This is a genomic window from Pseudomonas benzenivorans (assembly GCF_024397895.1).
In the GTDB taxonomy this organism is placed as follows: Bacteria; Pseudomonadota; Gammaproteobacteria; order Pseudomonadales; family Pseudomonadaceae; genus Aquipseudomonas; species Aquipseudomonas benzenivorans_A.
Genome location: NZ_CP073346.1, coordinates 4,694,452 through 4,749,707 on the forward strand (window position 1 = coordinate 4,694,452; position 55,256 = coordinate 4,749,707).

Here is a 55,256-nt window from a genome sequence, read left to right on the forward strand (position 1 = left end):
CGTTCTTGTAGAGCAGATCTGCGGGGCTAACGAGCAGGGTATCGTTCCAGGTCAGCTTGCCGACGTTGTAGAGCGCTGCGGCCATGGTCAGATCGCGGCTGAGTGCCTCCCCCAGGGAATACTGCTCGGCGTAGGCGCGAACCAGCGCGATGACCTGGGCGTTGGACTGCTTGTTACGGGGAATGCGCTGGGTGACCAGACTGGAGAAGACTTCGGTGGCCGTCACGTAGCTGCGCTTGAGCTCTTCGTAGGCCATGTCCAGCATGTCGGCGGTCTGTTGCAGTTCGGCGGTGCGGCTCTTTACCCGCTGCTCCAGGGTGGCATTGAGGTCCTGCAGATGCTGGTTCTGCTCGCGGGTCAGCCGCTCCAGGCGTTCACGCTCGCGCTCGGAGTGCTGGAAGGCCAGTGCCTGCTGGATGATCAGGCGCAGTTCGTCGTCATCCCAGGGCTTGCTGATATAGCGGTAGATCCGCCCCTGGTTGATCGCCTTGATCGTGGTGGCGATGTCGGCGTGGCCGGTGAGCAGGATGCGTTGGCAGCCTGGCCAGCGTCGCTGCACTTCGGCCAGCAGGGTGGCGCCATCCATGCCGGGCATGCGCGCATCCGAGATCACCAGGTCGACGGGGTGCTGGCTGAGCAGTTGCAGAGCCTGCTCGCCGCCATTGGCCAAGAGGATTTCATAGGGCTCCTGGCGCAGCAGACGGCGCAGACTCTTGAGAATGTTCTCTTCGTCATCGACCAGTAGAAGGGTGGCGCTGCGCGGCAGTTGCAGGTCGGTCATGGCTCTGTAGTACCCAGGCTGCCTTCGGCGGGTTGGCGAATCGGCAGCCAGATGCGAAACCGGCTGCCCTGGCCGGGTTGGCTGCTGACTTCGATGCGGCCGTTGTGTTTCTGCAGGATGTTATAGGACAGCGATAAGCCCAGGCCAGTGCCTTTGCCCACGGGTTTGGTGGTGAAAAACGGCTCATAGATGCGGTTCAGCAGGTGGGGCTCGATGCCTTTACCCGTGTCTTCCACCTCCAGCCACACCCAGTCGCCTTCCTGCTTGCTGCGCAGGGTGATGCGGCCGAACTGCTCGATGGCGTGGGCGGCGTTGACCAGCAGGTTCATCAGCACCTGGTTGATCTGCGAGGGAATGCACTCCACCTCCGGCAGCTCGCCGTAGTCCTTGATGACCTCGGCCTTGTATTTCAGCTCGTTGTTCACCACGTTCAGCGTGGTGTCGAGGCCGCGGTGCAGGTCCGCCAGCTGGAACTCGTCCTCCTCGATGTGGGAGAAATCCTTGAGCGCGGTGATGATCTTCTTGACCCGGTCGATGCCGTCTTCCGATTCGCCAATCAGCGCTTCGATATCGCTGCGTATGTAGTCGTACTCCAGGCTGCGCTTGAGCTGGCGGATCTCCTCGAGGCTGGCGGCGCCGTCCACAGCGTCGCTGATGCGCAGCAGGTCCTGGACGTAGCCGGCGAGGGTCTTGAGGTTGGAGAACACGTAGCCGATGGGGTTGTTGATCTCGTGGGCGACGCCGGCGGCCAGCTGGCCGATCGCTGCCAGCTTTTCCGACTGCAGCAGTTGTGCGTTGGCCTTTTCCAGCTTCTTGATCAAGCGTTCTTGTTCGATCTGCTTGCTGCTCAGGGCATCCAGTGCTGCGTCGAGTTGCGCGTTCGCCCGGGCGAACTCAGTGGTGTCATACAGCAGCAGGCCGAAGCACAGCTGCTCTTCCATGTCGCGAAACGGGAAGAGCAGGGTGCTCTGCAGCATCAGCGCCCCCGGTTCCCGGGATGGCTTGAATGGCAGCTTGATCAGATAGGGGTTGTCTCGCCACTGGGTGTAGACGTGTTGGCCATGGTCGCGCGCTTGCGCCACCATACCGTCCAGATGCGGTGTGCTAGCCTCGGGGAATACGCTGGTCAGCAGTTGATTTCGCGCCTGCTCGAGCGCTTTGCCGCTACAGTGGCTGATGAACGCGTTCCAGTACTGAATGCGCAATTGCGAGTCGAGAATGATGACCCCGACGCCAACGTGTTCGACGAGAACGCTGGCTAGATAGCTTTGCCTGCTGTCCATAGCGGACTCCCGATGGTGATTGCGTTAGAAAGAATGCGCACTGGTGGCTAGCTGATTCTCGGTAAGGATGTGTCAAATATGACATATTGTTGGCGTCCGAATTATGGCGATCTTGGCGGACGGCCACCATATTTTTTTAGCTTTCCCCGACGATCAGGTTAGACCATGGATTTAGAGGCCGCGGATGACGCTGTCATCCACTACCACTTCCGTTTTGCCGACGGCCGCAGCTGGTCTCAGCAAGTCGCATTGCGGCCCGCTGAGCGTGAGGTTTCGGTCGAGCAGCCGCCTGCCTGGACAAAGCTGGAGTTTCATCAGTGCAAGCACTGCCCGTTGCGCCCTGAGCAGTCGCCCCACTGTCCCTTTGCCCTGGCCCTGATTGGTCCCGTCGAGCTGCTGGCGCAATCGCCGTCCTATGAGCAGGTGGAGGTCGAGGTGCAGTGGCGCGGGCGGGAAATTCGCAAGCGCACCAGTCTGCAACGTGCCTTGGGTTCCCTGCTCGGCGCGCTGGGCGCGACATCCGGGTGTCCGCACACGCGCATGCTGAAGGCGATGGCCTGGTTCCATCAGCCGTTCAGTGGCTCGGATGAGACCCTTTACCGCGTATTTGGCACTTACCTGCTCGGCCAGTACCTGCGCCAGCAGCGCGGCATGACTGCGGATTGGTCGATGAGCGAGTTGCGCGAGGTGTACCGCAAGCTGCGCCAGGTCAATCTGGGCATGACCGAGCGGCTGCGCGCCGCAGCGGTCGAGGATTCCGGGCCCAATGGGATGATCCTGCTGGACCTGCTGGCGGCCGATACGCTGTACTTCCTGGATCAGTATGACGGCGAGCTGGACCGCTTCTTCGCCGCCTATTTCGAGTAGCCACGCAGGCCGGTGTCACCGTTCGTTCAGGGCGAATGCGGTCAGGGTGAAGGTCGGAATGCCCATATCCTGCAATTTCTGCGAGCCGCCGAGTTCGGGCAGATCGATGATGGCCGCGGCTTCATGGATCTTCGCCCCCATCCTGCGCACCAGTTGGGCGGCGGCGAGCAGGGTGCCGCCGGTGGCAATCAGATCATCGAAAATCAGGACGCTGTCACCTTCGCACAGGCTGTCGGCCTGCACTTCGAGAAAGGATTCGCCGTACTCGGTCTTGTAGGCCTCGCGCAGCAACTCGCCGGGCAGCTTGCCGTGTTTGCGAAACAGGATCAGCGGCTTGTTGAGTTCGTAGGCGATGATCGAGCCGATCAGGAAGCCGCGGGCGTCCATGGCGGCGATATGGCTGAACTCGCCTTCGACATAGCGCTGGATGAAGCTGTCGGCGACCATGCGCAAGGCCCGCGGCGACTGGAACAGCGGGGTGATGTCGCGAAAGATGACCCCCGGCTTGGGGAAATCAGCGACCGGGCGAATCAGGGTTTTGATGCTGAATTCGTCGAAAATCATCGTTGGACTCCTGCGGCTTTGAAAGGCGGTTGGCGGCTCCGGCAGCCTGCCGAAAGGCCGATGGATCCACTCAGCTGTCGAGGTGCCCCCCGGCCAGGGCGCACAGTTCGACGGAGTCGAGAATATGCACTTCCTTGCCTTCGGCTTCGAGCAGTTTGTTGCGCTGGAAGCGGGTGAATACCCGGGACACGGTTTCCACCGCCAGCCCCAGGTAGTTGCCGATCTCGTTGCGCGACATGGCCAGGCGAAACTGTTGTGCGGAGAAACCGCGTGCGCTGAAGCGCGCCGAGAGATTGACCAGGAATGAGGCGATGCGCTCATCCGCTGTCTTTTTCGACAACAGCAGCATCATGTGCTGATCTTCGCGAATTTCCCGACTCATGATGCGCATCAGCTGGCGCCTAAGCTGTGGCAGTTGCGCGGCCAGTTCGTCGAGGCGTTCGAAGGGAATCTCGCAGATCGAGGTGGTTTCCAAGGCTTGTGCGGAGACCGGATAGCGTTCGGTGTCCATGCCGGAGAGGCCAACCAGTTCACTGGGCAGGTGAAAGCCGGTTATCTGCTCCGTACCGCCATCGCTCAGGCTGAAGGTCTTGAGGGCGCCGGAGCGCACGGCGAACAGCGAACCGAAGGTGTCGCCCTGTCGGAACAGGTATTCACCCTTCTTCAATGGGCGGCCCCGTTTGACGATCTCATCCAGTGCGTCCAGGTCTTCCAGATTCAGCGACAGCGGCAGGCAAAGCGGCGCCAGACTGCAGTCCTTGCAGTGGGCCTGATGAGGTGCGCGGGGTTTGGCACATTGCGACATCGAGGTTGTCCCTGATTAAACACACACTAACCGCAAGGGTACCGCAGCGGGGCGTGATTCAGCCAGCCAGCGGCGGCGCGGTCAAGTGTCTGGCCTGCAAGCTTTGGCCAACGCATAGGCGTTGCTTCTCAAGGAGCATAGCCACGGGAACGGGGTCGTAGGAGCTGGAGTCCAGGAGAAAGGGGGAGTGTCGAGCCGTCGCGGCGAAGGTCGGCTGGAGCCGCCTCAGTGACCCATCAGCCAGTGCTGATGCGGTCCAGGCAGGGTCCAGACGCCGAACATGATCACCAGCACGCCGCCGGCGGTGCGCACACCCCGTTTGCGCAACAGGGCCGTCACGCGTTCGGCGGCCATCCCGGTGGCCAGCAGCACCGGCAGGGTACCGAGGCCGAAGGCCAGCATCAGCGCGGCGCTGCCCAGCGCGTTGCCCTGGCTGGAAGCCCACAGCAGGGTGCTGTAGACCAGCCCGCAGGGCAACCAGCCCCACAGCGAGCCCAGCACCAGCGCCTTGGCCGTGCTGTCGACCGGCATGAAGCGTCGGGTCAACGGCTGGATATGCCGCCATAGGCCGCGACCCAGGCTTTCGATCCGGGTCAGCCCGCTCCACCAGCCGGCCAGATACAGGCCCATGGCGATCAGCAGTAGCGCCGCCAGGACGCGCAGGCCGATCGCCGCCGGGCTGCTGGCCAGGGCCCAGCCGGCCAGGCCGAGCAGCAGGCCGGCGACTGCATAGCTGAGAATCCGTCCGAGGTTGTAGCTCAGCAGCAGATGAAACCGCCGTGCCCGCTGCTCGGCGGGAATGGCCAGGGTCAGTGCGCCCATCAGGCCGCCACACATGCCCAGGCAATGCCCGCCGCCGAGCAGGCCGAGAATCAGCGCCGAAAGCAGCAGTGGCGCCAGTTCAAGCATTGCGGTTATCCCACGGCGAATCCTTGGCCGGGTCCGTTTCCTGGTCGTTGGCCTGTTCTATACCGGCCTTGTGTTGCGGATCCTCGTCGTCGAACAGGATGCTGTGGGCCGGGCCGTCGAGGTCGTCGTACTGGCCGCTGTCGACTGCCCAGAAGAACAGCCAGATGGCGAAGGCCACCAGCACCAGGGCGACGGGGATGAGGATGTAAAGCGCGGACATGAAGACTCCAGCCTACGGGGTGGGCGTGCGCGTCAGGCGCAGGGCGTTGAGCACCACCAGCAGCGAGCTCAACGACATGCCGAGGGCGGCCCAGATCGGGGTGATCCAGCCCAGGGCGGCGAACGGCAGCACCAGGCCATTGTACAGGCTGGCCCAGGCCAGGTTCTCGATGATGATCCGGCGGGTGCGCTTGGCCAGGGCGAAGGCCTGGACCAGGCTGGTCAGGCGGTTGGACAGCAGGACCGCGTCGGCGCTGGTCTTGGCCAGGTCGGTGGCGCTGCCCATGGCGATGCTGATGTCGGCGCCGGCCAGCACCGGCACGTCGTTGACCCCGTCGCCCAGCATCAGTACACGGCGACCCTGCTCATGCAGCCTTTTCAGCTCGGCCAGCTTGGCGTCCGGCGTCAGGCCGCCTCTGGCCTGTTCGATACCCAGCTGGCGCGCCACTTCGCCGACCATCGGCGAGCTGTCGCCGGACAGCAGCAAGACCTGCCAGCCTTGTGCCCGGCAGGCGTCCAGCAGGGCCGGGGCATCGTCACGCAGGCGATCGTCGAGCACCAGCCAGGCCAGCGGGCCCTGCTGGTCGCCGAGCAGCAGCCATTGGCCGTGTTCACCGGGGATAGTCGGCGCGTTCTGGCCGCTCAGCTCGCTGACGAAGGCGGGTTGGCCGATGCGCAGCTGGCGCCCGGCCACCCAGCCCTGCAAGCCCTGGCCGGGGATGCTGTCGACCCGTTCGGCGGCCTGCGGCGCGCGACCGAAGGCACGGGCGATGGGGTGCTCGGAGCGGTTCTCCAGGGCGGCGGCCAGGGCCAGGCAGGCGTCGCTGTCCAGGGCGCCGAGGGGATGAATGGCGCTGAGGGTCAGGCGGCCCTCGGTGAGGGTGCCGGTCTTGTCGAAAATCACCGTGTCGATCTGCTTCAGGCCTTCCAGCACATGGCCGCGGGTCAGCAGCAGGCCGAGTTTGTGCAAGCTGCCGGTGGCGGTGGTCAAAGCGGTCGGGGTGGCCAGGGCGAGAGCGCAGGGGCAGGTGGCGACCAGCAATGCCAGCACCACCCAGAAGGCCCGTGACGGGTCGATTTGCCACCAGGCCAGTCCCACCGCGGCGGCGGCGATCAGCACGATCAGCAGGAACCATTGCGCCACGCGGTCGGCTATCTCGGCCAGGCGCGGCTTGTCGTGCTGCGCGCGCTCGAGCAGGCGAACGATGGCTGACAGGCGGGTGGCGTCGCCAAGCGCCTCGACCTCGACGGTCAGCGGCCCTTCGACGTTGAGGGTACCGGCGGTGACGCTGTCGCCTTCGCCCCGGGGTAGCGGCAGGTATTCGCCGGTCAGCAGCGACTCGTCGACGCTGGACTGGCCGCTGACAATGCTGCCGTCGGCCGGCAGCAGGGCGCCGGGCGGCACCAGCACCCGGTCGCCGGTACGCAGTTCGCTGAGCAGGATGCGCTGGCTGTGACCCTCGGCGTCCAGGCGCAGGCAGGAGGCCGGTAGCAGGTTGACCAGCTGCGCGGTGGCCGAGGCGGTGCGCTCGCGGGCGCGGCGCTCCAGATAGCGGCCGGCCAGCAGGAACAGGGCGAACATGCCCACCGCATCGAAATACAGTTCACCCTGGCCGGTGACGGTCGACCAGATGCCGGCGACATAGGCGCCGCCAATGGCCAGGGATACCGAGACATCCATGGTCAGGTGGCGGGTGCGCAGGTCGCGCAGGGCGCCACGGAAGAACTGGCCGCAGCAGTAGAAGACGATTGGCGTGGCGAGGAACAGGCTGACCCAGCGCAGGATCATGTCCAGCTCCGGGCTGAGGTCGATATTGAACTCCGGCCAGGTGGCCATGGACGCCATCATCACCTGCATCCACAGCAGGCCGGCGACGCCCAGCTGGCGCATGGCGCGGCGATTGTCGCGGGTCAGCTGGGCGGTGGCCGCGTCGGCTTGCCAGGGGTGGCCGGCATAGCCGATCTTGCGCAGCGCCTTGAGCAGTTCGCTCAACGGCAGCTGGCTGTCGGCCCAGCGCACCTGCAGGCGCTGATTGGACAGGTTGAGGTGGGCCTCGGCAACCGCCGGTAGAGCCCGCAGGTGCTTCTCGATCAGCCAGCCGCAGGCGGCGCAGTTGATGCCCTCGATCAGCAGGCAGGTCTCGCTGAGTTCGCCCTGGTGCTCGACGAACGGCGCCTGGACCTCGGCGCGATCGTACAGCGCCAGCTCATCGGGCAGCGCCTGGGGCAGTGCCTGGGGGTTGGCGGCGGTCTCGCTGCGGTGCTTGTAGTAGTGCTCCAGGCCGCCAGCGACTATGGCTTCGGCCACGGCCTGGCAGCCGGGACAGCAGAGCTCGCGGGCTTCGCCCAGCACCTGGGCCTGGAAGCGACTGCCGGCGGGCACCGGCAGGCCGCAGTGGAAGCAGGGGATCGGATTGGCCATCGAGGAGGTGTCTGGGCCTGTCGCTAGCGGGCTTTGCCGAGGCGGATGGTCTTGCCGCTTTCCAGGGTCGCTTCCTCGAACAGGCGCCATTGCTGGCCGCCTTCCTGGCCGATCAGCTCGACAAAGCGCCGGCCTTGCACCACGTCCTGCATCTGGCCGCGGTACAGGCCCTGGCCCTCCGGTTGCAGCACGATACGGCGATCACGTTCGGGCTGGGTCGGGGAGATCAGGTTGAGCACCAGCTGCGCCGGGCCGCTGTTGCCCTGCAACTGCAGTGTGGCGGTGCCGGCGTCCTCGTCGAGGTCGAGGCGGGCGCTGAGCTGCAGGCGCTCGGCGAACTGTTCGCGCTCCAGGGACTGATTGATGCCCTTGCCGACATCATAGTAATCGTCGGAAATCAGGCCGGGCGGATTCTGCGTGGCGATGGTCAGCAGGGCCACGCCCTGGACCACCGAGTAGCCCAGCAGGGCCAGGATGAACCAGGGCCAGAATTGCTTGTACCAGGGTTTTACCGGGGGTTGCTCAGACATGGATTGCTTGCTCATGGGTCAGCGGACGCTTGGGCCGATGAAGCGGCTGTCGGCGTCATTGTGAATGCTCGGAGTGTCGGCGGACTGGATGCGGAAACGGATTTCGTTGGCGCTGGAGGGAAGCTGTTCCGGCGCGATCGACAGCTCGATCGGCAGCGACAGCACCTCGCCGGCCAGGGCCTTGATCTCGCGCTTGCCTTCGTAGACCAGGCCATCGAGACCGTCGGCCTCGATCAGGTAGGTCATGTCGCGCTGCGACTTGTTCATGATCTTCAGGGTGTAGACGTTCTCGATGCGGCCGGCCTCGTTCTCGCGGTACAGGACGCGATCCTTGATCACGTCCAGCTCCACCAGCGGGCGGCTGGCGATGGCCCAGACGAACAGGCCGATCATCGCCAGCAGGGCCACGGCGTAGCCGATCAGTCGTGGGCGGGCCAGGTGGGTCTGCTGCCCGGACAGGTTGTGTTCGGTGGTGTAACTGATCAGCCCTTTCGGGTAGTTCATCTTGTCCATGATGCTGTCGCAGGCGTCGATGCAGGCGGCGCAGCCGATGCATTCGATCTGCAGGCCGTCGCGGATGTCGATACCGGTGGGGCAGACCTGCACGCACATCTTGCAGTCGATGCAGTCGCCGAGGCCCTCGGCCTTGTAGTCGGCGTCCTTCTTGCGCGGCCCGCGGTGTTCGCCGCGGCGCGGGTCGTAGGAGACGATCAGGGTGTCCTGGTCGAACATCACGCTCTGGAAGCGCGCATAGGGGCACATGTAGATGCACACCTGTTCGCGCAGCCAGCCGGCGTTGCCATAGGTGGCCAGGGTGAAGAAGCCGACCCAGAACACCGCCCAGCCGCCGGCCTGCAGGGTCAGGAGCTCGGGGATCAGCTCGCGGATCGGCGAGAAGTAGCCGACGAAGGTCAGTGCGGTGGTCAGGGACACCCCGACCCAGATGCCGTGCTTGGCGGCCTTGCGCAGAACCTTCTGCCCGGACATGGGGGCCTTGTCGAGCTTCATGCGCTGGTTGCGATCGCCTTCGGTGACCTTCTCCGCCCACATGAACACCCAGGTGAACACGCTCTGCGGGCAGGTGTAGCCGCACCAGACGCGACCGGCGAACACGGTGATGAAGAACAGGCCGAAGGCGGCGATGATCAGCAGCGCCGAGAGCAGGACGAAGTCCTGCGGCCAGTAGGTGGCGCCGAAGATGTGGAATTTGCGCGCAGGCAGGTCCCACCAGACGGCCTGGCGGCCATCCCAGCTGAGCCAGACAGTACCGAAATAGAGGATGAACAGCAGTGCGCCACCGAGCATGCGCAGGTTGCGGAACAGGCCGGTGAAGGCGCGGGTGTAGATTTTCTCGCGACTGGCGTACAGGTCGACGGACTCGACCTTGGCCGGGGCAGGGGTGACGTCTTTTACCGGAATCTGCGAACTCATCAGGTGCTACCACAGCGGTGGATTGTCTGCCCCGGCCGGCGCGAGCCGGCCGGGGTCATTTCACTCATACGCCATGGTACGCCTGACCAGGCCCTGTTTGGGTGCGACGGGGAGTCGCGCTCGATACAGGGCTTTCAACGGGCGGCCTTACTGCTCCGCAGGCTTCTGCGACAGGCTGTACACATAGGCGGCCAGCAGGTGGACCTTGTCGTTGCCGAGGAAGTCCGCCTGGGCCGGCATGCGGCCATTGCGGCCGTAACGCAGGGTCTGCTGGACCTGGGCGAAGCTGGAGCCGTAGAGCCAGGTCTTGTCGGTCAGGTTCGGAGCACCCATGGCCTGCTGGCCCTTGCCTTCGGCGCCATGGCAGACGGCGCAGTTGGTGGCATAGATTTCCTGGCCGGCAACCGGATCGGCTTCGATGTCCTCAGGAGTCTTCAGGCCGGACAGACCACGCACGTAGGCGGAAACATTCTTGATGCCTTCTTCGCCGAGGTTGTCCTTCCAGGCCGGCATGGCGGCCTGGCGGCCTTCCATGATGGTGGTCTTGATGGTTTCCGGCTCGCCGCCGTACAGCCAGTCACTGTCGGTCAGGTTGGGGAAACCGTAGGCACCCTTGGCGTCGGAGCCGTGGCACACCGAGCAGTTGGAGGCGAACAGGCGGCCACCCATTTTCAGGGCCTGCTCGTCTTGGGCGACCTGCTCAATCGGCATGGCGGCGTACTTGGCGAAGATCGGCCCGTACTGGGCGTCGGCCTTGGCCATTTCCTTTTCCCACTGGTGCACGCCGGTCCAGCCTGCGTTGCGCTCGCCGTCGGCGATCTGCACGCTGGCGGCGAACGGGGTCTTGGCCTCGTTGTCGAGGTAGTCGTAACCCGGCAGCAAGCCTTTCCAGTTACCCAGGCCCGGGTAAAGCACCAGGTAGCCGACGGCGAAGATGATGGTGGCCACGAACAGCATGAACCACCACTTGGGCATAGGGTTGTCGAATTCCTCGACACCATCGAACACATGGCCGACGGTTTCGTCGGTGGACTCCTGACGCTGGCCTTTGCGGGTGCCGAAGATCAGCAAGGCCATGGCCAAGATGGTCCCGAGTACGAGAATTGTTACGTACCAATTCCAGAACGTGGTCATTGGTTATTGCTCCTGGAAGATTGTTCATCACGCGCGTCGGGTTTTTTCTGCTCGTCGGCGAACGGCAGGTTGGCGGCTTCGTCGAAACTCGACTTGCGCTTGCTGCTATAGGCCCAGAGCACCACGCCGATAAAGGCGATGAACACCACTGCCGTGCCTATGCCACGAATGGTCCCGATGTCCGTGAGAAAAGAGGGCATCGTGAATTACCGCTTGCTGCTGATCGAGGTGCCGAGAACCTGCAGGTACGCGACCAGCGCGTCCATCTCGGTCTTGCCCTTCACCGCGTCCTTGGCACCGGCGATGTCTTCGTCGGTGTAGGGGATGCCAAAGCCACGCATGACTTCCAGCTTCTTGGCGGTGTCCTTGCCGTCGAGCTTGTTCTCGACCAGCCAGGGGTAGGACGGCATCTTCGACTCGGGCACGACGTTACGCGGGTTGTACAGGTGCGCACGGTGCCACTCGTCCGAGTAGCGGCCGCCGACACGGGCCAGGTCCGGGCCGGTACGCTTGGAACCCCACAGGAAGGGGTGGTCCCAGACGCTTTCACCGGCCACCGAGTAGTGGCCGTAGCGCTCGGTCTCGGCGCGGAACGGGCGGATCATCTGCGAGTGGCAGCCGACGCAACCGTTGGAAATGTAGACGTCGCGACCTTCCAGCTGCAGCGCGGTGTAGGGCTTGAGGCCCTCGACCGGCTCGTTGGTGACGTCCTGGAAAAACAGCGGGACGATCTGGGTCAGGCCACCGATGCTGACGGCGATGACCATCAGCAGCGCCATCAGGCCGATATTCTTCTCGATGATTTCGTGTTTCATCAGTGAGCTACTCCGGCGGGAATCTGCGCAGCCGCTTCGTATTCAGCCGGCTTGGCGGCACGCACGGTGCGGTAGGTGTTGTAAGCCATCAACAGCATGCCGGTGACGAAGAAGGCGCCGCCGATCATGCGAACCACGTAGCCCGGATGGCTGGCTTCCAGGGCTTCGACGAAGGAGTAGGTGAGGGTGCCGTCTTCGTTGACTGCACGCCACATCAGGCCCTGGGTGATACCGTTGACCCACATCGAGGCGATGTACAGCACGGTGCCGATGGTGGCCAGCCAGAAGTGCGCGTTGATCAGGCCGATGCTGTGCATCTGCTCGCGACCGAAGACCTTCGGGATCAGGTGATACAGCGAGCCGATGGAGATCATCGCCACCCAGCCGAGAGCGCCGGCGTGCACGTGGCCGATGGTCCAGTCGGTGTAGTGGGACAGCGCGTTGACGGTCTTGATCGCCATCATCGGGCCTTCGAAGGTCGACATGCCGTAGAAGGCCAGGGACACCACCAGGAAGCGCAGGATCGGGTCGGTGCGCAGCTTATGCCAGGCGCCGGACAGGCTCATCATGCCGTTGATCATGCCGCCCCAGCTCGGTGCCAGCAGGATGATCGACATGGCCATGCCGAGGGACTGGGCCCAGTCCGGCAGAGCGGTGTAGTGCAGGTGGTGCGGGCCGGCCCAGATGTACAGGGTGATCAGCGCCCAGAAGTGCACGATGGACAGGCGATACGAGTAGATCGGGCGCTCGGCCTGCTTCGGTACGAAGTAGTACATCATGCCGAGGAAGCCGGTGGTCAGGAAGAAGCCCACGGCGTTGTGGCCGTACCACCACTGGATCATCGCGTCGGTCGCGCCCGAGTACATCGAGTAGGACTTGAACAGGCTGACCGGCATTTCCATGCTGTTGACGATGTGCAGCATGGCCGTCACCAGGATGAAGGCGCCGAAGAACCAGTTGCCGACGTAGATGTGCTTGGTCTTGCGCTTGAGGATGGTGCCGAAGAACACCGCCACGTAGCACAGCCAGACCACCCCCAGGAGGATGTCGATCGGCCACTCCAGCTCGGCGTACTCCTTGGAGCTGGTGTAGCCCATGGGCAGGGTGATGATCGCCAGCACGATCACCGCTTGCCAGCCCCAGAAGGTGAATGCGGCCAGACTGTTGGAGACCAGGGGTACCTGGCAGGTACGCTGCACCACGTAGTAGGACGTGGCGAACAGGGCGCAGCCGCCGAAGGCGAAGATCACCGCGTTGGTGTGCAGGGGGCGCAGACGGCCGAAGCTCGTCCATTCCATGCCCAGGTTGAGTTCCGGCCACACGAGTTGTGCGGCAATGAACACGCCTAGACCCATGCCGATGACCCCCCAGATCACCGTCATTACGGCGAACTGGCGGACCACCTTGTAGTTATAAGCAGTCTGACTGATTGCTGTGCTCATGCTGGGGTTCCACGGTTAATGGAGTTTTTAGGGGACAAAAATCGGCGGCAAGTATGGAGAAAGCAGGTGGTCATTGCAACGACGCAAGCCGTTGAAATGCAGGCTTTTCGGGCCTCAGCCGGCGATCGAATAAGATTCCGCCGTGTCTTGTTTGGCGCTGGTACACCTACTCAGGGTAGGTGCTGAGAGGTTATCTGCCGTGCGCTGTGGCCCCTGACGACGGTCGCAGGCTCGGCTTAGTCGCAACCCTACACCTGTCCCGCGTTCGCCAAGTGCGACACAGGGTCGCATTGGCGCTTTTTGCCAGCGGGTGGGCACGGCCTCTAGCTAGGGCGGGGGGATTAGTCGGTACCCGGAAGATATGCGGCGATGGCCCCCGTATGAGGCGCGCAGCCCAGGCATAATTGTTCGCAGGCGTGCGCCGATATGGTGAGTGCAGCAATTGATCTTGGCGCTCATGCTGGGCGTCGATCCATTTTGGGGAAATCAGCTTCGCCACCTCCAGGCCGAGATGCAGCGGCTTAGCGGATGGCGGACAACGAGGCGAGGCAAGCATGAGCGACGGGCAGCGCGCGGGTATTGACGCGGATCAAGTGAAACACGGGCAAAACCCAGGTGCGTGGCTATGGAACAAACCGGCAGGCGCGAGCAAGGCGACCCTCATTCTCGCCCATGGCGCGGGAGCGCCGATGGACAGCGACTTCATGACGGCCATCGCCGAGTTGCTCGCCCAGCGGGGCGTGGCGGTGGTGCGTTTCGAGTTCGCCTACATGGCGGCGCGCCGGCTGGATGGCAAGAGGCGGCCGCCCAGTCCCCAGGCGAGGCTTCTTGAGCAGTGGCGCGAGGTCTATGCCCGGGTGCGTCAGCAGGTCGACGGGCCCTTGGCGATCGGCGGCAAGTCCATGGGCGGGCGCATGGCCAGTTTGCTTGCCGACGAGCTCGCGGCGGACGCGCTGGTGTGTCTGGGTTACCCCTTCCATGCCATTGGCAAGGCCGACAAGCCGCGGGTCGCCCATCTGGCTGAGCTGCGGACACCCACCCTGATCGTTCAGGGTGAGCGCGACCCCATGGGCGATGCGCAGACGGTAGCCGCTTACCGATTGGCCGAGGCGGTCCGTATCCACTGGCTGGCGGCCGCCGATCATGATCTCAAGCCGCTCAAGCGTTCGGGCTTCACCCATGGGCAGCATCTGCAGGCGGCGGCGGATGCCGTGGCGAGCCAGTTGATGCACCGGGGCACGGGCCGGGGCTGATAGCAACGGCCATCGGGCGGCGAACTGCGTTCTTCCGACGCCTAAGAAACGGCGGGCCGTTCTGGGCGGATACAACGCTCCAGGGGCAGCAAGTGGTCCTCGTCGCCCGCCACTACAATGCCAAGCCGTTCGTACAGAGATTGTGCCGGATTGTCTTTGAAGACCTTCAGGCGTATCGCGTGCAAGCCTCGTTTTTGCGCGAGTGAAGTCACCTGCGTCATGGCCCAGGTGCCGATGCCTCGACCGGTGAACTGGGCCGAAAGCTGGAGATCCCGGAGGTACAGACAGCTTCGATGGGTGTCGAGGCTCAGAAAGCCGACGCGCTGTTCAGCCAGCAGAATCATGTAGCTCTCAAGTCCCGGCCAGGTTTGCAGAAAGTCGTGCGGCCGCCATTCGAGGGCGTGGCGCCGGTAGTAAGGCTGCATATTGTCCGTCGTCAGCCTGCAGGCGAAGGTGGCGTCATGGCAGCTGGCCGGCGCCATGCGAAGGTTCATTATTCAGGGGGGGGCACGGGATAGATAGGCGAAATGACCAGGAGCGGTTCGTCAGGCTTTCAGCTGGTCCGGAATCAGCGCCAAGAGGTCGGTAACCCCCACGTCGAGCCCGGCCTGGGACAGCAGGGTCGTGACCTGGCCGCGGTGGTGGGGCTGATGGTTGAAGAAATGCAGCAGCAAACTCGAGAACTGTCGCCGGGCCGGCTGGTCTTGCATGTTCCGGTAGCTCAGCACCTGGTCCAGGTCGCTCTCCTTCAAGGAGGCGATCCAGGTGCAAATGAGCGCGTCCAACTGGCGGCGCTGTTCGGAAAGCTGGCCAATATCACGGCAGACCAGCTGGTCGAGGGCGGAAGGGGTGGGCAGGTCGCGGGCGGGCTCAAGGCTGTTTGCGCATGCCGGGAGTTGGGCGAAGCGCTGCAACCAGATCGTATCGCCCACCATGAGATGGTTCAGGGTGCCCAGAATGGACTTGAAGTAAGCCCCCCGGTCTTTCGACAGTTCCTCGGGTGAGAGTTTGCTGGCCGCCTCATAGACCTTGTTGTTCATCCACTGGTTGTACTGCGCCAGCAATTCGAAGTGTCGTTGCATGCTCACCGGATTCCATTCCTTTCAGTCGCTTGTTAACGCGTGATGCGATCAGCACGTGCGCTCGGCCTGAAGCGTCTTGCGCCAGAGCTTGGCTGCGCCGATCTCGGGATCGAGCGTACTGGCTTATCGGGGCGGGCAGGGCGTTCTGTCCCTGTTTGAAGCCTGCCGTTTATTGAGGGGCAGGGAGCAAGTTATACACGACGAGTGGCGCAGGAAAATAGCCGGAGCGCCTAGCTGCGGTCCGGGGATTCAACGCATCACAGGTCCGACCCAGGCCCGGGCATCGGGCCCTCTGGCCAGCGAAGGGCGCGCGTCGTGGCCGGCGGGCGCCCTTTGCTTCTAGCGGTTGAAGCGTTCCACCAGGGAATATTGGCCCTGGGCGGTGGCGGTCAGCTCGCCGCTAAGCTGAGCCGTGCTCTGGGCTTCTCCGGCGGTCTGGTCGGCCAGGTGGGCGATGGTGGTGATGTTCTGGTTGATCTCGTCGGCCACCGCGCTCTGCTCCTCGGCTGCGGCGGCGATCTGATTGGCCATGTCGGCGATATTGGCCACCGCATCGCTGATGCCGGCCAGGGCCTGGTCGGCCTGCTGCACGCGCTCGACGCCGTCGTCAGCCTGCTTGCGGCCGATTTCCATGGTCATTACCGCCTCTTCGGCGGTGCGCTGCAGCTTGGCGATCAATTGATGGATCTGTCCGGTGGATTCGGCGGTGCGCTGGGCCAGCGAGCGCACTTCGTCGGCCACCACGGCGAAGCCGCGACCCATCTCGCCGGCTCGCGCCGCTTCGATGGCGGCGTTGAGGGCGAGCAGGTTGGTCTGGTCGGCAATGCCCTTGATCACGTCGACTACGCCGCCGATTTCGTTGCTGTCCTGGGCCAGGCGGGTAACGGTCTCGCCGGTCTCGCCGACCGACACCGATAGGCGCTGAATGGCCTCACGGGTCTCTGCAGCGACCTTGCGTCCCTCGCCGGTCAGGCGGTTGGCTTCCTGGGTGGCGATCGCCGTGCGCGCCACGTTGCTCGCCACTTCCAGGGTGGTGGCGGCCATTTCGTTGACCGCGGTGGCGACCTGTTCGGTTTCCTGGCGCTGGCGGTCGAGACCGGCCGAGCTGTTACGCGCCAGACCGTCGGCTCGCTTCGCCTGTTGTGTCAGGTACTCGGCGCTGTCCTGCAGGCGGGTCAGGCAAGTCTTCAGCCGTGCCTGCTGACTGAACAGGGCCATCTCCAGGCGGCCCTGGATACCGCGGCTGTCGGTGTACATCAGGGCGATCAGAGGATCGGATGTGGACTGCTCAGCCTGCTGGAGGAGACTTTTGAGACCGCGGCGCTGCCAGCCAAGGCCGACCAGGCCCAGCGGCAGGGCAAGCAGGGCAGCAAGCAACAAGCCCCAGCCGGAGTCCAGCCAGGCGCCCAGCAGGAAGCCGAGCTGGCTGATCAGGATGAAGGGCAGCCAGTCCTGCAGTGTCGGCAGCCAGCTGTCGCTGCTGGGCAGCGCCGACTTGCCAGCATTGAGCCGCTGGTAAAGCGCCTCGGCGCGGCGGACCTGCTCGCTGCTGGGCTTGACCCGCACCGACTCGTAGCCACACACCTGACCGTTCTCCAGTATCGGTGTGACATAGGCGTCGACCCAGTAGTAGTCGCCATTCTTGCAGCGGTTCTTGACGATGCCCATCCAGGGGCGGCCCTGCTTGAGGGTATTCCACATGTGCTCAAACACGGCCGGCGGCACGTCGGGGTGGCGAACCAGGTTATGGGGCGCGCGCAACAGTTCGTCGCGAGTGAAGCCGCTGACCTCGACGAAGGCGTCGTTGCAGTAGCTGATCTGGCCCTTGAGGTCGGTGGTGGAAATCAGGCGTTGCTTGGCCGGAAAGCTGCGTTCACGCTGGGTGATGGGCTGATTGTTGCGCATGGGGGCGGAGTCCCTGGGGGCGATACTGAATTGTCGGCCGTTGCGGCCGGAAGTTGAGCGCAATATACAGACGTTGTGTGACGGGACGGGTTGATCTGGATCAGCAGACGGGTCTCGCCCCTGTGGCAGGGCCGGAACCCTGCCTCAGCGGGGCGTGTCAGTCGCCGGCTATCAACTGACGCAGCACGTAGTGCAGGATGCCGCCGGCCTTGAAGTACTCGACCTCGTTGACCGTGTCGATGCGGCACAGCACTTCGAAGCGTTCGGCGGAACCATCCTCTCGCTTTATCTCCACCGTCAGGTTCATGCGCGGGTGCAAGTCGACGCCGTCCAGGCCGCAGATGCTCAGGCTTTCCCGGCCGCTCAGCTTCAGCGCCTTACGGTCCTGTCCCGCCTTGAACTGCAGGGGCAGCACGCCCATGCCGACCAGGTTGGAGCGGTGAATGCGCTCGAAGCTCTCGGCGATCACGGCCTTTACCCCGAGCAGGTTGGTGCCCTTGGCCGCCCAGTCGCGGGAGGAGCCGGTGCCGTACTCCTTGCCGGCAATTACCACCAGCGGCGTGCCAGCCTCCTGATAGCGCATGGCCGCGTCGAAAATGGCCAGTTTCTCGCCGCTCGGCACGTGCAGGGTGTTGCCGCCTTCCTCGCCATCGAGCATCTCGTTGCGGATGCGAATATTGGCGAAGGTGCCGCGCATCATCACCTCGTGGTTGCCGCGGCGCGAGCCGTAGGAATTGAAGTCTTTCGGCTCGACGCCCTGCTCGCGCAGGTAGCGTCCGGCCGGGCTGTCAGCCTTGATGTTGCCGGCCGGGGAGATGTGGTCGGTGGTCACCGAGTCGCCCAGCAGGGCGAGAATCCGCGCCTGATGGATGTCGCCGATATGCGGTGGCGCGTCGGCGATGCTCTCGAAGAACGGCGGGTGTTTGATGTAGGTGGAGTCGTCCTTCCAGGCGTAGGTGTCGGCGTCCGGCACCTCGATGGACTGCCACTGCTCGTCGCCGGCGAACACCTCGGCGTATTCCTTGTGGAACATCGCCGTGTCGACCTTCTGGATCGCCTCGGCGATCTCCTTCTGGCTCGGCCAGATGTCCTTCAGGTAGACGGGCTTGCCGTCCTTGCCGTGGCCCAGGGGTTCCTCGCCGATGTGCATGCGCACGCTGCCAGCCAGGGCATAGGCGACGACCAGCGGCGGCGAAGCCAGCCAGTTGGTTTTCACCAGCGGATGAACGCGACCCTCGAAGTTGCGGTTGCCCGACAGCACCGACGCCACTGTCAGATCATTTTCCTGGACGGCTTTCTCGATGGGCTCGAGCAGCGGCCCGGAGTTGCCGATGCAGGTGGTGCAGCCGTAACCGACCAGGTCGAAGCCCAGTTCGTCCAGGTATTGGGTCAGGCCGGCGGCCTTGAAGTAGTCGGTCACCACCTTGGAGCCGGGCGCCAGCGAACTCTTCACCCAGGGTTTGCGTTTCAGGCCTTTTTCCACGGCCTTCTTGGCCAGCAGGCCGGCCGCCATCATCACGCTGGGGTTGGAGGTGTTGGTGCAGGAGGTGATCGCGGCGATCACCACGGCACCGTCCTTGAGCTTGTGGGTCTGGCCGTCATGTTCGTAGTCGGCCTCGGCGCCCTGCGCGGTACCGCCGACCGCGGCGCCGCCGCCGCCCTCGTTGAGCAGGCGGCTCTCCTCCTTGGGGCTGGGCTTCATCTGCAACCCCATGAACTCATCGAAGGCCTTGCTGACCTGTGACAGGGCAACCCTGTCCTGCGGTCGCTTGGGCCCGGCCAGGCTGGCCTCGACGCTACCCAGGTCGAGTGCCATGGTGTCCGTGAACAGCGGCTCTGCGCCTGGTTCGCGCCACAATCCCTGAGCCTTGCAGTAGGCCTCGACCAGCTTGACGCTCTGCTCCGGACGGCCGGACAGACGCAGGTAGCCCAGGGTGATGTCATCGACCGGGAAGAAACCACAGGTCGCACCGTATTCCGGGGCCATGTTGGCGATGGTGGCGCGATCGGCCAGCGGCAGGTCGGCGAGGCCGTCGCCGTAGAATTCGACGAACTTGCCAACCACACCCTTGCCGCGCAGCATCTGGGTGACGGTCAGCACCAGGTCGGTGGCGGTGATGCCTTCCTTGAGTTTGCCGGTGAGCTTGAAGCCGATCACCTCGGGAATCAGCATCGAGACCGGCTGGCCGAGCATGGCGGCTTCCGCCTCGATGCCGCCGACGCCCCAGCCGAGCACGCCGAGGCCGTTGATCATGGTGGTGTGCGAGTCGGTGCCGACCAGGGTGTCGGGATAGGCCAAGGTCTGGCCGTCTTCCTCCTTGGTCCACACGGTGCGGCCGAGGTATTCCAGGTTGACCTGGTGGCAGATGCCGGTGCCCGGCGGCACCACGCTGAAGTTGGCGAAGGCGTGCTGGCCCCAGCGCAGGAAGGCATAGCGCTCGCCATTGCGCTGCATCTCGATGGCCACGTTCTGCGAGAAGGCGGCCTCGCTGGCGAACTTATCGACCATCACCGAATGGTCGATGACCAGGTCGACCGGCGACAGCGGGTTGATCTTCTGCGGGTCGCCACCGGCCTTGGCCATGGCGTCGCGCATGGCGGCCAGGTCGACTACCGCCGGCACGCCGGTGAAATCCTGCATCAGCACCCGGGCCGGGCGGTACTGGATCTCGCGTTCCGAACTGCGCTTGTGCAGCCAGTCGCTCATGGCCTGCAGGTCATCGCCACTGACGGTATTGCCGTCCTCCCAGCGCAACAGGTTCTCCAGCAGCACCTTCAGCGACATCGGCAGTTTGTCGATGTTGCCGAGGGTCTTGGCGGCCTCCGGCAGGCTGAAGTACTGGTAGGTCTCGCTGCCGACTGCAAGGCTGCGGCGACTGTTCAGGCTATCTAGGGAAGGCATTGTGCATCTCCTTGGGGCCCGCACGCGGCGGGCCGGATTTAACGCAACAGAGTCTTCAAACTAGCTCTGCTTGGCGGGTCTTGCCATCTAACAGGACAGGCCATCGCCACCTGGGGCTCCCGACTCCGCTAGAATGCGCGCCTCGAGGAGAGCCCCCAATGAATACTTTGTTACTGCACTGTCGCCCCGGTTTCGAAAACGAGGTCTGCGCGGAGATCAGCGAGCATGCCGCCCATCAGCAGGTGGCCGGCTACGCCAAGGCCAAGCCGAGTTCGGCCTATGCCGAGTTCATCTGCACTGAAGCGGACGGCGCCGAGCGGCTGATGGGCGCGGTGCGCTTCAATCGGCTGATCTTTCCTCGGCAGTGGGCGCGCGGGTCCTTCGTCGAACTGCCGGAAAGCGACCGCATCAGTGTGCTGCTGGCGCATCTGGCGGACGTTCCTACTTGCGGCAGCCTGTGGCTGGAAGTGCTGGATACCAACGACGGCAAGGAGCTGTCGAATTTCTGCAAGAAGTTCGAGGCGCCGCTGCGCAAGGCCCTGGCCAAGGCCGGCAAGTTGGTCGAAGACCCGCACAAGCCGCGCCTGCTGCTGACCTTCCTGAGCGGCCGTCAGGTGTTCCTCGGCCTGGCCGAGGCAAATAATAGCGCCCAGTGGCCGATGGGCATCCCGCGCCTGAAGTTTCCCCGCGAAGCGCCGAGTCGCTCGACCCTCAAGCTGGAGGAGGCCTGGCACACCTTCATTCCGCGCGAGCAGTGGGACGAGCGACTGTCGGGCGACATGACCGGCGTAGACCTCGGGGCCGCCCCCGGCGGCTGGACCTACCAGCTGGTCAGGCGCGGCATGCTGGTGACCGCCATCGACAACGGGCCGATGGCCGAGAGTCTGATGGATACCGGACTGGTGCAGCACCTGATGGTCGATGGCTTCACCTACAAACCGCGACAGACGGTGGACTGGATGGTCTGCGACATCGTCGAGAAACCCGCGCGCAGCGCCGCCTTGCTGGAAACCTGGATCGGCGAGGGGCTGTGCCGCGAGGCGGTGGTCAACCTCAAGCTGCCGATGAAGCAGCGCTACGCGGAGGTGCGCCGCCTGCTGCAGCGGCTCGAGGACGCCTTCGCGGCGCGCAAGATCAGGGTGTCGATCGCCTGCAAGCAGCTGTACCACGACCGCGAGGAAGTCACCTGCCACCTGCGTCGCCTGGGCAAATAGCGGGACTATCCCGGGAAGGCGTCATGGCGGATCGGCTTTATCAGGCTGCGGCCTGACCCAGTAGCTCTGCTTGTGCCCCCGGGCCTCGAACTCGCGGGCCAGGGCCTCGGCGGCCGCTCGGCTGAGACCGCTGCGCACGACGAACTCGTTGCCGTTGTCGTCCAGGCGCACCAGACACCAGTGCTGCGCGGGGGCGAATGGGGGCATGGACGGGTCCTCTGTACTGTGTCAGGAGCAGCGGCGACTGGTGGCCTGACCGATTGGCACGCTTAAGGTGACCTGGAGGTCAGCTTTGCGCGAGAATAGCCGCCTGTCCATGGAGCCTGCCGATGTCCCTGCGAACCGATGCCACCCACGACGACCTTCTCGATGCCACCGGGCTGAACTGCCCGGAACCGGTGATGATGCTGCACAACAAGGTCCGCGACCTTCCAGCCGGCGGCCTGCTCAAGGTGATCGCCACCGATCCCTCGACCCGCCGCGACATCCCCAAGTTCTGCGTGTTCCTTGGCCACGAGCTGCTGGAGCAGGCCGAAGAGGCCGGCACCTACCTGTACTGGATACGCAAGAAGGTCGACTGATGGGCTGGTACTTCGCTTACGGCTCGAACATGAACCCGGTGCGCATGCAGGCCCGCGGGCTGAGTGTGCGTGAGGCCATGCCAGGACGCTTGCCGGGCTATGCGCTGTGCTTCAACAAGCGCGCGGTGGACCGTCCGGGATGTGCCTATGCCAACATCCGCCATCAGCGCGACGCTGTGGTGGAGGGCGTGCTCTATCGCCTGGCTGAACTGGAGGAGATCGCCAAGCTCGATCCGTTCGAAGGCACGCCTATCTATTACAGTCGTGAGCGCCTGGCGATCGTGACCGCCCATGGGGTGCAGCCGGCCTGGGTGTATATCGCCAATCCGGCCTTTCGCCAGGAGGGCCTGCTGCCGGCCCGCGACTATCTGGATCACTTGCTGGCGGGGCGTGAATACCTCTCGGCCTCCTATTGGTCGCTGCTGGCGGCCTGGCCCTCCCAACCGGCCTGACCCGGCGCCAGGCCGCAGCGCTTCAGGGTCTGCTGCCAGGCCCGCACATGGCGCCTGTTGGCCTGCTGGAACATTTCCCAGAGCGACGCCTCGGCCCCGCCCAGGCTCAGCAGGTAGGTCCGCGTGGCTGCTGGCGCCTGCGGCGCCTCGCTCAGCTGGCGCAGATGCAGACTCCAGCGCTCGCCGCGCTGATGCACCTGGGCCAGATAGGGCTGCAGCCCGCCGGCATAGAACTTGACGAAGATGTTCTGCAGGATTCGTCCGCGCGGCGTCGGTTTGCCCTGGGGGCAGGCCGGCCGGCGCTGCTGGCGGCCTTCCAGCAGCTGGCTGGCCTGAATCAGCGTGTGCGTGAGGCTGGAAAGGCTGGTGATGAGTTGGCCGCCCTGAACACTGCTGTGCAGGGCGAAGAGCAGCGGATCGAGTTGCGCCACGGGCGGCGGCAGGCGCTGCGGTAGCCCGTTGCCAATGGCGGCCAGCTGCGCCAGGGCGTCCAGCGCAGCGTCGTCCTCCTGGGCGGATGTGGGCAAGGCCTGGTCGGCGAAGCGCAGGTAGCGTTCGACCTCGCCGCTGGCATTGAGCGCATTCCAGAACACCGCGGGCAGCTGCCGGCGCTTTTCTTCGGCCAGCTCCGCGAGGGTGGCGCTCAGCGCCGGGTCAGGGCTGCGCACAAGAGCGTTGCGGCAGTCTTCCAGGGCGCGCAGCAGGTCGCCCTCGTAGGCCAGCCGATTGCTCGGCTGCAGCTGCTTGCCGAGACTGCTGTTGCGCAGGCTGATCTGTTGCTGCAGGGCCGGGCAGCGGCGTACGCCGATCAGCAGGTCGAGCAGGCCGATGCGAATCTCGGGGATGTCGATCAGTCGTTCGCGGCGTGGCGGCATGCGGTAGGCCAGCAGTTGCTCGCGCCGGAAGGCCGCGGCGCCGTCGCCTTCGACCGCGTTGTTCAGGCGCTGCAGGTAGTCGGCCTGCAAGGCCAGGCCTTCGTCGGTCGGGCCGCAGGCCGTGAGCAGCAGGGTCGTCAGCAGAATCAGGTATCTGGGGCTCATTGCCCCAGCTTAGCCGCGCGGATATGCCGCCGCGCGCTGCTGGACAGGCGTAGCGCCAGCATGATCGCCGCGCAGGTCAGGCCCACCACCAGGCCCTGCCACAGACCGCGCGGACCACTGGGCTCGCCGAACCAGTCGGTCAGGCCCAGGCTGTAGCCGACCGGCAGGCCGATGCCCCAGTAGGCGAACAGGGTCAGTAGCATGGTCACCCGGGTGTCCTGGTAGCCGCGCAAGGCGCCGGCGGCGGTGACCTGCACGGCGTCGGACAGCTGGAACAGCGCGGCATAGACGATCAGCCCGGCGGCCAGGGCGATCACGGCCGGGTCCGGGCTGTAGATCTGCACGATCTGCTCGCGCAGCAACAGGATCAGGCTGGCGGACAGGCAGGCATAGGTCAGCGCGCTGGCCATGCCGACGCCGGCGGCGAAGCGTGCGCCGCGCGGGTCGCGGCGCCCCAGGGCCTGGCCGACTCGCACGGTGACCGCCATCCCCAGCGAATAGGGGATCATGAACACCATCGAGCTGAAGTTCAGGGCGATCTGGTGGCCGGCGACCACGGTGGCGCCCAGTCCGCCGATCAGCAGGGCGATCACCGCGAAGATGCTTGACTCGGCGAATACCGCGATGCCCATCGGCAGGCCGAGCGCCAGCAGGGGCCGGATCACCGGCCACTGCGGCCGTTCGAAACGCTCGAACAGCTGGCTGGTCTGGTAATAGGGTGCCCACTTCACCCACCAGAGCATGCCCAACAGCATGAAGGCCATGACCAGGGCGGTCGCCCAGCCGCAGCCGACGCCCCCCATGGCCGGCAGGCCCAGCTTGCCGTAGATGAAGATGTAGTTCAGCGGGATATTCAACACCAGGCCGATAAGGCCCAGCACCATGGTCGGCCGGGTATGACCGAGGCCGTCGCTGTAGCAACGCAGCACGTGGAACAGCGCCACCGCTGGAAACCCGCAGGCCACCGCGCGCAGGTAACCCATGGTGGGGGGGATCAGCTTCGGCTCGATACCCATCAGGTGCAGGATGGCTTCGGCGTTCCACAGCAGCGCGGCGGCAGCGCCGCCCACGGCCAGCGCCAGCCACAGCGCCTGGCGCACCAGTGGGCCGATGGCGGCCTGCTCGCCGGCGCCGAAGCGTTGCGCCACCTTCGGCGTGGTGGCCAGCAGGATGCCGGTCATGAGCAGGAACACCGGCACCCAGATCGAGTTGCCCAGGGCCACTGCCGCCAGGTCCCGTGGGCCGACGCGGCCGGCCATCACCGTGTCGACAAAGCCCATGGCGGTGTGCGCCAGCTGGGCGATGATGATCGGTGTGGCCAATAGCAGCAGGCCGCGCAATTCGGTGCGCACGCGCTGCAGGCGCGGTTCGACGGGCATAGAGGTCATCCATTAACGCTCTGGAAAACCGCGCAGTCTACCCGTTGACGCTTGGGTCAGGAAACGCAGTGGCCAACTGTTTCTGCGGTACAGTCGCGGGCGACGCTGGCGGCGCCGCTGCCTTAGAATGAGCGCCTGAACTGTGGAGCCCTGCCATGCGAATTGTCGCGGACGAAAACATCCCTCTACTCGATGAGTTCTTCGCCGATTTCGGCGAGATTCGTCGCTATCCCGGCCGCGCCATCGATCGCGCGACCCTGGCCGATGCCGAGTTGCTGCTGGTGCGTTCGGTGACCCGGGTCGATCGGGCGCTGGTGGAGGGCAGTGCCCTGCGCTTTGTCGGCACCTGCACCATCGGCACCGATCACCTCGAGCTGGATGCCTTGCAGCAGGCCGGCATCGGCTGGGCCAGCGCGCCGGGCTGCAACGCCCGCGGGGTGGTCGACTACGTGCTTGGCAGCTTGCTGGCGCTGGCCGAGCGACAGGGCGTGGACCTGGCCGGGCGTACCTACGGGGTGGTCGGTGCGGGTCAGGTCGGCGCGCGCCTGGTCGAGGCGCTGCGGGGACTGGGCTGGCGTGTACTGGTGTGCGATCCGCCGAGGCAGGCCGCCGAAGGTGGCGACTTCGTCGACCTGGACCAGCTGATCGAGGTGTGCGACGTCATCAGCCTGCATACGCCACTGGCGCGCGAGGGTGAGCATCCGACCCACCATCTGTTCGATGCCGCGCGCTTGGCGCGGCTCAAGACCGGTTGCTGGTTGATCAATGCCAGCCGTGGCGCGGTGGTGGCCAACGCCGCCCTGCGCGAGCTGCTTGCGCGGCGTGGCGACCTGCAGGTGGTGCTGGATGTCTGGGAAGGGGAGCCGCAGGTGGATGTCGAGCTGGCCGCGCTATGCCAGATCGCCACCCCGCACATTGCCGGTTATAGCCTGGATGGCAAGCTGCGGGGGACGGCGCAGATCTACCAGGCCGCCTGCCGCCAGCTGGGGCGCGAGCCGGTGCAGACCCTGGATGAGCTGATGCCTGTGCCCTGGCTGGCACAGATGAGCCTGGATGCCGGGGCCGATCCGGCCTGGGCGCTGACGGCGCTGTGCCGCGCGGTGTACGACCCGCGTCGCGACGATGCCGATTTTCGTCGCACGCTGGGCGGTGACGAGGCGAGCCGCCGGGGGGGCTTCGACGCGTTGCGCAAACATTATCCGGTACGCCGCGAAATCGAAGGCCTGCGGGTCGCAGTGCAGGGTGAGTCAGCGCAGCTGGTGCAGTTGGTCAAGGCCCTGGGCGCGACGCTGTGCTAGCGCCTGGCTTTGCCCAGGCAATAAAAAGCCCAGGCTGGGCCTGGGCTTTGCAATCAGGGGCTGTGGTCATTCGGCCTGACTGTCGGGTACCACGAATTCCTTGTCCAGTTCTTCGCAGGCCTGCTGGATCATGCCTTCGGTGATCGGTACTTCGTGGCCTTCGGCGTCAATGATGGCACCACCGACCGGCTGTTGCGGTTCGACCGGCTTGATCGGGTGCTCGGAGCTCTGCTTGGGCGAGTTCATGACGTGTCTCCTCATCGGTGGGTGCGTGCAGTCTAATCGCTCAAAATGAATGGGCGGTGACAGGCTCAGACGACGTTAAACCGTCGCGAGTTACAATCAGCCAGGGAACAGGCACCCGCTGTGCCAGAAAAACACGAACAGTTTACCCCGCCGCCAGCGCGAGGGTCCAACGAGGTAGTTATGTCGCGGTTTCACCTGGGATTGATCATCAACCCGCTGGCCGGCCTGGGCGGTCCTGCCGGGCTCAAGGGCAGCGACGGCGTCGCCGCGCAGGCCCTGGCCCTGGGTAGCGCGCCCAAGGCAGCGCAGCGCACGCGCACGGCGCTGGAGGGCTTGCTGCCGGTGCGCGAACGGCTGGAGTTCCTCACGTTTCCGGGCAGCATGGGCGCCGAGCTGCTGGCCGATATGGGCTTTGCCCATCGTGTGCTCGAAGAGGCGGGCGCCGGCCCGACCAGCGCGGCCGACACGCGCCGGGCGGTGGAGCGATTGCAGGACGCCGGCGTCGCCTTGATCCTGTTCGCCGGCGGCGACGGCACGGCCCGCGACGTCTGTGCGGCGGTGCGAGAGGATCAGCCGGTGTTGGGCATACCGGCCGGGGTGAAGATCCATTCCGGGGTGTATGCCATCAGCCCGCGGGCGGCTGGCGAGCTGACCCGGCGTCTGGTCGAGGGCGGACTGGTGCGCCTGGCCAGCGGCGAGGTGCGTGACCTCGATGAGACCGCGCTGCGCGAGGGGCGGGTGGCGGCGCGCTGGTACGGCGAACTCTGCGTGCCCGAGGAGGGCGGCTTCGTGCAGCAGGTCAAGCAGGCCGGCGTCGAGTCCGAGGAGCTGGTGCTGAGCGACCTGGCCGCCTGGCTGGAGGACAGCTGGGAGCCTGGGGTGCGCTACGTCTTTGGCCCGGGTTCGACCCTGCATGGTTTGGCGCAGAATCTGGGGCTGCAAACCACCTTGCTCGGCGTCGACGTGATCGAGGACGGCCAGGTGATCGCCGAGGATGTCAACGAGCTGCAGCTGCACGGACTGGTGGCCGATCATCCGGCGCGGCTGCTGGTGACCGCCATCGGCGGCCAGGGCCATATCCTCGGCCGCGGCAATCAGCAGATCAGCCCGAGGGTGGTGCGGGCCATCGGTCTCGATCATCTGCGGGTGGTGGCGACCAAACGCAAGCTTGCAACCCTGCAAGGCCGTCCGCTGCTGGTCGATACCGGCGATGTCCAGCTGGACGACGCCTTCCCGGACGCGGTGCGGGTCTGGGCGGGGTACAAGGAAGAGTTGCTGTATCCGCTCAGCACCGGGGTTTAAGCTGAACCGACAGAAAGACCGACACGCCGGAGGGCATCGATGAGTTCAGGCGGATTCCCCCCCATCGTCCAAGGGGGCGAGCGGGTCGTGTTGTTCGACGGTCTGTGCAAGCTCTGTAATGGCTGGGCCAGGTTTTTGATCCGTCATGACCGCCGGCGGCTGTTTCGCCTGGCCTCGGCGCAGTCGGCTCAGGGGCAGGCGATGCTTGCCTGGTTCGATCTGCCGCTGGAGCGCTTCGATACCCTGGCCTATATCGAAGGCCGTCAGCTGTATGTGCGTTCCGACGCGGTGCTGCGCATCCTCGGCCAGCTTGATTGGCCCTGGCGGGCCTTGGGTCTGCTGCGCATCTGTCCGCGGCGACTACGTGACTGGCTGTACGACCGTGTCGCTCAGAACCGCTACACGCTCTTTGGTCGCTATGACCGCTGCACGGTGCCGGATGCCGATCATACCGGGCGGTTTCTGCATGACTGAGTACGCCGCGCTGTCGTGCCCGGCGTCGCGGCGCACGCATTCATGATGAGGCTCCTGTCCTCCCGACAACGAGACGCCATGCGCATGGCCTGGCGTTTCGTCGAGCCTTACCGCTGGCGCGTGGCCGGCGCCTTGCTGGCGTTGCTGTTCACCGCCGCCATTACCCTGTCCATGGGCCAAGGCATCCGCCTGCTGGTGGATCAGGGCCTGGCGACTCAGTCACCCCTGGCGTTGGGGCGTTCGATCGGCTTGTTCTTCGTGCTGGTGATAGCCCTGGCGATCGGCACCTTCGTCCGTTTCTATCTGGTGTCCTGGATAGGCGAGCGCTTCGTCGCCGATATTCGCAAGCGCGTGTTCAACCACCTGATCGGCCTGCATCCCGGCTTCTACGAAAGCAACCGCAGCTCGGAGATCCAGTCGCGCCTGACCGCCGACACCACGCTGCTGCAGTCGGTGATTGGGTCTTCGCTGTCGATGGCGCTGCGTAACGTCATCATGCTGGTGGGTGGGGTGGCGCTGTTGATCGTCACCAATCCCAAGCTGAGCGGTATCGTCTTGCTGGCGCTGCCGTTGGTGGTGGCGCCCATCCTGATATTCGGCCGGCGGGTGCGCCAGCTGTCGCGTCTGAGTCAGGACCGGGTGGCGGATGTGGGTAGCTATGTCGGCGAGGTGCTGGGGCAGATCAAGACCGTGCAGGCGTACAACCACCAGGCCGAGGACCGCCGGCGTTTCGCCCTGTCGGTGGAGGCCGCCTTCGACACCGCGCGCCAGCGCATCGCCCAGCGCGCCTGGCTGGTGACCCTGGTGATCGTGCTGGTCCTGGGGGCGGTCGGGGTGATGCTCTGGGTCGGCGGCATGGATGTGATCGCCGGGCGTATCTCCGGCGGCGAGTTGGCCGCCTTCGTGTTCTACAGCCTGATCGTCGGCTCGGCCTTCGGCACCCTCAGCGAAGTGATCGGTGAGCTGCAGCGCGCCGCCGGGGCTGCAGAGCGCATCGCCGAGCTGCTTCAGGCGCGCAACGAGATCACCAAGCCCGCCGCCGACGCCGTGCCCCTGCGCCAGCCGGTCCAGGGGCGAATCGAACTGCAGGGGCTGCGCTTCGCCTATCCGTCGCGGCCGGACAGTTATGCCGTCGACGGGATCAGCCTGGCGGTCGCACCCGGCGAGACCCTGGCCCTGGTGGGCCCCTCGGGTGCTGGCAAGTCGACTCTGTTTGATCTGCTGCTGCGTTTTTTCGACCCACAGGAGGGCCGCATTCTGATCGACGGCCAGGCCATCGAGCGGCTCGACCCGCAGCAGTTGCGGCGCTGCTTTGCCCTGGTGTCGCAGAGCCCTGCGCTGTTCTTCGGCACCATCGAGGACAACATCCGCTACGGCAAGACCGGCGCCGACCACGCCGAAGTGGAGGCGGCGGCGCGGGTCGCCCACGCCCATGATTTCATCATGAAACTGCCGAATGGCTACCAGACTCACCTCGGCGATGCGGGATTGGGGTTGTCCGGCGGCCAGCGGCAGCGCCTGGCCATTGCCAGGGCCTTGCTGGTCGACGCGCCGATCCTGTTGCTGGACGAGGCTACCAGTGCGCTCGACGCCGAGAGCGAGCATCTGGTCCAGCAAGCCTTGCCGCGCCTGATGGCGGGGCGCACCACCCTGGTGATCGCCCACCGCTTGGCGACGGTCACAAGCGCCGATCGCATCGCGGTGGTCGACCAGGGCAAGCTTGTGGCTGTCGGCCGCCATGCAGAGCTGGTGGCGAGCAATCCCCTGTACGCGCGACTCGCGGCCTTGCAGTTCAATGAGGGCAATGCCGAGTCGGCCTGAAGCGGCCCGCCTGGCTCTCGGCTTGTCGGCCTGGCGCCCTAGGAAGCCGGGTTTTCGGTGGGGTTGCCGTGCGGCTTGATCGTCGCCGAGGCGCCGGCCGACGCGAGGATGATGGCGCCGACGGCCAGCCACTGCGTCGTGGTCAGCTGCTCGTTGAGGATCAACAGGGCGGAAAGCGCGGCAATGGCCGGCTCCATGCTCATCAGGGTGCTGAAGGTGCGCACGGGCAGTCGCGTCAGTGCAATCATCTCCAGGCTATAGGGCAGGGCGGATGACATCAGCGCCACGGCCACTGCCAGCGGCAGCAGCTGCAACGAAAACAGGCTGCTGCCGGCATGCCACACCCCTACCGGCAATATCAGCAAGGCGGCGATCAAGGTGCCAAGCACCACTGTGTATGAGCCATGCTCAGCGCCGGCTTTCTTGCCGAAGACGATGTACAGGGCCCAGCACAGCCCAGCAGCCAATGCCAAGGCCATTCCCACAGGGTCCAGCGGCGACTCGCTTTGATGGCTGGGCATGAGCAGCCAGAGGCCGAATATCGCCAGGGCAACCCAGATAAAATCGAGCAGGCGTCGCGATGACAACAGCGCGAGGGCGAGCGGCCCGGTGAATTCAAGTGCCACCGCAACGCCCAGGGGAATGCTGTTCAAGGATTTGTAAAACAGCAGGTTCATGCAGCCCAGGGTGAGCCCATAGGCCAGCAGTGACCGGCACGAGCGCAAGGTCAGGCGTGCCCGCCAGGGGCGCATGAACAGGCAGAGGATCAGTGCAGCAAAGCCGAGGCGTAGAGCAGTCGTGCCTTCGGCGCCGACCAGGGGAAACAGGCCCTTGGCCAGGGAAGCACCGCTCTGCAGGGAAGTCATCGCCACCAGGAGCAGTGCGATGGGCAGTAGGACCGAGGTGGCCCTGAAAGAACGGAACGTCATGAGCATCCTGCCGAAAATACAAGGCAATAAAAAACCGGCCACCTGGGCCGGTTTCTATCGGGCCGCAGAGCTTAGCGATATTCGCAGAGGTAGGCCGTCTCAATAGCGACCTGCAACTGGAACTTGCTGTTCGCCGGTACGGTGAACTGGCTGCCGGCGGCAAAGGTTTCCCAGTTGTCGCCACCCGGCAGTTTGACCGTCAGGGCGCCGCTGATCACGTGCATGACTTCGAGTTGGTTGGTGCCGAATTCGTACTCCCCTGGCGCCATCACGCCGATCGAAGCTGGCCCTTCGGCCATTTCGAAGGCGATGGATTTGACGGTGCCGTCGAAGTATTCGTTGACCTTGAACATCTGCAATTCCTCGCAAAGGGGCGGAAAAAAGGCCGCCAGTATGCCCAAGCCATTGCAGGCCGTCATCCGCTTTGCGCCGGGTTATAGGGGCAGGATCAGCGGCAGCAGACGTGCGGTGTTGCGTGCATCGTTGAGGGCCCGATGCTGCTGGCCGCTGAACTGGAGGCCCGCCAGCTGCAGAGCGCGGTTGAGGCCCACCGGGCGGGGTAGCTGGCGGGCTTCGGCGAAGCGGCGCTTGAGGTTGAGGTGGGGGATCAGGCTCAGGTAGCTGGTCAGTTCTTGGCACTGCCAGTCTTGCTCCAGTTGCCGTCGGTCGTAGTCACCCCAACTGGCCCAGCCGGTCAGGCGTGGTTGATGGCCAGACAGCCAGCGCTCGAACTGCGGCCAAACATTGCTCAGCGGCGAAGCTGCATCGATTTTTGTTTGATCGATATGGGTCAGGCCGCGGCAGAAAGCGGTGAGGTGAGGGCGGCGCAGCGGTCGCACGAAGCGCTGGAAATGATCCACTTCATGGCCGCCGCTGCTGACCAGGCTGGCGCCGATCTCGATGATCTCCATGTCCTCCAGTGGCCAGCCACCTTCTTCGGTGGTGGCTTCCAGGTCGATAACCAGCCAGTGTCCCATAGGCCCTCCTTTGCGCTAGCGCCAGTATGCAGGGCTTTCCTGGCCTGGCAAGCCCCGTGATAGGCTTGCCGCTCCTGTTTTTGGAGGTGTTTATGGCGAAGGTTGCCTTTATCGGTTTGGGCGTAATGGGATACCCGATGGCAGGGCATCTGGCACGAGCCGGGCATCAGCTGTGCGTCTACAACCGCACCGCGGCGAAGGCCGCGCAATGGTTGGGCGAATACGCCGGCAGCAGTGCGCCGACCCCCCGCGAAGCGGCCCGGGGCGCAGATTTCGTAATGGTGTGTGTGGGCAATGACGACGATCTGCGCGGCGTGGTGTTGGGGGGCGATGGCGCCTTCGCGGGCATGGCGCCCGGGGCCATTCTGGTCGACCACACTACGGCGTCGGCGAATGTGGCCCGCGAACTGGCCGCCGAGGCTGCCGAGCGCCAACTGGGTTTCCTCGATGCGCCGGTATCCGGCGGCCAGGCCGGAGCACAGAACGGCGTACTGACCGTGATGGTCGGCGGTGAAGCCCAGGACTATGCGCGGGCCGAGCCGGTGCTTCAGGCCTACGCGCGAATGGTGCGGCTGATGGGCGCGGCCGGTAGCGGCCAACTGACCAAGATGGTCAACCAGATCTGTATCGGCGGCCTGGTGCAGGGGTTGTCCGAAGCCCTGCATTTCGCTCAGTGTGCGGGCCTCGACGCCGAGGGCGCGATGGAGGTGATCAGCAAGGGGGCGGCGCAGTCCTGGCAGCTGGAAAATCGCCACAAGACCATGCTGGCCGGTGAGTTCGACTTTGGTTTCGCCGTGGACTGGATGCGCAAGGATCTGTCGATCCTGCTTGAGGAGGCGCGGCGTAATGGTGCGCAGCTGCCTGTCACCGCCCTGGTCGATCAGTTCTATGCAGATGTGCAGGCGATGGGGGGCAATCGTTGGGATACCTCCAGCCTGATTGCCCGACTGAAGTCGTCTAAACAGCCCTGAGTGGGCGGCCGCTCGCCGTTAACAGGACCGAGGCGCACCTTGTGGCGAGCGACGCCGCTGCCGACTGTCGGCCGAGCTGGCGCCTCAGTGAGGAGGTGCCAGTTCGGTCGGCTATCGGATAAAATCGCCGAACTGTCCGTATCCTCTTAATTCACCGAGGTTTCTGTCGTCATGAATTGCCGTCCTGGCTGTGGCGCCTGTTGCATTGCCCCTTCGATCAGTTCTCCAATCCCTGGCATGCCGAAAGGCAAAGCGGCCGGCGAGCGCTGCGTGCAGCTGTCGGTCGACAATTATTGCGGTTTGTTTGGCAAGCCTGAGCGGCCGGCCGTGTGCTCGGCCTTTCAGGCCGACATCGAAGTGTGCGGGGCGACTCGCGAGGAGGCCATTCAGCTGCTTGGCTGGCTGGAGCAAAGCACCGCCTGGGCCAGTTGATCAGCTTGCGGTGAGTGATGGGTCTGCGAATGGAGGCGCAGAAACGCAAAAAAGGCTGCCTGAGGCAGCCTTTTTCGTTCAGCGCACCGAGCTCGCTTAGCGCGGCAGGTCGCGCTGCGGGTGACCGGTGTACAGCTGACGCGGACGGCCGATCTTGTAGGGGCTGGAAAGCATTTCCTTCCAGTGCGAAATCCAGCCGACAGTCCGCGCCAGGGCGAAGATCACGGTGAACATGCTGGTCGGAATGCCGATCGCCTTGAGGATGATGCCCGAGTAGAAGTCGACGTTCGGGTACAGGTTGCGCTCCTTGAAGTAGGGATCCTTGCGCGCAATTTCTTCCAGCTTCATCGCCAGCTGCAGCTGTGGATCGTTGTTGATCCCCAGTTCGGCCAGGACTTCGTCGCAGGTCTGCTTCATCACCTTGGCGCGCGGGTCGAAATTCTTGTACACGCGATGGCCGAAGCCCATCAACTTGAACGGGTCGTTCTTGTCCTTGGCCTTGGCGATATAGGTGTCGATGTTGTCGACGCTGCCAATCTCGTCCAGCATGCTCAGCACCGCTTCGTTGGCGCCGCCGTGTGCCGGGCCCCAGAGGGCGGCGATGCCGGCGGCGATGCAGGCGAAGGGGTTGGCGCCGGAGGAGCCGGCCAGGCGCACGGTGGAGGTCGACGCGTTCTGCTCATGGTCGGCATGGAGGATGAAGATCTTGTCCATCGCCTTGGCCAGCACCGGGCTGATCGGTTTGATCTCGCACGGGGTGTTGAACATCATGTGCAGGAAGTTTTCCGCGTAGTTCAGGTCGTTGCGCGGGTACATCATGGGTTGGCCCATGGAGTACTTGTAAACCATCGCGGCCAGGGTCGGCATCTTGGCGATCAGGCGCATCGCGGAAATGTCGCGGTGCTGTGGGTTATTGATGTCCAGGGAGTCGTGATAGAAGGCGGAGAGCGCGCCGACCACGCCGCACATGATGGCCATCGGGTGTGCGTCGCGGCGGAAACCGTTGAAGAAGGTCTTCAGCTGCTCATGAACCATGGTGTGGTTCTTGATGGAGCTGACGAAGGCGGCCTTCTGCTCTGTGTTCGGCAATTCGCCGTTGAGCAGCAGGTAACAGGTTTCCAGGTAATCGGACTGATCGGCCAGCTGTTCGATGGGGTAGCCGCGGTGCAGCAGAACGCCCTTGTCGCCGTCGATATAGGTGATCTTCGACTCGCAAGAGGCGGTGGACATAAAGCCAGGATCAAAAGTGAAACGGCCCGTGGCGGTTAAGCCCCGTACGTCAATTACATCGGGACCAACGGTGCCGGTTAAAACGGGCAGCTCGACGGGGGCAGCGCCCTCGATGATCAACTGCGCTTTTTTGTCAGCCATGGGTGGCCTCCTAGTTATGCTTGAAATCATCTGTCAGCCCCCCACGCAGGGCCCGCACCACTATAGTGAGATAAATCCGAAAGTCAATTTGCCTAAACCCACGGCCCAGAAGGGTTTTCGGGCAGTTTTTGTGGTAAGGATCGGTTGCTCGCTTCCTCTATAAAGGGTGCGTAATCCGCCGTTGGCTCGCGGCCTTCACGTTGTCATTAGTAACCTAACTGTCTATACTCTGCGCCCGACCGCCGGGGGCTTTGCGCCCTGTCTGAAGTGGTCGTCACTCCTTGGGTGATGGGTACCTGACCAGTGCACTTCCCGACAACTTTGCCCTGCTAGTTTGGGGCTCTCAGTGTGATAAAAAAGCCGTGAATAGCCAACGACCTGTAAACCTAGACCTTAGGACTATCAAACTCCCAGTCACCGCTTACACGTCCATTCTTCACCGTATCTCCGGTGTCATCCTCTTCGTCGGAATCGCCGTGCTGCTGTTCGGCCTCGACAAGTCGCTGGCTTCCGAGGAGGGCTTTGCCCAGGTGAAGGAATGCCTGACCAGTCCGCTGGCCAAGTTCGTGATTTGGGGATTGCTGTCCGCTCTGCTGTACCACCTGGTGGCCGGTGTGCGCCACTTGATCATGGACATGGGCATCGGTGAGACGCTGGAAGGCGGCAAGCTGGGCTCGCAAATCGTCATCGCCGTTTCGGTGGTCGTGATCCTGCTGCTGGGGGTGTGGATATGGTAACTAATGTCACCAACTTTGCTCGTTCGGGCCTTGCCGACTGGATGGTTCAACGGGTTTCTGCGGTCGTTCTTGCGGCTTACACGCTGTTTCTGCTTGGCTATGTCGTGCTCAACCCCGGTATGGGTTTCGCCGAATGGCAGGGTCTGTTCTCCAATGATGCTATGCGCATCTTCAGTCTGCTGGCGCTGGTGGCGCTCTGCGCCCATGCGTGGGTTGGTATGTGGACGATTTCCACTGACTACCTGACCCCGATGGCGCTGGGCAAGTCGGCGACTGCCGTGCGTTTTATCTTTCAGGCCGCGTGTGGCATTGCCATCTTCGTGTTTCTCGCCTGGGGCGTGCAGATTCTTTGGGGTATCTGATTCATGACTAGCATTCGTACTCTTTCTTATGACGCCATCATCGTAGGTGGCGGTGGTGCCGGCATGCGCGCCGCGCTGCAGCTGGCGCAGGGCGGTCACAAGACTGCCGTGGTGACCAAGGTATTCCCGACTCGCTCGCACACCGTGTCCGCTCAGGGCGGCATCACCTGCGCCATCGCTTCGGCCGACCCGAACGATGATTGGCGCTGGCACATGTACGACACCGTCAAGGGCTCCGACTACATCGGTGACCAGGATGCCATCGAGTACATGTGTTCCGTCGGCCCGGAAGCGGTGTTCGAGCTCGAGCACATGGGCCTGCCGTTCTCCCGCACCGAACAGGGCCGCATCTATCAGCGTCCGTTCGGTGGTCAGTCCAAGGGGCCGGATAATCCGACCCAGGCTGCGCGTACCTGCGCCGCCGCCGACCGTACCGGTCATGCCCTGTTGCACACTCTGTATCAGGCCAACCTCAAGGCCGGCACTTCGTTCCTCAACGAATGGTACGCGGTCGATCTGGTGAAGAACCAGGATGGCGCCATCGTCGGTGTCATCGCCATCTGCCTGGAGAATGGTGAAACCGTCTACATCCGTTCCAAGGCCGTGGTGCTGGCCACCGGCGGTGCCGGTCGCATTTACGCCTCGACCACCAATGCCTTGATCAACACCGGCGACGGCGTCGGCATGGCCCTGCGTGCCGGTGTGCCGGTGCAGGACATCGAGATGTGGCAGTTCCACCCGACCGGCATCGCCGGAGCCGGCGTGCTGGTGACCGAAGGTTGCCGCGGTGAGGGCGGTTACCTGATCAACAAGCACGGCGAGCGTTTCATGGAACGCTATGCGCCGAACGCCAAGGACCTGGCGGGCCGCGACGTGGTCGCGCGCTCCATGGTCAAGGAAATCATCGCCGGTAACGGCTGTGGTCCGGAAGGCGATCATGTGATGCTCAAGCTCGATCACCTGGGCGAGGAAGTGCTGCACAGCCGCCTGCCGGGTATCTGTGAGCTGTCGAAGACCTTCGCCCACGTCGACCCGGTCGTCGCGCCGGTTCCGGTCGTGCCCACCTGCCACTACATGATGGGCGGCGTCGCCACCAACATCCATGGTCAGGCGATCACCCAGGATGCCAACGGCAACGACAAGATCATCGAAGGCCTGTTCGCTGTCGGCGAAGTGGCCTGTGTGTCGGTGCATGGCGCCAACCGCCTGGGCGGCAACTCTCTGCTCGACCTGGTGGTATTCGGCCGGGCCGCCGGCCTGCATCTGGAGAAAGCGCTGAAGGAGGGTGTCGAAGTTCGTGGCGCCTCCCAGACCGATATCGAGCAGTCGCTGAAGCGTCTGTCCGGGGTCAACGAGCGCACCAGCGGCGAAGACGTGGCGCCGCTGCGTAAAGAACTGCAGAACTGCATGCAGAACTACTTCGGCGTATTCCGCACCGGCGAGTACATGCAGAAGGGCATCCAGCAACTGTCCGACCTGCGTGAGCGCATTGCGAACGTCAAGATCGCAGACAAGAGCCAGGCGTTCAACACTGCGCGTATCGAGGCACTGGAGCTGCAGAACCTTCTTGAAGTGGCCGAGGCGACTGCGGTGGCTGCGGAGACCCGCAAAGAGTCCCGTGGTGCCCATGCCCGCGAAGACTTTGAAGAGCGTGATGACGAAAACTGGCTGTGCCACTCCCTGTATTTCCCGGGTGAGAAGCGCGTGAGCAAGCGTGCCGTCAACTTCGCGCCGAAGACAGTGCCGGCGTTTGAACCCAAGGTTCGGACTTATTAAGGGTGACTGATATGTTGCAAGTCAGTGTTTATCGCTACAACCCGGAGCAGGACGCTGCGCCGTTCATGCAGGACTTCCAGGTCGATACCGGCGGCAAGGACATCATGGTCCTCGACGTGCTGGCGCTGATCAAGGAACAGGACGAGGGCTTCTCCTACCGTCGTTCCTGCCGCGAGGGCGTGTGTGGCTCCGACGGCATGAACATCAACGGCAAGAACGGCCTGGCCTGCATCACGCCGCTTTCGGCGGCCGGCCTCAGGGGTGGCAAGCTGGTCATTCGTCCGTTGCCCGGTCTGCCGGTCATCCGTGACCTGGTCGTCGACATGAGCATCTTCTACAAGCAGTACGAGAAGGTGCAGCCGTTCCTGCAGAACGACACGCCGGCGCCGGCCATCGAGCGCCTGCAGTCGCCGGAAGAGCGCGAGAAGCTGGATGGCCTCTACGAGTGCATCCTGTGTGCCTGCTGCTCGACCAGCTGCCCGTCGTTCTGGTGGAATCCGGACAAGTTCCTCGGCCCTGCCGCGCTGTTGCAAGCCTATCGTTTCCTGGCCGACAGCCGCGACACCAAGACCGAAGAGCGTCTGGCGTCGCTGGACGATCCATTCAGCGTGTTCCGCTGCCGCGGCATCATGAACTGCGTGAACGTTTGCCCCAAGGGTCTCAATCCGACCAAGGCGATCGGTCACGTACGCAACATGCTGCTGCAAAGCGGTACCTGATTCTCGGCTGTTTGCGGTACCCGTTACACCTGCGGCGCTGGCTTCAACCCGGTGCCGCAGCTTGAGCCAGAACCACAGCTCACAAAGCCGTGGTTCTTATTTGAAAATATGACGACCAGCAGGGGCATCCGGGCTGGTACCCGGACTATCTGCGGGATCCGTGGTGGCTTTACCGAAGTCGCTGCTTCAGGACTTCATAAGCCCATGCGGTTTCCACGCCGGTGGTGTCCCCTTACTGAGGGTGACCAAGCATGCAAGAAAGCGTGATGCAGCGCATGTGGGACAGTGCCCACCTATCTGGTGGCAACGCTGCCTATGTGGAAGAGCTCTATGAGCTCTACCTGCACGATCCCAACGCTGTGCCAGAAGAGTGGCGCACCTACTTCCAGAAGTTGCCGAGCGACGGCAGCGCCGCTACAGACGTATCGCACTCGACGATTCGCGATCATTTCGTCTTGCTCGCCAAGAATCAGCGCCGCGCCCAACCGGTTTCCGCCGGCAGCGTGAGCAGCGAGCACGAAAAGAAGCAGGTCGAAGTGCTGCGCATGATTCAGGCCTATCGCATGCGTGGCCATCAGGCCGCCAAGCTGGACCCGCTTGGGCTCTGGCAGCGTCCGGTACCGGCCGATCTGGCGATCAATCACTATGGCCTGACCGATGCCGACCTGGACACGACCTTCCGCACCGGTGGTCTGTTCATTGGCAAGGAAGAGGCTACTCTGCGCGAAATTCGCGATGCGTTGCAGCAGACATATTGCCGCACCATTGGCGCCGAGTTCACCCACATCGTCGACTCCGAGCAGCGCAGCTGGTTCCAGCAGCGTCTGGAGAGCGTGCGCGGCCGTCCGCAGTTTTCCCCGGAAGTTCAGGGCCACCTGCTTGAGCGCCTGACTGCGGCCGAAGGTCTGGAGAAGTACCTGGGTACCAAGTATCCGGGCACCAAGCGTTTCGGTCTGGAGGGCGGCGAAAGCCTGATCCCTCTGCTGGACGAGGTGATTCAGCGCTCCGGCTCCTATGGCACCAAGGAAATCGTCATTGGCATGGCCCACCGTGGCCGTCTGAACGTTCTGGTCAACACCTTCGGCAAGAACCCGCGCGACCTGTTCGACGAGTTCGAGGGCAAGAAGGTCGAGGGCCTCAGCTCGGGTGACGTGAAGTACCACCAGGGCTTCTCCTCCAACGTCATGACCGCCGGTGGCGAAGTTCACCTGGCGTTGGCGTTCAACCCGTCGCACCTGGAAATCGTCTCTCCGGTGGTCGAGGGCTCGGTGCGCGCGCGCCAGGATCGGCGCAATGACGTGTCCGGCGACAAGGTGTTGCCGATCTCCATCCACGGTGACGCGGCCTTCGCCGGTCAGGGCGTGGTCATGGAAACCTTCCAGATGTCGCAGACCCGCGGCTTCAAGACGGGCGGCACCATCCATATCGTGATCAACAACCAGGTCGGCTTCACCACCAGCCGTGCGGAAGACTCGCGCTCCACCGAGTACTGCACCGACGTGGCGAAGATGATCCAGGCACCGATCTTCCATGTGAATGGCGATGATCCGGAGGCCGTGCTGTTCGTCACCCAGCTGGCCGTCGATTACCGCATGCAGTACAAACGCGACGTGGTCATCGACCTGGTTTGCTACCGCCGCCGCGGCCACAACGAGGCCGACGAGCCGAGTGGTACCCAGCCGTTGATGTATCAGCAGATCACCAAGCAGCGCACCACGCGCGAGCTGTACGCCGAGTCGCTGACCAGTGCGGTCAGTCATTCGGCCGACGAGGTGCAGTCCAAGATCGACGAGTACCGTACTGCGCTGGACAATGGTCAGCACGTGGTCAAGAGCCTGGTCAAGGAGCCGAACAAGGAACTGTTCGTCGACTGGCGCCCGTACCTGGGCCATGCCTGGACCGCGCGGCACGACACCCGTTTCGATCTGAAGACGCTGCAGGACCTTTCCAACAAGCTGCTGGATATCCCGGAAGGCTTCGTGGTCCAGCGCCAGGTCGCGAAGATCCTCGAAGATCGTCAGAAGATGGGCGCCGGTGCGCTGCCGATCAACTGGGGCTATGCCGAAACCATGGCCTACGCCACCCTGTTGTTCGAAGGCCACCCGATTCGCATGACCGGGCAGGACATCGGTCGCGGCACCTTCTCGCACCGTCATGCGGCGTTGCACAACCAGAAGGACGCCGGCACCTACCTGCCGTTGCAGAACCTCTACGAGGGGCAGCCGCGTTTCGACCTGTACGACTCCTTCCTGTCGGAAGAGGCGGTACTGGCCTTCGAATACGGCTATGCGACCACCCAACCCCAAGCGCTGGTGATCTGGGAAGCACAGTTCGGCGACTTCGCCAACGGTGCCCAGGTGGTATTCGACCAGTTCATTTCCAGTGGCGAGCACAAGTGGGGCCGGCTCTGCGGCCTGACCATGCTGCTGCCCCACGGCTATGAAGGGCAGGGGCCCGAGCACTCTTCGGCGCGTCTGGAACGCTTCCTGCAGTTGAGCGCCGAGCACAACATGCAGGTCTGCGTACCGACCACTCCGGCGCAGATCTACCATCTGCTGCGCCGTCAGGTGATTCGCCCGCTGCGCAAGCCGTTGGTCGTATTGACTCCGAAGTCGTTGCTGCGCCACAAATTGGCCATCTCGACCCTGGAAGACCTGGCCGATGGCTCGTTCCAGACGGTGATCCCGGAGATCGATACGCTCGACCCGAAGAAGGTCGAGCGCGTCGTCCTGTGCAGCGGCAAGGTGTACTACGACCTGCTGGAGAAGCGTCGGGCCGAGGAGCGTCAGGACATTGCCATCGTGCGGGTCGAGCAGCTCTATCCGTTCCCGGAAGACGACCTGGCCGAAGTTCTGGCACCGTACAAGAACCTCAAGCACATCGTCTGGTGTCAGGAAGAGCCGATGAACCAGGGCGCCTGGTACTGCAGTCAGCACCACATGCGTCGCGTCGCCACCGCGCACAAGAAGACACTGTTCCTCGAGTACGCCGGTCGTGATGCTTCCGCAGCGCCTGCCTGTGGTTATGCCTCGATGCACGCCGAGCAGCAGGAAAAACTGCTGCAAGACGCTTTCACCGTTTAACGCCTTCGCCCAAAAGAGGCGGCCCGCCTAGGCCGCCTCGCTGAAGAAACCGAATTAAAGGAACCACACATAATGGCTATCGAGATCAAAGCGCCTACCTTTCCGGAGTCGGTTGCCGACGGCACCGTTGCGACCTGGCACAAGAAGCCTGGGGATGCGGTCAAGCGCGATGAACTGATTGTTGACATCGAAACCGACAAGGTGGTGATGGAAGTCCTGGCCGAGGCCGATGGCGTGCTCGCCGAAATCGTCAAGAACGAAGGCGACACCGTGCTCAGCGGTGAGCTGCTGGGCAAACTGAACGAAGGCGCAGCGGCCGCGGCACCGAGCAAGTCGTCTGCCGAGGCTCCGGCGGACAAGGAAAAGGACGCCGCCGCGGCGGCTGCCGGCGACGAGCAGATCCTTTCGCCGGCCGCGCGCAAGCTGGCCGAAGAGAACGGCATCGACCCGAACAGCATCAGCGGTTCGGGCAAGGGTGGCCGGGTGACCAAGGAAGACGTGGTCGCCGCCGTCGAGGCGAAGAAGAAGGCCCCGGCTGCTGCGCCGGCCGCCAAGCCGGCTGCTCAGGCTGCCGCACCCAAGCTGGAAGCCGGTGACCGCGTCGAGAAGCGCGTGCCGATGACTCGCCTGCGGGCCAAGGTCGCCGAGCGCCTGGTCGAGGCGCAGTCCTCCATGGCCATGCTGACCACCTTCAACGAAGTCAACATGAAGCCGATCATGGAGCTGCGCTCCAAGTACAAGGATCTGTTCGAGAAGAAGCACAACGGCGTGCGCCTGGGCTTCATGTCCTTCTTCGTCAAGGCCGCCACCGAGGCGCTGAAGCGCCAGCCGGGCGTCAATGCCTCGATCGATGGCAGCGACATCGTCTATCACGGTTACCAGGACATCGGTGTCGCCGTGTCCAGCGACCGTGGCCTGGTGGTGCCGGTACTGCGTAACGCCGAGCACATGAGCCTGGCGGAGATCGAGGGCACCATCGGCGCCTTCGGCAAGAAGGCCAAAGACGGCAAGCTGACCATCGAAGACATGACTGGCGGCACCTTCACCATCTCCAACGGTGGTGTGTTCGGCTCGCTGCTGTCGACCCCGATCGTCAACCCGCCGCAAACCGCGATCCTGGGCATGCACAAGATCCAGGAGCGGCCAATGGCGGTCAACGGTCAGGTGGTGATCCTGCCAATGATGTACCTGGCGCTGTCCTACGACCACCGCCTGATCGATGGTAAGGAAGCCGTGACCTTCCTGGTTACCATGAAAGACCTGCTGGAAGACCCGGCGCGTCTGCTGTTGGATATTTAATCCGTTTGTCCTGAGCGCGACGGCCCCCATAAGGGGCCGTTGTTTTCATCCGAGAAGGAATGAGTTATGACCCAGAAATTCGACGTGGTAGTCATCGGTGCCGGCCCTGGCGGCTATGTTGCAGCCATCAAAGCAGCCCAGCTCGGTCTGAAGACCGCGTGCATCGAGAAGTACCAGGATAAAGAGGGCAAGATCGCCCTCGGCGGTACTTGCCTGAACGTCGGTTGCATTCCGTCCAAGGCCCTGCTGGACAGTTCCTGGAAGTACTATGAGGCGAAGGACCATTTCGCCATCCACGGTATCGAAGCCAAGGGCGTCAGCATCGACGTGCCGGCGATGATCGGTCGCAAGGCCAATATCGTGAAGAACCTCACCGGCGGCGTCAGCACCCTGTTCAAGGCCAACGGCGTGACCCTGCTGGAAGGCCACGGCAAGCTGCTGGCCGGCAAGAAGGTTGAAGTTACCGCCCTGGACGGCACCACCCAGGTGGTCGAGGCCGCGAACGTGATTCTGGCCTCCGGCTCCAAGCCGGTGGACATCCCGCCGGCTCCGGTGGATCAGGACGTGATCGTCGATTCCACTGGCGCCCTGGAGTTCCAGAGCGTGCCGAAGAAGCTGGGCGTGATCGGCGCTGGCGTGATTGGTCTGGAGCTGGGTTCGGTGTGGGCTCGCCTCGGTGCCGAAGTCACCGTGATCGAGGCACTGGAGAAGTTCCTCCCGGCGGCCGACGATCAGATCGCCAAGGAAGCCATGAAGACGCTGACCAAGCAGGGTCTGAAGATCCGCCTGGGCGCCCGCGTGACCGGTTCGGAAGTGAAGAAGAAGCAAGTCACCGTGAACTTCACCGACGCCGACGGCGAGCAGCAGTTGACCTTCGACAAGCTGATCGTCGCGGTCGGCCGTCGTCCGGTGACCAGTGAGCTGCTGGCCTCCGACAGCGGTGTCGACATGGACGAGCGTGGCTTCATCTTCGTCGACGACCAGTGCGCCACCAGCGTGCCGGGCGTCTACGCCATCGGTGACGTGGTGCGCGGCGCCATGCTGGCACACAAGGCCTCGGAAGAGGGCGTCATGGTTGCCGAGCGTATCGCCGGTCACAAGGCGCAGATGAACTATGATCTGATCCCGTCGGTCATCTACACCCACCCGGAAATCGCATGGGTCGGCAAGACCGAGCAGCAGCTCAAGGGCGAGGGTGTCGAAGTCAATGTCGGTACCTTCCCGTTCGCCGCCAGCGGCCGGGCCATGGCGGCCAACGACACCGGCGGCCTGGTCAAGGTGATCGCCGATGCCAAGACCGACCGCGTACTGGGCGTACACGTGATCGGCCCGAGCGCCGCCGAGCTGGTGCAGCAGGGCGCGATCGGCATGGAATTCGGCACCAGTGCCGAAGACCTGGGCATGATGGTGTTCTCGCACCCGACCCTGTCCGAGGCGCTGCACGAGGCAGCCCTGGCAGTCAACGGCGGCGCCATCCACATCGCCAACCGCAAGAAGCGCTGAGTCACAGGCGCCTGGTCGCGGCATCGGCTCGCTTCCCCCTCCGGTGGGGCAGCCGATGCTGGCGACAGCAGGACAATAAGAACCACGGCGATCTGCCCGCGTCGGCCCAGGCTTGGCGCGGAACGTACGTCGGACTGCTCTCGATTGCAGTCACAGGTGGTGCGGCACCATAAGTGCAGCACCGAATGCGCAATACCCAAACGAAGACGGTAGACAAGCATGAATCTCCATGAGTATCAGGGTAAGCAGCTGTTCGCTGAATACGGCCTGCCCGTATCCAAGGGCTTCGCCGTAGACACCCCGGAAGAAGCGGCAGCAGCCTGCGAGAAAATTGGTGGCAGTGAGTGGGTCGTAAAGGCTCAAGTGCATGCCGGTGGCCGCGGCAAGGCGGGCGGCGTGAAGCTGGTCAAGAGCAAGGAAGACGCTAAGGCCTTCGCCGCCAACTGGCTGGGCAAGCGTCTGGTGACCTACCAGACTGACGCCAACGGCCAGCCGGTCAGCAAGATCCTGGTTGAGTCCTGCACCGACATCGCCAAGGAACTGTACCTGGGCGCGGTCGTCGACCGTTCCAGCCGCCGCATCGTGTTCATGGCTTCCACCGAAGGTGGCGTGGACATCGAGAAAGTGGCCCACGACACCCCTGAGAAGATCCTCAAGGCCACCATCGACCCGCTGGTCGGCGCGCAGCCGTTCCAGGGCCGCGAGCTGGCCTTCCAGCTGGGCCTGCAGGGTGACCAGATCAAGCAGTTCACCCACATCTTCGTTGGCCTGGCCAAGCTGTTCCAGGACTACGACCTGGCCCTGCTGGAAGTCAACCCGCTGGTGATCAAGGCCGATGGCAACCTGCACTGCCTGGACGCCAAGATCAACATCGACAGCAACGCCATGTACCGTCAGCCGAAGCTGCGCGCCATGCACGACCCGTCCCAGGACGATCCGCGCGAGGCCCACGCCGCCAAGTTCGAACTGAACTACGTCGCGCTGGAAGGCAACATCGGCTGCATGGTCAACGGCGCTGGCCTGGCCATGGGCACCATGGACATCGTCAATCTGCACGGCGGTCAGCCGGCCAACTTCCTCGACGTAGGCGGCGGCGCGACCAAAGAGCGCGTGACCGAAGCGTTCAAGATCATCCTCTCCGACGACAACGTCAAAGCCGTTCTGGTGAACATCTTCGGCGGCATCGTGCGTTGCGACATGATTGCCGAAGGCATCATCGGTGCCGTGAAGGAAGTTGGCGTGAAGATCCCGGTCGTGGTTCGCCTCGAAGGCAACAACGCGGAACTGGGTGCCAAAGTACTGGCTGAAAGTGGCTTGAACATCATCGCGGCAACCAGCCTGACCGACGCTGCTCAGCAAGTCGTCAAAGCTGCGGAGGGCAAGTAATGAGCGTCCTGATCAATAAAGACACCAAGGTAATCTGCCAGGGCTTCACCGGCTCGCAGGGTACTTTCCACTCCGAACAAGCCATCGCCTACGGCACCCAGATGGTTGGCGGCGTGACCCCGGGCAAGGGCGGCACCACCCACCTCGGCCTGCCGGTGTTCAACACCGTCAAGGAAGCGGTCGAGCAGACCGGCGCCACCGCCAGCGTGATCTACGTACCGGCTCCGTTCTGCAAGGACTCGATCCTTGAAGCGGCCATGGGCGGCATCAAGCTGATCGTCTGCATCACCGAAGGCATCGCGACCATCGACATGCTCGAAGCCAAGGTCAAGTGCGACGAGCTGGGCGTGGTCCTGATCGGCCCGAACTGCCCGGGCGTGATCACTCCTGGCGAGTGCAAGATCGGCATCATGCCGGGCCACATCCACCTGCCGGGCAAGGTCGGTATCGTGTCGCGCTCCGGCACCCTGACCTATGAAGCCGTCAAGCAGACCACCGACGCCGGTTTCGGCCAGTCGACCTGCGTGGGCATCGGTGGCGACCCGATTCCGGGTTCCAACTTCATCGATATCCTCAAGCTGTTCCAGGAAGACCCGAAGACCGAGGCGATCGTGATGATCGGCGAGATCGGCGGCAGCGCCGAGGAAGAAGCCGCGGCCTTCATCAAGGCCAACGTGACCAAGCCGGTGGTGTCCTACATCGCTGGTGTGACTGCCCCGGCGGGCAAGCGCATGGGCCATGCCGGCGCGATCATCTCCGGCGGCAAGGGCACTGCAGACGAGAAGTTCGCCGCCCTGCAGGACGCCGGTGTGAAGACCGTGCGTTCGCTGGCCGACATCGGCAAGGCCCTGGCCGAGCTGACCGGTTGGGAAGTCAAGAACGCCTAAGGCGCACTTGATCGACAAAAGGCCACCTTCGGGTGGCCTTTTGTTTTTAGGCTCATGCAGGTCGCTCCTGAGTGATCCGCTGCGCAGCGGGGGTTATAGACTCAAGCGATGGGCTGCCGCAGCCGATACGCAGCATAGGCGCGAACATGGCGCCCATGGCCCTACTCCTGTCGCCAGAGGATGCCTGCTTATGCGCTGGTTCGCCGATCTGCGGATTGCCTACAAGATGGCCATAGTGCCGACCGTGCTCTGCACCCTGCTGATCGTGCTGGGCATTGTGTCCGCGCTGTCGCTGCGCAGCATTGCCGATCGGGTCGAGGTGGTTACCCGCGACCTGGGGCCGAGTATGGACCAGGTGGCGCAGGTCACCGACAGCATGGCGCGCCTGCAGTTGGCCGTGAGCCAGTACGCACGCAGTGGCGACGCCAATGCCGAAACACGCTTCAACGAACTGGATCAACAGCTGGCGCAGGCGCTGGCGAGCGCCGGCGAGCGCTTGCAGGACCCCGTTCAGAGTCGCCTGTTGGCGCAGATCGAAGACCTGCGCGTGCAGTACAGCCGCCTGTTCCGTGAGCAGCTGGTCCCCCTCAGTCAGCAGCGCCAGGCGCTGATCGTTGGCGAGCTGAGCGAGCACGGGCCGGCGATCGAGAAGGTGCTGTCGGCGGTGCTGAGCGATGCCCAGATGAGCTTTAACCTGGACGCGGTGTTCTATTCCAGCGCGGGCATGCGCAACCTGTTGCTGGGCAGTCAGTACCTCTACCAGTTCCTGCAGGAGACCCAGGCCGAACAGGCCAAGTCCTTCGCCCGAGAGCTGGACAATGCCCAGCGCATGATCGGGGTGCTGCGCGACCGCGGTGGCAGCGAGCGCCTGACCAAGCAACTGACTGAGGCCCTGGCCAGCCTGGAGCGCTACAAGAGCGCCGCCGCCAAGGTGGTCGAGCTGGTCGATGCGCGCAACGCGACCCTGGTGCAGATGGACCTTATCGACCCGCAGATCGCCGACCTGGCCAATCGCTTGCAGCAGAGCCTGATGGACTCGATGCAGCAGGCGGGCAGCGCCGCCGACGCTACCGTCTCGCATGTCAGCCGCCTGCTCTGGGGCGTGGTGTTGGCCGCGGTGCTGTTCGGCGTGCTGGTGGCTTACGGGGTCGCCGCGGCATTGCTGCGCACGCTCCGGCAGATCAACCTGATGTTGCAGGACATGGCGGAGGGCGAGGGCGATCTGACCAAGCGTCTGCCGGTGCTGGGCAAGGACGACCTGGGCCAGTTGGCCGCGAGCTTCAACACCTTCGTCGAGAAGATTCGCGGCACGGTGGCCGAGGTCGCCCAGGCCTCGCGAACCCTTGAGGACGCCGGCGAAGACCTGCAGGTTTCAACGCAGCGGGCGCATCAGAACGTCGAACTGCAGCATCAGGAGAGCGCGCAAGTCGCCTCGGCCATGACCCAGATGGCCGCCAGTGCCCAGCAGATGGCCCAGAGCGCAACCCACGGCCAGCAGCTGTCGGGCGACGCCCGCCGCGCCGCCGATGAGGGACTCAGCCGTGTCCAGGGCAATCGCCAGGCCATGCACAGCCTGACCGACAAGGTCGCTCGCCTGGCCGAGGTGATCGAGGCTCTGGGCGCCGACAGCGAGCGAATCGGCTCGGTCCTGGCGGTGATCCGCAGCATCGCCGAACAGACCAATCTGCTCGCGCTTAACGCCGCCATCGAGGCGGCGCGGGCCGGCGATCAGGGGCGTGGCTTCGCCGTGGTGGCCGATGAGGTACGCAGTCTGGCGCAGCGCACCCAGGTCTCCACCGAGGAAATTCAATCGATCATTCAGTCGCTGCAAAACCGCAGCCAGTCCTCCATGGACATGATGGGCGAGAGCCGGCAGGCGGTAGATCTCGCGAGCACCAGTGTGGAGCAAGCCAGTGCTTCGCTGCAGCGCATCACCGCGGCGGTGGATGCCATCGACCAGAACATCCAGCAGATGGCCGAGGCGGCGGTCGAGCAGGCCGGGGTGGCGGAGCAGGTGGGCGCCGGTGTGGTGCGTGCCAACGGTATCAGCGAGGACACCCATGCCACGGTGGAGCAGACGCGCGCCGCAGCGCAGAGCATCCGTACCCTGGAGAGCAGACTGAACGGCCTGATCGAGCAATTCCGTATCTGAATGGCGCGGTAACGGCTCTTCTTCAGTCGGCAGGCTTTTACAGCAAGGCGACATCCGGTTTCAGGAATTCGACGCCGCGACCGGCGCCGCTCGCGCGCTCCCGGCCAGTGCATTAGGGTGCGCCGCCGCCGGCCCCACAAGGGCCACGCGGCGCCCCATAGCCCGCGTCCATCCGACAGGCGTCCTTCCCCTCACCACAGGGAATATCTGCACCCCCTCAAGAACTCCTGCTTTGGTACTGCTCCTTCGATGAAAGCGTTGAAAACACCGGATATCCTGGCCCTCGGCTTCATGACCTTTGCGCTGTTTCTGGGCGCCGGCAACATCATCTTCCCCCCTAGCGCCGGCATGGCCGCCGGTGAAAACCTGGGCGCGGCGTCGCTCGGTTTCCTCCTGACCGGGGTTGGTCTGCCCTTGCTGACCATCGTGGCCCTGGCCCGCGTCGGTGGCGGCATGGCCATGCTCACCGCGCCGCTCGGTCGCCGCGCCGGCACGCTCTTCGCAGTGGCTGTGTACCTGGCCATTGGCCCGCTGTTCGCCACCCCCCGTACCGCCGTGGTCTCGTTCGAAATGGGCGTGGCACCCTTCACCGGCAACAGCGGCACGCCGCTACTGGTCTACACCCTGATGTATTTCGCTGCCGTGTTGTTCCTGTCGCTGAACCCGGGACGCCTGGTGGACCGCATCGGCAAGTTCATCACCCCGGTACTGTTGGCGGGGCTGCTGGTGCTCGGTGGTGCGGCCCTGTTTGCACCGGCCGGCGCCATCGGCGAAACGGCCGAAGCCTATCGGGCCGCCCCCTTCGTGCAGGGCTTTCTGCAGGGCTACCTGACCATGGATACCCTAGGTGCGCTGGTGTTCGGCATCGTGATTGCCACGGCCATCCGTGACCGCGGCGTGACCGAACGGGGCCTGATTACCCGCTACTCGGTAATCGCTGGCCTGGTCGCCGCACTTGGCCTGTCACTGGTGTATCTGGCCCTGTTCTACCTCGGCGCGACTAGCCAGGGCATCGCCGGCGAGGCACAGAATGGCGTGCAGATACTCACGGCCTACGTGCAGCACACCTTTGGCACCCCAGGCAGCCTGTTGCTCGCCCTGGTGATCACCCTCGCATGCCTGACCACTGCCGTAGGCCTGTTGGCGGCCTGTGGCGAGTTTTTCAGCGACCTGCTGCCGGTTTCCTACCGCGCGGTGGTGGTGGGGCTCGGGTTGTTCAGTCTGCTGGTGGCCAACCAGGGACTGACCCAGTTGATCAGTGTTTCGGTGCCGGTACTGGTCGGCCTCTATCCCTTGGCCATCGTCCTGGTTGCCCTGAGTCTGCTCGACAGCCTGTGGTTGTCGCCGCGGCGGGTCTTCGTGCCCGTCATGACGGTGACCCTGTTGTTCGGACTGGCCGACGGCATCGCCGCGGCAGGCTTCAAGCACTGGGTCCCCGCACTGCTCGGTGAGCTGCCGCTGGCCGAGCACGGGCTGGGCTGGCTGGTACCGGTGCTGGCGACGCTGTTGCTGGTGACGCTGCTCGACCGTCTGCTCGGCGCGCCGCAGCGCGTCCCGGCCTGACACCAGGCGCTGATCTGCCCCGGGTGGCTTACCAACCGGGGCCGTCATGGCGGACTCGACCAATCCGCCGGGACCGCCGCATCGACGCCAGTCAGCGGTTGTTGCTTCCCAGGTTGAAGTGACGGACCTGCTGGCTCAGTTGTTCGGCCAATTGCGCCAGGCCCTGGCTGGCTTCGGTGACCTGGGTCGAGCCTTCGGCGTTGCCGCTGGCCAGGTCGCGGATCATCTGCACGCGCTGGCTGATGTCCTGGGCCACTGCGGCCTGCTGCTCGGCGGCACTGGCGATCTGCACGGCCATTTCGTTGATTTCGCGATTGGCATCGCTGATGGTTTCCAGGGCCTCTCCGGCCTCCAGCACCCGATTCGCTCCGGACTCTGCCTGCTCCCGGCTCTGGCTCATCGCACCCGCGGCCTTCTGGGCACCGACCTGTAACCGTTCGATCATGTCCTGGATCTCCATGGTGGAGTCCTGCGTGCGCTTGGCCAGCGAGCGGACCTCATCGGCCACCACGGCAAAGCCGCGACCCTGATCCCCGGCACGGGCGGCTTCGATCGCCGCGTTGAGGGCGAGCAGGTTGGTCTGATCGGCGATGCTGCGAATCACATCGAGGATGCTGCCGATGTCCGCGGTGTCCTGCGCCAGGGCCTGAACGGCCGCCGCCGCGGCGCCGATATCCTGGGACAGGGTCTGGCTCGACTCGACCATCTGCCCGACCAATTGGTGGCCGATATTGGCCGCCTGATCGGCCCGCATCGCCGCCTCGGCGGTCTGGTTCGAGTGACGGGCAACTTCCTGTACCGTGGCCGCCATCTCGGTCATGGCGGCGGCCACCTCGATGGTGTGCAATTCCTGCTGCTTGAGGTTGTGCTGGGTTGATGCTGTGGTGCTGGTCAGCTGTGAGGCGGACACGCTGAGCTGGCTGCTGGAGCTCAGCACATTGCTGACGATCTCACGCAGCTTGCCCACCATCTGCCCGAACGAGTGCGACAGTACGCCGAATTCCCCACCGCTCTGGGTTTCCAGGTCGGCGCCCAGCTCGCCGGCGGCAACCTTGCGGGCTTCGTCGCTGAGACGCTGCAGGGCCGCGCCGACCTTGCGCCGAATCGCCAGAATGCCGACTGCGGAGATCAGAATCAGCAGGGCAACGACCAGGCTGACGGCCATCATGTAGCGCTCGCTGATATCGCTGTACTTCGCCACTGCATCGCCGGTGCGGCGGTCGAGTTGGGCGTAGAAGGCATCGACGGGCTGCATGATCTTGGCTTTTTCCAGGTGATATTCCGGGTTGTGCATCAGCCGGCTGGCCAGCGCCAGGTCGGGTTCACCTTGCCGCGTGAAACCGCCCTGGCCGTCGGCATAGCGGCCCTTCACCGCGTTCATCGCCTCCGTCTCGATCAATACCAGGGTGTCCGAATTGGCCTGGGCTTCCGCCAGCTTGTCCAGTTCGGCCTCGGTGAAGCCCTGACGCTGCATCAGCTGGAGCAGGGGCACGCGTTCGCCATCGGGCCTCGGCGCAGGCTGGCCGGCGGCAATGAAGTCCCAGTACAGACGCTCGTATTGTTGGGGGCGGGGCAGTTTACCGTTGCGAATATCCAATACTTGCCAGTACTGCCGTTCATAGGCGGGGTCACCGCTTACCGCATAGGTGCGCGCCAAGCGGGTGAGGTCATCGGAGCTTTGCCTCAGCTCGTCTGCCAGCAGGTAGGACTGATAACGGTTGGCCTGGCTCGCGGTCAGTCGGGCCTGGTTGCTGATCATCAGGAAGACCAGGATCGCAAGCAGGCTGGTGCAGAGGATGATGGCGGAGAAAATAAGGGAAAACAGGCGCTGTACGGACATAAAGGCTCTCCATAGCGGGTGAGAACTCGGACTTCCTGTCAGAGCGGCGGTGACGTCGCTGGAATAAGGCGAAGTCCTCTCGGAGTTGGGATGCACCTGGACGGTACATTGGCCCTTAGAGCGTTGTTCAGGAACAGGCACTTGGCAAATCAATCGGAGTTTTTTGCCGCCCGCCAGCTTGTTCGCCGAGGAACGGACAGTGGTGCGATAGGTGTTCCTGCGAAAAAAGCATAAGGAGGCGAGACTAATACTGGCTGGCTATAATCGCCGCTCTATGTGGGGGAATTCATGAGCATCATCGATAACAACGCCTGGCAGCAGTTTCTGGCCATCGCCTGGTTTTTGCTGTGCTGGGGCGGCTACACCCGTTATGCCCAGGCCAAGGGCCTTACCACACCCTGCCTGGCGAGCGTTCTGCATCTTTACCGGGAAGATTGGATGCGGCGCATGCTGCTGCGCGACAACCGCATCGCCGATGCCAACGTGATCGGCAACCTGGAGCGCAATGCCTCGTTCTTCGCTTCCAGCACCCTGATCATCCTCGCCGGTATCTTCACCGTGCTGGGCGCATCAGACCGGGCGGTTTCGCTGCTGGCCGATCTGCCTTTCGTGCAGACGCCAAGCCGCGAGATGTCGGAGATCAAACTGCTGTGTCTGGGTGTTGTATTCGTCTATGCCTTCTTCACCTTCAGCTGGTGCATGCGCCAGTACAACTTCGGTGCGGTACTGGTAGGCTCGGCGCCGATTGTCGGTGAACGCCACGTCACCGAACAGGAGCGCAATGCCTTTGCCGTGCGTACCGCTCGCGTGATCTCGATGGCGGCGAACCAGTTCAACTACGGTTTGCGGGCCTACTACTTCGGCATGGCGATCCTCGCCTGGTTCATCAACCCCTGGATCTTCATGCTGGTGACCGGCGGGGTAGTGGTGGTGCTGTATCGCCGCGAGTTCCATTCCGATGTATTGGAAGTGATGGTGTACACCCAGACGCCAACCCTGGAGTCTGCCAAGGAGAAAGTCGAATGAGTCTGCCATTTTGGTGCATCTTCATCAGTGCGCTGCTGATCTTCCTGGCCAAGGCGCCAGTGGCCAAAGCCATGCAGCAGGAAAGCGGGACTTACGACAACCGCCACCCACGCAGCCAGCAAGCCCGTCTCAAGGGATTCGGCGCACGCGCCCTGGCCGCGCACCAGAACAGTTTCGAGGCCTTTCCGCTATTTGCCGCTGGGGTCCTGATGGCTCATGTGACCGGCAGCCATGGTGTGCTGGTCGATGGCCTGGCGGTGACCTTCGTGGTCGCGCGGGTGCTCTACCTGCTGTGCTACTGGGCCGATCTGCACTGGCAACGCAGCCTGGTATGGGCGGTGGGGCTGCTCTGCAGTCTGATGTTGATGCTGACCCCGGTGCTTTGAGTTCGTCAGCACGAAAAAGGCCCGCAGATAGCGGGCCTTTTCTTGTCGTGGCGATGACTTGATTACTGGCCGTCGACGGCTTCCTTGGCGGCTTCGCCAGCCTCCTTCATGGCGTCGGCGGCATCATCGGCGGCTTCCTCGATCTTCTCGCCCGTGGTCGGCTCGGTGCCCATGACCTCGTCGGCCTTTTGTTCAACCGCCTCGCTCACGGACTCGGCCGCGTCGGACATCGACTCCTTGGCACTTTCCATCTTGCTTTCAGGGGTGTCTTCGCAGGCGGCAAGGGCCAGGGTGGCGGCGAGCAGCAGGGCGTAGGAAAAGGATCTTTGCACGGTCAGTACTCCTTGTGGCGTTCGTGATTGCAGGATTCGTCCTGGCATGGGCTCTTTGAACCGCGGTGCGGCGCCTAAGTTCCCCGGAGCGCGACGGGGCATGAATCCTGCCGAAATCGCGTCATTGAATGCCGAGAGCCCCCTTAGGGCAAAATCATCGACTTCTCGATGGATTACTGCTGTGTCGACCATTATCGTGACGCCTATGTTTTCCGCCGGTCAGAACGGGCCGCGTTTCATCGCTCCGTCAGTTGCCACCGGCCTGCTTATCTAAGGAAATTTGAATGGACGCGTTGCTGATCCTCGGTGGCCTCTTGTTGATTCTGGCCGGCCTGGTCTGGCTGGTGATGCGCGCCTTCGGCACCAGCCTGCTCTGGGGCTGTGCCGCGCTGTTGCCACCGCTGACCCTGTTGTTCGTGCTGCGCCATTGGCGCCGTGCGCGTCAGGCGCTGGGGCTCAGCGCCCTGGGCTTCATTCCGCTGGTGGTCGGCCTGACCCTGCTCGCCAGCCAGGACACCGAGCGTATGGCCGCCATACTCAGCCTGCGTTGGCTGGAGCCAGACGTGCGCGCGCCCAGTGAGCTGAATATCGAATTGAACGGAGTATTGAACGGCCAGCCATTCGCGCCCCAGCACGGCGAGTTGATCGATGGCGTGCTCAGGCTTCGCGAAGGCCAGGACTTCTTCGCCCATCGCGAGCTGTCGATCCGCCTGCCGCAGCCGGTCCAGGGCAGCGTCCGCGTCGATGTGTTGCCTACCGATGACGGGGTGCTGCCGGAGGTCGAGCTCAGCTGGCTGCAGCCCGAGCAGGAGCTTCCCGAGGCTCGTCGCCTGAGTCGCGGCTACAGCCTGCACCTCGACCTGCAGCCCCTGCCGCCCAACAAGCTGGCTGGCGAGTTCCACCTGGTGCTGCCGCCACGGTTCAAGACCACCCTGAGCGGCAAGGTCGAAGTATTCAGCGACGGCCTGCGTTACCGTGACGGCAAGGTCGATCGCCAGGTCGACTCCGCCGATACCCTGGCCTATGTCATCAAGGACTATCTGCAGCGGCGCTTCGCCACCCGTCAGGTGCAGTTGCAGCCGTTGGCGCCTCAGGTGCTGCCGGCCAAACGTCTGGATCTGACGGTCGAGGCACGCATCGATGGTCAGGAGCAGCGCCTGCCCATCCTGCTGAACAAGACGGAAGTGCGCGGTTGGGCGGTGCAGGCGGATAATTTTCCCCCGTTGCCGGAGGAGGGCAGCGCACCGGCCGTCAGCCAGGTCAGCACAATCCCTGCGCAGCCTCAGGTCGAGAAGCCCGCCAGCCGTCCGCTGGATCGCCGTCTGCGCTTCAGTCTCGAAGGGCTGTTGCGCAGCCCCAGTCGCTATCAGAACC

At 64.0% G+C, this 55,256-nt stretch carries 52 protein-coding genes and 3 pseudogenes (2 of these 55 only partly in view); 26 read left to right on the forward strand and 29 right to left on the reverse strand.

What is annotated here, in order from left to right:
* Both nosR and KDW96_RS21780 read right to left on the reverse strand, forming a co-directional pair.
* Window positions 1-781 carry the 5' portion of a response regulator c-di-GMP phosphodiesterase, NosR family gene (nosR, locus tag KDW96_RS21775; protein ID WP_255838292.1) on the reverse strand. Its footprint begins 572 nt before the window's first position, so 781 of the gene's 1,353 nt are visible here — the first part of the coding sequence; the start codon lies at window positions 779-781; its stop codon lies off the left edge, out of view.
* Window positions 778-2,064 (reverse strand): ATP-binding protein, encoded by a 1,287-nt coding sequence (locus KDW96_RS21780; protein WP_255838293.1) that lies wholly within the window; start codon window positions 2,062-2,064, stop codon window positions 778-780. Before KDW96_RS21780 ends, nosR begins: the two co-directional genes overlap by 4 nt.
* Before the next feature lie 165 nt (window positions 2,065-2,229).
* Here KDW96_RS21780 and KDW96_RS21785 point away from each other — a divergent pair, with 165 nt between their 5' ends.
* Window positions 2,230-2,931, forward strand: coding sequence for a DUF6901 family protein (locus tag KDW96_RS21785; protein WP_255838294.1), 702 nt, complete (start codon window positions 2,230-2,232; stop codon window positions 2,929-2,931).
* A gap of 15 nt (window positions 2,932-2,946) precedes the next feature.
* On the opposite strand, the gene KDW96_RS21790 is transcribed toward KDW96_RS21785, so the two are convergent.
* From KDW96_RS21790 to ccoN, 11 genes are all read right to left on the reverse strand, one after another.
* On the reverse strand, window positions 2,947-3,495 hold the full coding sequence (locus KDW96_RS21790) for an adenine phosphoribosyltransferase (RefSeq protein WP_255838295.1): 549 nt from the start codon (window positions 3,493-3,495) through the stop codon (window positions 2,947-2,949).
* 70 nt (window positions 3,496-3,565) lie between these two features.
* Window positions 3,566-4,300, reverse strand: coding sequence for a fumarate/nitrate reduction transcriptional regulator Fnr (gene fnr, locus KDW96_RS21795; RefSeq protein WP_255838296.1), 735 nt, complete (start codon window positions 4,298-4,300; stop codon window positions 3,566-3,568).
* A 225-nt stretch (window positions 4,301-4,525) separates the two neighbouring features.
* The gene (locus KDW96_RS21800; RefSeq protein ID WP_255838297.1) at window positions 4,526-5,209 is read right to left on the reverse strand and encodes a sulfite exporter TauE/SafE family protein; all 684 of its coding nucleotides are present in this window, start codon (window positions 5,207-5,209) and stop codon (window positions 4,526-4,528) included.
* On the reverse strand, window positions 5,202-5,429 hold the full coding sequence (gene ccoS, locus KDW96_RS21805; protein WP_255838298.1) for a cbb3-type cytochrome oxidase assembly protein CcoS: 228 nt from the start codon (window positions 5,427-5,429) through the stop codon (window positions 5,202-5,204). Before ccoS ends, KDW96_RS21800 begins: the two co-directional genes overlap by 8 nt.
* Before the next feature lie 12 nt (window positions 5,430-5,441).
* A complete protein-coding gene (locus tag KDW96_RS21810) occupies window positions 5,442-7,850 on the reverse strand; it encodes a heavy metal translocating P-type ATPase (RefSeq protein ID WP_255838299.1) in 2,409 nt (802 codons plus the stop codon).
* Between the two features lie 23 nt (window positions 7,851-7,873).
* The gene (locus KDW96_RS21815; RefSeq protein WP_255838300.1) at window positions 7,874-8,380 is read right to left on the reverse strand and encodes a FixH family protein; all 507 of its coding nucleotides are present in this window, start codon (window positions 8,378-8,380) and stop codon (window positions 7,874-7,876) included.
* Between the two features lie 18 nt (window positions 8,381-8,398).
* A complete protein-coding gene (ccoG, locus tag KDW96_RS21820) occupies window positions 8,399-9,811 on the reverse strand; it encodes a cytochrome c oxidase accessory protein CcoG (RefSeq protein WP_255838301.1) in 1,413 nt (470 codons plus the stop codon).
* A gap of 147 nt (window positions 9,812-9,958) precedes the next feature.
* Window positions 9,959-10,945: a cytochrome-c oxidase, cbb3-type subunit III gene (ccoP, locus tag KDW96_RS21825; RefSeq protein WP_255838302.1), complete on the reverse strand. Its 987-nt coding sequence runs from the start codon at window positions 10,943-10,945 to the stop codon at window positions 9,959-9,961.
* Window positions 10,942-11,145, reverse strand: coding sequence for a cbb3-type cytochrome oxidase subunit 3 (locus tag KDW96_RS21830; protein ID WP_255838303.1), 204 nt, complete (start codon window positions 11,143-11,145; stop codon window positions 10,942-10,944). The genes ccoP and KDW96_RS21830 overlap by 4 nt, the downstream gene beginning before the upstream one ends.
* Window positions 11,146-11,151: 6 nt before the next feature.
* The gene (ccoO, locus tag KDW96_RS21835; protein ID WP_255838304.1) at window positions 11,152-11,760 is read right to left on the reverse strand and encodes a cytochrome-c oxidase, cbb3-type subunit II; all 609 of its coding nucleotides are present in this window, start codon (window positions 11,758-11,760) and stop codon (window positions 11,152-11,154) included.
* Entirely contained in the window at window positions 11,760-13,202 is a 1,443-nt protein-coding gene (ccoN, locus tag KDW96_RS21840) for a cytochrome-c oxidase, cbb3-type subunit I (RefSeq protein WP_255838305.1), read from the reverse strand. The genes ccoO and ccoN overlap by 1 nt, the downstream gene beginning before the upstream one ends.
* Window positions 13,203-13,756: 554 nt before the next feature.
* Between ccoN and KDW96_RS21845 the strand changes: the two genes are divergently transcribed.
* Window positions 13,757-14,455, forward strand: coding sequence for an alpha/beta family hydrolase (locus KDW96_RS21845; protein WP_255838306.1), 699 nt, complete (start codon window positions 13,757-13,759; stop codon window positions 14,453-14,455).
* A gap of 41 nt (window positions 14,456-14,496) precedes the next feature.
* On the opposite strand, the gene KDW96_RS21850 is transcribed toward KDW96_RS21845, so the two are convergent.
* From KDW96_RS21850 to acnA, 5 genes and pseudogenes are all read right to left on the reverse strand, one after another.
* On the reverse strand, window positions 14,497-14,937 hold the full coding sequence (locus KDW96_RS21850) for a GNAT family N-acetyltransferase (RefSeq protein WP_255838307.1): 441 nt from the start codon (window positions 14,935-14,937) through the stop codon (window positions 14,497-14,499).
* Between the two features lie 63 nt (window positions 14,938-15,000).
* On the reverse strand, window positions 15,001-15,543 hold the full coding sequence (locus KDW96_RS21855; RefSeq protein WP_370295252.1) for a DinB family protein: 543 nt from the start codon (window positions 15,541-15,543) through the stop codon (window positions 15,001-15,003).
* 333 nt (window positions 15,544-15,876) lie between these two features.
* Window positions 15,877-16,794 carry a methyl-accepting chemotaxis protein gene (locus tag KDW96_RS22400; RefSeq protein ID WP_440447123.1) on the reverse strand — a complete coding sequence of 306 codons (918 nt, stop codon included), beginning with the start codon at window positions 16,792-16,794 and terminating at the stop codon, window positions 15,877-15,879.
* A gap of 366 nt (window positions 16,795-17,160) precedes the next feature.
* Window positions 17,161-17,442 (reverse strand): annotated as a pseudogene (locus KDW96_RS22405) (PAS domain-containing protein); the annotation flags it as partial.
* Between the two features lie 157 nt (window positions 17,443-17,599).
* A complete protein-coding gene (gene acnA / locus KDW96_RS21865) occupies window positions 17,600-20,344 on the reverse strand; it encodes an aconitate hydratase AcnA (protein WP_255838310.1) in 2,745 nt (914 codons plus the stop codon).
* 158 nt (window positions 20,345-20,502) lie between these two features.
* On the opposite strand from acnA, the gene rlmM reads away from it, so the two are divergent.
* Window positions 20,503-21,558 carry a 23S rRNA (cytidine(2498)-2'-O)-methyltransferase RlmM gene (gene rlmM / locus KDW96_RS21870; protein WP_255838311.1) on the forward strand — a complete coding sequence of 352 codons (1,056 nt, stop codon included), beginning with the start codon at window positions 20,503-20,505 and terminating at the stop codon, window positions 21,556-21,558.
* Between the two features lie 21 nt (window positions 21,559-21,579).
* Here the strand turns inward: rlmM and KDW96_RS21875 are convergent, their stop codons facing one another.
* On the reverse strand, window positions 21,580-21,765 hold the full coding sequence (locus KDW96_RS21875; RefSeq protein ID WP_255838312.1) for a hypothetical protein: 186 nt from the start codon (window positions 21,763-21,765) through the stop codon (window positions 21,580-21,582).
* 122 nt (window positions 21,766-21,887) lie between these two features.
* Here KDW96_RS21875 and tusA point away from each other — a divergent pair, with 122 nt between their 5' ends.
* The gene (gene tusA, locus KDW96_RS21880) at window positions 21,888-22,139 is read left to right on the forward strand and encodes a sulfurtransferase TusA (protein ID WP_255838313.1); all 252 of its coding nucleotides are present in this window, start codon (window positions 21,888-21,890) and stop codon (window positions 22,137-22,139) included.
* Window positions 22,139-22,591 (forward strand): gamma-glutamylcyclotransferase family protein, encoded by a 453-nt coding sequence (locus KDW96_RS21885; RefSeq protein ID WP_255838314.1) that lies wholly within the window; start codon window positions 22,139-22,141, stop codon window positions 22,589-22,591. The genes tusA and KDW96_RS21885 overlap by 1 nt, the downstream gene beginning before the upstream one ends.
* Here KDW96_RS21885 and KDW96_RS21890 read toward each other — a convergent pair.
* Together KDW96_RS21890 and KDW96_RS21895 are read right to left on the reverse strand one after the other, a co-directional pair.
* Window positions 22,549-23,631, reverse strand: coding sequence for a DUF3080 family protein (locus KDW96_RS21890; RefSeq protein ID WP_255838315.1), 1,083 nt, complete (start codon window positions 23,629-23,631; stop codon window positions 22,549-22,551). The genes KDW96_RS21885 and KDW96_RS21890 overlap by 43 nt on opposite strands.
* Window positions 23,628-25,010, reverse strand: coding sequence for an MATE family efflux transporter (locus KDW96_RS21895; protein WP_255838316.1), 1,383 nt, complete (start codon window positions 25,008-25,010; stop codon window positions 23,628-23,630). Before KDW96_RS21895 ends, KDW96_RS21890 begins: the two co-directional genes overlap by 4 nt.
* Window positions 25,011-25,165: 155 nt before the next feature.
* Between KDW96_RS21895 and pdxB the strand changes: the two genes are divergently transcribed.
* On the forward strand, window positions 25,166-26,308 hold the full coding sequence (gene pdxB, locus KDW96_RS21900; RefSeq protein ID WP_255838317.1) for a 4-phosphoerythronate dehydrogenase PdxB: 1,143 nt from the start codon (window positions 25,166-25,168) through the stop codon (window positions 26,306-26,308).
* A gap of 66 nt (window positions 26,309-26,374) precedes the next feature.
* Here the strand turns inward: pdxB and KDW96_RS21905 are convergent, their stop codons facing one another.
* Entirely contained in the window at window positions 26,375-26,554 is a 180-nt protein-coding gene (locus KDW96_RS21905; protein ID WP_255838318.1) for a PA1571 family protein, read from the reverse strand.
* 180 nt (window positions 26,555-26,734) lie between these two features.
* On the opposite strand from KDW96_RS21905, the gene KDW96_RS21910 reads away from it, so the two are divergent.
* The 3 genes from KDW96_RS21910 to KDW96_RS21920 are packed head-to-tail and all read left to right on the forward strand — an operon-like array spanning window position 26,735 to window position 30,151.
* On the forward strand, window positions 26,735-27,856 hold the full coding sequence (locus KDW96_RS21910; RefSeq protein WP_255838319.1) for an ATP-NAD kinase family protein: 1,122 nt from the start codon (window positions 26,735-26,737) through the stop codon (window positions 27,854-27,856).
* Between the two features lie 39 nt (window positions 27,857-27,895).
* Complete coding sequence (locus KDW96_RS21915) at window positions 27,896-28,330, forward strand: thiol-disulfide oxidoreductase DCC family protein (RefSeq protein ID WP_255838320.1); 435 nt, start codon at window positions 27,896-27,898, stop codon at window positions 28,328-28,330.
* A gap of 42 nt (window positions 28,331-28,372) precedes the next feature.
* Window positions 28,373-30,151 (forward strand): ABC transporter transmembrane domain-containing protein, encoded by a 1,779-nt coding sequence (locus tag KDW96_RS21920; RefSeq protein WP_255838321.1) that lies wholly within the window; start codon window positions 28,373-28,375, stop codon window positions 30,149-30,151.
* Between the two features lie 38 nt (window positions 30,152-30,189).
* Here the strand turns inward: KDW96_RS21920 and rhtA are convergent, their stop codons facing one another.
* The 3 genes from rhtA to KDW96_RS21935 all read right to left on the reverse strand — a co-directional run bounded on the left by rhtA (window position 30,190) and on the right by KDW96_RS21935 (window position 32,057).
* Window positions 30,190-31,080, reverse strand: coding sequence for a threonine/homoserine exporter RhtA (gene rhtA, locus KDW96_RS21925; RefSeq protein ID WP_255840593.1), 891 nt, complete (start codon window positions 31,078-31,080; stop codon window positions 30,190-30,192).
* Between the two features lie 71 nt (window positions 31,081-31,151).
* A complete protein-coding gene (gene ppnP / locus KDW96_RS21930) occupies window positions 31,152-31,433 on the reverse strand; it encodes a pyrimidine/purine nucleoside phosphorylase (protein WP_255838322.1) in 282 nt (93 codons plus the stop codon).
* A gap of 81 nt (window positions 31,434-31,514) precedes the next feature.
* Window positions 31,515-32,057, reverse strand: coding sequence for a 3'-5' exonuclease (locus KDW96_RS21935; RefSeq protein WP_255838323.1), 543 nt, complete (start codon window positions 32,055-32,057; stop codon window positions 31,515-31,517).
* A gap of 92 nt (window positions 32,058-32,149) precedes the next feature.
* On the opposite strand from KDW96_RS21935, the gene KDW96_RS21940 reads away from it, so the two are divergent.
* Complete coding sequence (locus tag KDW96_RS21940) at window positions 32,150-33,028, forward strand: NAD(P)-dependent oxidoreductase (protein WP_255838324.1); 879 nt, start codon at window positions 32,150-32,152, stop codon at window positions 33,026-33,028.
* A gap of 171 nt (window positions 33,029-33,199) precedes the next feature.
* Window positions 33,200-33,460: a YkgJ family cysteine cluster protein gene (locus KDW96_RS21945; protein WP_255838325.1), complete on the forward strand. Its 261-nt coding sequence runs from the start codon at window positions 33,200-33,202 to the stop codon at window positions 33,458-33,460.
* Between the two features lie 96 nt (window positions 33,461-33,556).
* Here the strand turns inward: KDW96_RS21945 and gltA are convergent, their stop codons facing one another.
* Window positions 33,557-34,831 (reverse strand): citrate synthase, encoded by a 1,275-nt coding sequence (gltA, locus tag KDW96_RS21950; RefSeq protein WP_255838326.1) that lies wholly within the window; start codon window positions 34,829-34,831, stop codon window positions 33,557-33,559.
* A 362-nt stretch (window positions 34,832-35,193) separates the two neighbouring features.
* Between gltA and sdhC the strand changes: the two genes are divergently transcribed.
* The 12 genes and pseudogenes from sdhC to brnQ all read left to right on the forward strand — a co-directional run bounded on the left by sdhC (window position 35,194) and on the right by brnQ (window position 50,298).
* Window positions 35,194-35,568, forward strand: coding sequence for a succinate dehydrogenase, cytochrome b556 subunit (sdhC, locus tag KDW96_RS21955; protein ID WP_213638103.1), 375 nt, complete (start codon window positions 35,194-35,196; stop codon window positions 35,566-35,568).
* Window positions 35,562-35,930, forward strand: a complete 369-nt coding sequence (gene sdhD, locus KDW96_RS21960; protein ID WP_255838327.1) for a succinate dehydrogenase, hydrophobic membrane anchor protein — start codon at window positions 35,562-35,564, stop codon at window positions 35,928-35,930. Before sdhC ends, sdhD begins: the two co-directional genes overlap by 7 nt.
* A 3-nt stretch (window positions 35,931-35,933) precedes the next feature.
* Window positions 35,934-37,706, forward strand: coding sequence for a succinate dehydrogenase flavoprotein subunit (gene sdhA / locus KDW96_RS21965; RefSeq protein WP_255838328.1), 1,773 nt, complete (start codon window positions 35,934-35,936; stop codon window positions 37,704-37,706).
* 11 nt (window positions 37,707-37,717) lie between these two features.
* Window positions 37,718-38,425, forward strand: coding sequence for a succinate dehydrogenase iron-sulfur subunit (locus KDW96_RS21970; RefSeq protein ID WP_255838329.1), 708 nt, complete (start codon window positions 37,718-37,720; stop codon window positions 38,423-38,425).
* A gap of 251 nt (window positions 38,426-38,676) precedes the next feature.
* Window positions 38,677-41,508, forward strand: a complete 2,832-nt coding sequence (locus tag KDW96_RS21975; protein ID WP_255838330.1) for a 2-oxoglutarate dehydrogenase E1 component — start codon at window positions 38,677-38,679, stop codon at window positions 41,506-41,508.
* A gap of 72 nt (window positions 41,509-41,580) precedes the next feature.
* Window positions 41,581-42,807, forward strand: coding sequence for a 2-oxoglutarate dehydrogenase complex dihydrolipoyllysine-residue succinyltransferase (odhB, locus tag KDW96_RS21980; RefSeq protein WP_255838331.1), 1,227 nt, complete (start codon window positions 41,581-41,583; stop codon window positions 42,805-42,807).
* A 66-nt stretch (window positions 42,808-42,873) separates the two neighbouring features.
* Window positions 42,874-44,310: a dihydrolipoyl dehydrogenase gene (gene lpdA / locus KDW96_RS21985; RefSeq protein WP_255838332.1), complete on the forward strand. Its 1,437-nt coding sequence runs from the start codon at window positions 42,874-42,876 to the stop codon at window positions 44,308-44,310.
* A 219-nt stretch (window positions 44,311-44,529) separates the two neighbouring features.
* On the forward strand, window positions 44,530-45,696 hold the full coding sequence (gene sucC, locus KDW96_RS21990) for an ADP-forming succinate--CoA ligase subunit beta (protein ID WP_208706747.1): 1,167 nt from the start codon (window positions 44,530-44,532) through the stop codon (window positions 45,694-45,696).
* Complete coding sequence (sucD, locus tag KDW96_RS21995) at window positions 45,696-46,583, forward strand: succinate--CoA ligase subunit alpha (RefSeq protein WP_255838333.1); 888 nt, start codon at window positions 45,696-45,698, stop codon at window positions 46,581-46,583. The genes sucC and sucD overlap by 1 nt, the downstream gene beginning before the upstream one ends.
* A gap of 1,201 nt (window positions 46,584-47,784) precedes the next feature.
* Window positions 47,785-47,829 (forward strand): annotated as a pseudogene (locus tag KDW96_RS22360) (hypothetical protein); the annotation flags it as partial.
* A gap of 201 nt (window positions 47,830-48,030) precedes the next feature.
* Entirely contained in the window at window positions 48,031-48,735 is a 705-nt protein-coding gene (locus tag KDW96_RS22365) for a methyl-accepting chemotaxis protein (RefSeq protein ID WP_370295475.1), read from the forward strand.
* 249 nt (window positions 48,736-48,984) lie between these two features.
* The gene (brnQ, locus tag KDW96_RS22005; protein ID WP_255838335.1) at window positions 48,985-50,298 is read left to right on the forward strand and encodes a branched-chain amino acid transport system II carrier protein; all 1,314 of its coding nucleotides are present in this window, start codon (window positions 48,985-48,987) and stop codon (window positions 50,296-50,298) included.
* Window positions 50,299-50,389: 91 nt separating this feature from the next.
* Here the strand turns inward: brnQ and KDW96_RS22370 are convergent, their stop codons facing one another.
* Window positions 50,390-51,268 carry a methyl-accepting chemotaxis protein gene (locus KDW96_RS22370; RefSeq protein WP_370295477.1) on the reverse strand — a complete coding sequence of 293 codons (879 nt, stop codon included), beginning with the start codon at window positions 51,266-51,268 and terminating at the stop codon, window positions 50,390-50,392.
* A gap of 39 nt (window positions 51,269-51,307) precedes the next feature.
* Window positions 51,308-52,138: pseudogene (locus KDW96_RS22375) on the reverse strand (methyl-accepting chemotaxis protein); the annotation flags it as partial.
* A gap of 288 nt (window positions 52,139-52,426) precedes the next feature.
* On the opposite strand from KDW96_RS22375, the gene KDW96_RS22015 reads away from it, so the two are divergent.
* Both KDW96_RS22015 and KDW96_RS22020 read left to right on the forward strand, forming a co-directional pair.
* Window positions 52,427-53,164, forward strand: a complete 738-nt coding sequence (locus KDW96_RS22015; RefSeq protein WP_255838337.1) for a DUF599 domain-containing protein — start codon at window positions 52,427-52,429, stop codon at window positions 53,162-53,164.
* Entirely contained in the window at window positions 53,161-53,550 is a 390-nt protein-coding gene (locus tag KDW96_RS22020; RefSeq protein ID WP_255838338.1) for an MAPEG family protein, read from the forward strand. Before KDW96_RS22015 ends, KDW96_RS22020 begins: the two co-directional genes overlap by 4 nt.
* Before the next feature lie 62 nt (window positions 53,551-53,612).
* Here KDW96_RS22020 and KDW96_RS22025 read toward each other — a convergent pair whose 3' ends face one another.
* Entirely contained in the window at window positions 53,613-53,882 is a 270-nt protein-coding gene (locus tag KDW96_RS22025) for a hypothetical protein (RefSeq protein ID WP_255838339.1), read from the reverse strand.
* 284 nt (window positions 53,883-54,166) lie between these two features.
* Here KDW96_RS22025 and KDW96_RS22030 point away from each other — a divergent pair, with 284 nt between their 5' ends.
* Window positions 54,167-55,256 carry the 5' portion of an MFS transporter gene (locus KDW96_RS22030; protein ID WP_255838340.1) on the forward strand. The gene runs 167 nt beyond the window's last position, so the window shows 1,090 of its 1,257 coding nt (coding positions 1-1,090); its start codon is at window positions 54,167-54,169; the stop codon falls past the right edge of the window.

What these genes read in the sequence shown, in the direction of transcription:
- KDW96_RS21780 (WP_255838293.1), bottom strand. Translation starts at nt 2,064, where the DNA reads ATGGACAGCAGGCAAAGCTATCTAGCCAGCGTTCTCGTCGAACACGTT.
- KDW96_RS21785 (WP_255838294.1), top strand. Translation starts at nt 2,230, where the DNA reads ATGGATTTAGAGGCCGCGGATGACGCTGTCATCCACTACCACTTCCGT.
- KDW96_RS21790 (WP_255838295.1), bottom strand. Translation starts at nt 3,495, where the DNA reads ATGATTTTCGACGAATTCAGCATCAAAACCCTGATTCGCCCGGTCGCT.
- fnr (WP_255838296.1), bottom strand. Translation starts at nt 4,300, where the DNA reads ATGTCGCAATGTGCCAAACCCCGCGCACCTCATCAGGCCCACTGCAAG.
- KDW96_RS21800 (WP_255838297.1), bottom strand. Translation starts at nt 5,209, where the DNA reads ATGCTTGAACTGGCGCCACTGCTGCTTTCGGCGCTGATTCTCGGCCTG.
- ccoS (WP_255838298.1), bottom strand. Translation starts at nt 5,429, where the DNA reads ATGTCCGCGCTTTACATCCTCATCCCCGTCGCCCTGGTGCTGGTGGCC.
- KDW96_RS21810 (WP_255838299.1), bottom strand. Translation starts at nt 7,850, where the DNA reads ATGGCCAATCCGATCCCCTGCTTCCACTGCGGCCTGCCGGTGCCCGCC.
- KDW96_RS21815 (WP_255838300.1), bottom strand. Translation starts at nt 8,380, where the DNA reads ATGTCTGAGCAACCCCCGGTAAAACCCTGGTACAAGCAATTCTGGCCC.
- ccoG (WP_255838301.1), bottom strand. Translation starts at nt 9,811, where the DNA reads ATGAGTTCGCAGATTCCGGTAAAAGACGTCACCCCTGCCCCGGCCAAG.
- ccoP (WP_255838302.1), bottom strand. Translation starts at nt 10,945, where the DNA reads ATGACCACGTTCTGGAATTGGTACGTAACAATTCTCGTACTCGGGACC.
- KDW96_RS21830 (WP_255838303.1), bottom strand. Translation starts at nt 11,145, where the DNA reads ATGCCCTCTTTTCTCACGGACATCGGGACCATTCGTGGCATAGGCACG.
- ccoO (WP_255838304.1), bottom strand. Translation starts at nt 11,760, where the DNA reads ATGAAACACGAAATCATCGAGAAGAATATCGGCCTGATGGCGCTGCTG.
- ccoN (WP_255838305.1), bottom strand. Translation starts at nt 13,202, where the DNA reads ATGAGCACAGCAATCAGTCAGACTGCTTATAACTACAAGGTGGTCCGC.
- KDW96_RS21845 (WP_255838306.1), top strand. Translation starts at nt 13,757, where the DNA reads ATGAGCGACGGGCAGCGCGCGGGTATTGACGCGGATCAAGTGAAACAC.
- KDW96_RS21850 (WP_255838307.1), bottom strand. Translation starts at nt 14,937, where the DNA reads ATGGCGCCGGCCAGCTGCCATGACGCCACCTTCGCCTGCAGGCTGACG.
- KDW96_RS22400 (WP_440447123.1), bottom strand. Translation starts at nt 16,794, where the DNA reads ATGTACACCGACAGCCGCGGTATCCAGGGCCGCCTGGAGATGGCCCTG.
- acnA (WP_255838310.1), bottom strand. Translation starts at nt 20,344, where the DNA reads ATGCCTTCCCTAGATAGCCTGAACAGTCGCCGCAGCCTTGCAGTCGGC.
- rlmM (WP_255838311.1), top strand. Translation starts at nt 20,503, where the DNA reads ATGAATACTTTGTTACTGCACTGTCGCCCCGGTTTCGAAAACGAGGTC.
- KDW96_RS21875 (WP_255838312.1), bottom strand. Translation starts at nt 21,765, where the DNA reads ATGCCCCCATTCGCCCCCGCGCAGCACTGGTGTCTGGTGCGCCTGGAC.
- tusA (WP_255838313.1), top strand. Translation starts at nt 21,888, where the DNA reads ATGTCCCTGCGAACCGATGCCACCCACGACGACCTTCTCGATGCCACC.
- KDW96_RS21885 (WP_255838314.1), top strand. Translation starts at nt 22,139, where the DNA reads ATGGGCTGGTACTTCGCTTACGGCTCGAACATGAACCCGGTGCGCATG.
- KDW96_RS21890 (WP_255838315.1), bottom strand. Translation starts at nt 23,631, where the DNA reads ATGAGCCCCAGATACCTGATTCTGCTGACGACCCTGCTGCTCACGGCC.
- KDW96_RS21895 (WP_255838316.1), bottom strand. Translation starts at nt 25,010, where the DNA reads ATGCCCGTCGAACCGCGCCTGCAGCGCGTGCGCACCGAATTGCGCGGC.
- pdxB (WP_255838317.1), top strand. Translation starts at nt 25,166, where the DNA reads ATGCGAATTGTCGCGGACGAAAACATCCCTCTACTCGATGAGTTCTTC.
- KDW96_RS21905 (WP_255838318.1), bottom strand. Translation starts at nt 26,554, where the DNA reads ATGAACTCGCCCAAGCAGAGCTCCGAGCACCCGATCAAGCCGGTCGAA.
- KDW96_RS21910 (WP_255838319.1), top strand. Translation starts at nt 26,735, where the DNA reads ATGTCGCGGTTTCACCTGGGATTGATCATCAACCCGCTGGCCGGCCTG.
- KDW96_RS21915 (WP_255838320.1), top strand. Translation starts at nt 27,896, where the DNA reads ATGAGTTCAGGCGGATTCCCCCCCATCGTCCAAGGGGGCGAGCGGGTC.
- KDW96_RS21920 (WP_255838321.1), top strand. Translation starts at nt 28,373, where the DNA reads ATGATGAGGCTCCTGTCCTCCCGACAACGAGACGCCATGCGCATGGCC.
- rhtA (WP_255840593.1), bottom strand. Translation starts at nt 31,080, where the DNA reads ATGACGTTCCGTTCTTTCAGGGCCACCTCGGTCCTACTGCCCATCGCA.
- ppnP (WP_255838322.1), bottom strand. Translation starts at nt 31,433, where the DNA reads ATGTTCAAGGTCAACGAATACTTCGACGGCACCGTCAAATCCATCGCC.
- KDW96_RS21935 (WP_255838323.1), bottom strand. Translation starts at nt 32,057, where the DNA reads ATGGGACACTGGCTGGTTATCGACCTGGAAGCCACCACCGAAGAAGGT.
- KDW96_RS21940 (WP_255838324.1), top strand. Translation starts at nt 32,150, where the DNA reads ATGGCGAAGGTTGCCTTTATCGGTTTGGGCGTAATGGGATACCCGATG.
- KDW96_RS21945 (WP_255838325.1), top strand. Translation starts at nt 33,200, where the DNA reads ATGAATTGCCGTCCTGGCTGTGGCGCCTGTTGCATTGCCCCTTCGATC.
- gltA (WP_255838326.1), bottom strand. Translation starts at nt 34,831, where the DNA reads ATGGCTGACAAAAAAGCGCAGTTGATCATCGAGGGCGCTGCCCCCGTC.
- sdhD (WP_255838327.1), top strand. Translation starts at nt 35,562, where the DNA reads ATGGTAACTAATGTCACCAACTTTGCTCGTTCGGGCCTTGCCGACTGG.
- sdhA (WP_255838328.1), top strand. Translation starts at nt 35,934, where the DNA reads ATGACTAGCATTCGTACTCTTTCTTATGACGCCATCATCGTAGGTGGC.
- KDW96_RS21970 (WP_255838329.1), top strand. Translation starts at nt 37,718, where the DNA reads ATGTTGCAAGTCAGTGTTTATCGCTACAACCCGGAGCAGGACGCTGCG.
- KDW96_RS21975 (WP_255838330.1), top strand. Translation starts at nt 38,677, where the DNA reads ATGCAAGAAAGCGTGATGCAGCGCATGTGGGACAGTGCCCACCTATCT.
- odhB (WP_255838331.1), top strand. Translation starts at nt 41,581, where the DNA reads ATGGCTATCGAGATCAAAGCGCCTACCTTTCCGGAGTCGGTTGCCGAC.
- lpdA (WP_255838332.1), top strand. Translation starts at nt 42,874, where the DNA reads ATGACCCAGAAATTCGACGTGGTAGTCATCGGTGCCGGCCCTGGCGGC.
- sucC (WP_208706747.1), top strand. Translation starts at nt 44,530, where the DNA reads ATGAATCTCCATGAGTATCAGGGTAAGCAGCTGTTCGCTGAATACGGC.
- sucD (WP_255838333.1), top strand. Translation starts at nt 45,696, where the DNA reads ATGAGCGTCCTGATCAATAAAGACACCAAGGTAATCTGCCAGGGCTTC.
- KDW96_RS22365 (WP_370295475.1), top strand. Translation starts at nt 48,031, where the DNA reads ATGGCCGCCAGTGCCCAGCAGATGGCCCAGAGCGCAACCCACGGCCAG.
- brnQ (WP_255838335.1), top strand. Translation starts at nt 48,985, where the DNA reads ATGAAAGCGTTGAAAACACCGGATATCCTGGCCCTCGGCTTCATGACC.
- KDW96_RS22370 (WP_370295477.1), bottom strand. Translation starts at nt 51,268, where the DNA reads ATGGTGGGCAAGCTGCGTGAGATCGTCAGCAATGTGCTGAGCTCCAGC.
- KDW96_RS22015 (WP_255838337.1), top strand. Translation starts at nt 52,427, where the DNA reads ATGAGCATCATCGATAACAACGCCTGGCAGCAGTTTCTGGCCATCGCC.
- KDW96_RS22020 (WP_255838338.1), top strand. Translation starts at nt 53,161, where the DNA reads ATGAGTCTGCCATTTTGGTGCATCTTCATCAGTGCGCTGCTGATCTTC.